Origin of the sequence: Actinoplanes sp. NPDC026670, from assembly GCF_040638175.1 — a bacterium.
In the GTDB taxonomy this organism is placed as follows: domain Bacteria; phylum Actinomycetota; class Actinomycetes; order Mycobacteriales; family Micromonosporaceae; genus Actinoplanes.
The window spans coordinates 1-56,838 of the sequence record NZ_JBEZXU010000041.1; the positions used below are offsets into that span (position 1 = coordinate 1).

Consider the following 56,838-nt stretch of genomic DNA (forward strand, 5'->3'; position numbering starts at 1 on the left):
CCCACGCCCTCATCGCCCTCGCCAAACTCCACCTCGGCGGCTACAACATCGACCTACCAGGCCGCACCTAACCCACACATCCACCCGGAGAGCCGACTTTCCATGCTTGCGCCGATCTTGCAGCTCTTTCCACCTCCCAGCAGGAAGAAGGCTGCAAGGTCTCCCGGGCACAGTGGACCTTGCACGATAAACCATGTCCAGACATGAAGAATCGTGCAAGATCGCCTCGAAGGTGGAGAAACGTGCAAGATCCACATGGTTGGTTGGGGGCGAATTCGTCGCGAATACGATATTCCGGGCCTCGGGTCGGTGTCTCAGCCGCCTGCGGTACGGCTAGCCGGACCTCAGACAGGTCTCGGCGGGAAGACATCGCACAGTAGAGGGGTCGGCCCCGGATGCGGCGAAGCCTTGAAGAAGCTTCGCAGGTGTTCCACAACTCCCCAAGATCGCCGATGAGGTGGGTGGGTGGCTGCTCCGGAACGGCAAACGGCGGTCATGCCGGAGCATGACCGCCGTTCTACGATCTGGGCCCGGGATCAGATCAGCGGGTGAAACCGCTGATCAGACCCATGGCAGGCACTACACGTTGTAGTACAACGAGTGACGGCGGGCCTGAGACCTGCCCATTCTCTCTGAGAGTGCTTCTGACCTGCGCTTATAGGGGTTGATCCCGTTGGTTGCCGCTGGCTGTTTGCGGACATCTTGCGGACTCTGTGCGGACCGGAAGTGTTCAAGGCCTCTGACGCGGTGAAGGTGTCCACCCGACCGGGGTAGCCACCTTCACCGTGTGTCGACTGGGAAAGATCCGGAGCGTCTGCCCGGTCGCTCCCCATGCCCGGCGACACGCCTCAACGAGCGCGAATCCGAGTGCCGTAACGGGATACACCCTGTCTATGGTCGTAAGTGTGACCCCACGGGTACTTCACGCGTTCATCGACGAGGCCGGCGTCCGGGCCCGGACCGCCGCGTCGAGTGATCACTTCGTCATGTCCGCGGTCATGATCCCGGATAACGGCCTGACGATCTCCACGAACTTCCTCGCCCAGCTGCGCCAACAGGCCCGGCGCGGCCCCGGTCAGCTCCTGCACTGGCGCAACTTCACGCCGGCCGACAAGACCGCTGTGGCGACGGCGATCGGCAAGCAGCAGTGGCTGGTGCTCTCCAGCGTGGTCGTCTGCAAGCGCGCCCTGACCGGGTCTCCGCTCAACGACGATCAGGCGTACCTCTACACGTTCCGCTTCCTGCTGGAGCGGCTGAGCTGGTACGCCCGGGATCACCAAGCCCAGTTGAAGTACACGCTGGCCCACATCATCCGCTTCAAGCTGGCGAAGCTGCGCCAGTACGAGGCCAACCTTAAGCTCACCCCGGGTTGCCAGATTGCCTGGGACTTCCTGGATCCGGCTGGCGGCAGCATCGATCAGCCAGCCCGCGTTGAGCAGCTCCAGTTGGCCGACGCGGTGGCCTCGGCGACGTTCGCGGCGTTCGAGCCGCGCAATGGGGTCACCGATCAGTCGTACCTGAAGGCGATGGCGCCCCGTCTCTACCGGCGCGGATCAGGTCTCAAGGCACTGACTTCCTACGGCCTGAAGATTCACCCGTGGTCAGACACTACGAAGGCCGCGTACCCGTGGGTAGCGGCCCTGTAGAACACGTCGACCGGCTTGAGCCGCATCAGCGGGTGCTGGTGTTTCCATCAGCAGACGGCCATCCGTGTCTAGTCAAGCTTGACACCGGGCCCACTCACCGTCAAGTTCCCATTGACACAGAGTGAGTATTATGTCCGGTTTTCACCACGTGATCTCTCGTACAAATGTTCGTATGGCGCGCCCCTTTAGAGGCCGAGGTAGACGCGCACTTGGTCCTCAACGTGCGCGAGCTCAGTCGGGGGGTGAAGGCGACCGAGATGCTCATAGGCCCGCCCTCGGGCGACGGTGTGCATGTCCGTAACGTTGACGAAGGACACCCTGTACTTTTTTACGCCGGCCGATGGCCCGATGGGGATGTGGGTATAAGGCGGCCCCGGGGTGCCGGTGATGACCAGGATCGTGATTGCGTTCAGCTGATCGTTGAGCCGGTTGATGCTAAGAATGACGGCCGGGTGCTTTCCGATCGGATTCGGCAGCGCGACGTTCCACACCTCGCCGCGCAAGGGCTCCCGGCTCACTCGTCGATGTCGTCGTCGTCGAGTTCGCTCGGGTCGAACGGCACGACCCCGGCGGGTAGAGGTGCCCGTTCCCCCTCGTAGTAAGCCTTCACCCCCTCGGCCATGCGGATCTCCGTAGCGTGCCGGTGAAGTAGCTCCAATGCAGCCTTAACGACTTCCGTCTTGCTGGCGAGACCTAAGAATTCAGCATCTTCAAGCAGCTTGGCGCTCAGCTCGCGACTCACCCGGGCCTGCCACACGTCCGACGGCGGAGCGGCGGCCACTCCGGTGGTCTCGGTAACACGGTTTGCAGCAGCATCTTGTTGCGGTACCCGGTTCGCCCGCTCGATGGCCGCTGCAACTGCGTCGGCGGAATTCGCCGCACTCGGCGCAAGCCCGGTGATGGTTTCTGTTCCTCTGCCTGCCATACGTATACAGTCCGTCTACAGCAGGTCTGCCGTCAACCGGAACGCCAAAAGAGCTGGTCATCCATATGCGAAAGCCCCGACCGAGGCCGGGGACGTTCCCGCAGAAGGGTCCTTCCCGCCTACTCGGGAAGCTCGTACTGGATCTCGTACTGCTGCCCAGCCTTGATCATGATGTCGACCTGTACGGGCCTCTGGTTGTCGGTGTAGAGCACACGTATTTGCCGCAGCACCGGCATGTCCTGAGGGAGTTTGAGGGCGATGAACTCGTCCACGGTTGCCAGCCGTGTGCCCACCTGGTCGATGGCGTTACGCAGCGGATAGCCCAGCTCGGCCAGCACCGCCGGCGTACCGCCCTTGATCTTCCGCCTTTCGGCCAGCCGGGTGCCCCGCGCGATCTCGACGGGGTAGTACGACCACAGCAGCTCGGCCGGCTCGTCGCCCAGGTGCAGCAGCTGGTGGCGGCATAGCACCGAGGCACCGTTCTCGGCGCCGAATGCCGCAGCCACTTGGGCAGGGGCAGGCACTTCATCGACCGAGATCAGGTCGATCCTGGCTGGCCGGTTCGGTGTCGAGTGGGTCGAGATCCACGGGTAAGGCTGCCCCTCCGGTGCCGGCCGCGGGTAGTGGCTGGCCCGAATGACGACCGGCTGGTTGGCCGTGACAAAGACACCTTTCCCCTTGTCGCCCTTGAGGAAGCCCTCGTCCTTCAAAATCGCCAGAGCGCGCTGCACCGTCGGGTTTGTAACGCCGTACTGCTCCATTAGGGCACTCGTGGATGGCACGCGATCGCCCGGGCGGAGGTCGCCGGACAGGATGAGCGCGCGGAGGTTCGACGCGATCTGCTGCTGGCGACTGCGCACACCGTCGTCGGGGGCAAGGTCGGGCTGGGTCACTGGGCGCTGTTCCTCATCCGGTAGTGGAGCGGTTCGGTGCGATCGGCCACCATCCTGTTGACGGCGTATTCGACGGGACGGCCGCCGGCCGGGCGGCTGACGCGGGTCAGCACGATGAGCGGTTGGTCCGCGGAAACGGCCAGCGCTTCCTGCTCCCCTTCGTCGGGCAGCCGTGCGGTGATGGTCTCGGCGATGTCTTCGAGCGCCAGCCCTGCATCGGCGAGCACTCGTACCGCGCCGCCCCGGATCTTCTTCTCCTCCGCCAGTTCGGTCCCCTCGGCGACTCGGGCCGGGTAGTAGGAGTCGGCCAACTCGACCGGCTGGCCGTCAGCCAGGATCAGGCGCCGGCGCACCACGACGGTTTCGCCGGCCGCCAGCTCCAAGGCGTCCCGCACCTCGTCGGATGGCGCCCGGGTCTCGACTGCGAGCAGCCGCTGAGTTCCGCGCTTCCCCTGTCGGGCTGCGTCTTGGGCCCAGGCGTCACCCTGCTGCGCCGTCACGTAGGGGCCCGAGGTGCTGTCTCGTGGATCGCTCACGGCGCCGGTGATCCTTTCTCGCTCGGAAGGCTCTGATCATCGTGCCGTAAGCCTTACTGCTTTATGTCACCAACTATCAAGGCTGAGCCGGGACTGGTCTTCACAACCCGCCTTGCACCTTATAACAAATGCTTGTAAGGTTCGAGCCAGGTAAGCCGCTAATCGTGAGTGCCAAGGCTTCTCGGATAAGCGCACAAACACAGCGGTCCCCGGTGGCGGTGCAACGCCGACCGGGGACCTGAACCGAACCCTCTGGAGGTTCAGTCGTGTACTGCACTATCACCGTACCCCCGGCCGCCGACGCGGCCATTTCGCAGCCTGCCGCGATCACCTGTCCGCCGTTCTGCTCCCAGCACCTTGAAGGGGTCGAGCCGGGCCGTGCCCTGCACGTCAGCGCGCTGGCCGAGGTGGCCGGCGTGGTCGTGTCAGCCGAGCGCTTCGACACCGAGAAGGGCGCTGGCGACCAAGTGGTCAGCATCCAGAGCCTCGACCAGCGGGTGACCGCGACCGAGGCCCGCCGGCTGGCCGCGTTGCTCAACCTCTTCGCCAAGGTCACCGAGGGCGAATCCGGATCGAGCCTGCCCGCCACGACACAGCAGCGTCTCGCGGCCCTCGTTCCCGACTGCACCCCGTGGTGCATCGTGGAGCTGCCCGGGGACACCGAGGACCAGACGCTGCACGTCGGCAACGACAAGCACGTGCACACCAACTCCTTCGACGGTGAGCGCGGTGACGTCGCGGTCTCCCTGGAGGGCTACATCGGCCAGGTGCCGAACGTCCGTGTCCAGGGCGCCGGGGACACACCGATGACCCCGGGCGACGCGCTGGCCCTGGCACAGCTGCTCGTGGCCGCGGCCCGCGAAGCGTACGGGCTCCCGCGATGACCGCCCCGGTGCTGGCGACGGCGTGCGCCGAGCCGTGGTGCGACAACCACCACGTCGACCCCGACGACGGCCTGGTGATGCACGCGTCCAGCGACGTCGCCGTGCCGATGACGGCCGGCGGAAGCGCCGAGCAGTACGTCGCAGTGGTCGTGGTCGAGCGCAACGACGAGCCGGACGGCGACACGGGTTCGGCGAAGGTCCGGCTGGAGGTGGCCGGCGGCATGTTCGGCGGCCTGCCGAAGGGCGGGCTCATGACGGTCGAGCAGGCGCTCGCCCTGTCCCGGGCGATCGAGCAGGCGGCCCGGACCGCGCGGTTCGTCAGCGCGGTGAAGGCGTGAGCGCGGAGTACGTGGCGCTGCTGCGGGCGGATGCCGGCCAACTGGTTCCGGAGCCGCAGCAGTACCGCCGCGCGCTCGACATCATCCGGGATCTGGCGCTGACGGACCGGCTCACCGACGAGCAGATCGTGGCGGAGATTCGGTGCGTGTTCGCCGCTCTCAAGCGCGTCCAGGAGGACTTGGATCGCGCGGAGTTCGAGCGCGAGAACAGCCGCTCCGGTGACGTTCCGGACGACCCGTTTCCGACTGCGTGATGGGGTGCTCCCCGGCTGTCAACGAGGCGGTCGGGGAGCGTCACCGGGTGCGCAGAGATCTCGTCGCCGCGTGCGCCAAGATCGCGTCACCCTTCCTTGATCATCAGCGGTCATTGCTGCGGAAACACGGCGTGCGAGTGCGCCGCTCCTGCGCGGCCCGGTGCGTCACCGGTGCGCGAAACCCGCGTCAACAGACCGCAAACGATCTTCTTCCGATTCGGCAGCGATGCATCGACGGAGATAACGAAATGCGAAGCACGACAGCAGACGCTCGGATGCCCATCCCGGTCCCCACGTCGGGGTGCCCGGAGTGGTGCGTCTTCGAGCACGACGATCCGATCCAGTTGGAGCAGCAGGTCGGGGTGCAGTACCACTGCGGGCTCCGTGCGCAGATTGCCGCGGCCAGTCCCGACGACGAACCGGACGTCTACATCGAGGTGGTCCGGATCGACAGCCTCCGCGCCGGCACGGTCGGCGAGGTGCGCGTGGACGTCGGGTGCGTCAAGGACGACGACGGCACCGTGTCCCTCGACCGGGCGGAGCGGGTACGCAGCGATGATCCTGGAGGCCGTCCGCAGTGCCCGGCAGGGGGTGACGGCATGAAGTCGACCGTATCGACCACCTCGGCGCTGAGCGGGGCACTCGTTGCACCGTGCCCGGCCTGGTGCGAGGTCCAGCACAACCCCGACGACTTCGGGTTCGGAGAGGGCGCACCGCGGCCGAGTTGGGAGGCCCGCACCGGCCAGCGGCACCACTACGGGCACACCGCGGTGGTGGCCGGCACCGATGAGGAGGAGACCGTCGCCCAGGCGGAAGTCGTACGCGTCGACGAGCGCGGTGTGCCCCGCGAGATCGGCGTCACCGCCTGGTGCGAGGCCGCCATGACCGTCGAGCAGGCCGAGCGGTTCGCCGCGGTGGTGTCGTCGGTCGCCACGAAGGCCCGCCAGCTACGTGCGCTGGAGCACTGAACGTGTATCCCACAAAGGCACTCCAGCTCATTCCGCGGACCGTTCCGGAGCACCAGCCGTGCCCGGCATGGTGCCTGGGCCACTTCGACGGCCGGGACGGCGGGCGCACCCACCAGAGCCTGCGCCGGTCCGTCATGGGCCGGGCCACGGCCACCGGAACACCCGCCGAGGTGCGGATGTGGTCGGAGCTGCACGACGACGGCGCCGGGAGCGTCACCGACGTGTGGGTCCTCGAGGTCGCCGGCGTCCGCGTCGAGATGACCTGCGCCCGCATGTACGACCTGCTTAAGACGACCGAGGCCGCGTTCTGGCGCCTCGACACCAGCGGATACACCTACCTGCCGAGGGAGCGGGCATGACCGTGAACGCATGGACCAGGGGCAAGCCGTACCCCGACGCTGAGGACGGCCCCTGCCCGGAATGGTGCACGGAGCACTACGTCACGCCGCGTGGCGCCCGCAACCACTCCAGCACCCCGCTGGCCATCACCGGTGGTGGCGCCCGGACCGCAGCCGCGCTGACGGTGTCGACCTGGGTCGAGCGCCGCGACTGGCCCGACGGAACCACCGACACCGTCGGCATCCTGGGCCAGCTGCCGGAGGACATCGAGCTGAGCGCCGGCCAGATGCGCGACTTCGCCCAGCACCTGCTCACCGTGGCCGACGAGGTCGACCGCCTGGCCACCGTCGCCGTGGAGGCGTACACCGGCAGCGCCGGCCAGGCGCAGGTCACGGTGACGACGCCGGAGGACGACCGGGAGATCACGCTGGCGGTCCGCACACCGAAGGACGCCGACCGCGTCTACCTGAGCCCGGCCGGCGCCCGCCAGCTGGGAGCCGCACTCATGGCCGCGGGCCGTCAGCCCGGCCGGCCCGGACGGATGGGGTGAACCCGATGACCACGATGCTGCACACCGACGACATCGAGACCGGATACCCGGTCGTCACCGGCCTCGGCCAGCGCCTCAAGGACGCCGAGACAGCGCTGGCCGACCTGCTGGGGCCGGGCACCCCGGTCTACCTGTGCACCTGGGGCGAGAAGGGCACGGCCGACACCGTGCGCGCCGGCAACGGTGCCTACGTCGACGGCCGGACCGAAGGTGCTCAGCGCGCCCTGTTCCTGGTTCGCCCGGCGGCCGGCGAGGTCGAGGTGGAGGTCTCGCTGCCCGGCGGCGCCGGGACGGTGTGGCTCACCGAGTCCGCCGCCCGTCAGCTCGGCTCCGCGCTCCTGTCCGCGGCCCGCACCCCTGGCCACCCCGTCACGATCGGAGGAAGGCGATGAGCCTGCTCAACGTCCTGGAGAAGCTTCGCGTCATCGTCCCGGACCTGCCCCTCGACGACTCGCCGGTCCGCGAGACCCGCGCGGAGAACCTGCGTGTCGGGCGTCAGTTGCTCACCGCGGACGGCTGGCAGACGATCCGCGGCCTGGTGATGTTCCAGGAGGCCGACCTCAGCGGATCCCAGGTCACCGTGTTCACGGACCAGCGCGACGATCTGCACACCGACGGCTGGCGGTTCGAGTTCGGCGACGAGGTGCACACCCGCCTGCACCCGACCGCCGAGCAGGAGTACCAGCGCCGGCGCCAGGAACGCGCAGAGCGCAAGCGCCAGAAGCGGCTGGCGAAAGCCGCAGCGCAGTGCCCGGAGTGGTGCGTCGAGCACTACGACGGCGCCATGGGCGAAGGCCGGGCCCGCAACCACTCCAGCGCCCCGGAGACCGTCACCGCGGCCGGCGCCGACACCGGTGAAGCCGCGGAGGTCTCGTTCTGGCTGGAGCGCCGCGACGACCGGGGCACTGGGAGCATCGAGACGGTCGGCGTGGTCCAGCTCGGCGGGGGCCGCGAGGACATCGAGCTGACGCCGGAGGCGCTGCTCCAGCTGTCCGCCCGGCTGTCGAGCATGGGTCATCGGGCCCAGATGCATCGGTAGCGTAGCGGCGCCGGACAGCCACAAGAGCCGCCAGGAGCCCTGTTTCGGGGACTCTGGCGGCTCTCGCGCTACACGCTACAAGTGGCGTTGACCTGCGGGAGGCCGTAGCGCAGCCCCGTAGCACCAGCGCTACGCGTAGCACGGCCTGCGCTACATGATCATCCCGGTAACGGAACGCGGCGTAGGCGCCAACCACCGTCGTAACGACGGGAGTTGAGCCGGCACCGGTGCCGAGGCGTTCCGCGTTACCGCCCGGCATCATCGCAGGTGGTTGCCAATGTACGGGGTAACGCGGGTCGGGAACGTCCGCGTTACCGGGAACGCGGCCAGCGTTACGTCGGCGACGAGGTATCAGCGCCCCACGAGGGGGCCGTCCACATGTGGGGCCCCCTTGGCAGTGCCGAAGCGGTGAGGCGCGATACCTGATACCAGCTGCCGTGACCTCGGCGATCCGGTATCAACCGGCGGTATCAAAATTGCTACCAGTAGCAGTGCCACTGATACCTCACCCGGGACCTGCATGGTGCTGGTGACTACGGAGGCCAGTAGCGGTAGCGGCCCGCACGTCCCTCCAGATGCCCCCCAGGGCCGTATTCCGGGGGTCCGGAGGGTGCCGCCGCTGCCGCTGTTTTTGGGGGTTCTCCCTGCTCAACCCCAAAGCGGCAGCAACAGCGGCTCCGCTATTGCTGGGAGTAACCGCTATTGATCCACATCGGTCCTCGTCGGCGGTCGCGGTCGCGGGTTGCGCCCTCGCCGGCGCCGGTAGCGGGTCGCCGCGACCGCCGACGAGGACCGATGTGGTGGTTGATCCGCCCTCGACAGCGCCGAGGGCAACCGTAGTCACGAGCACCACTGTTGCGGCGGGCCCGCAACGTGTTGCGGCTCGGCAACAGGCCGCGCGACAGCACTGACCTGTGATGTTGCGCGTTGCGCCGTGTCCTTGTTGAGCGGGGACACGGCGGCTCAACGGCCTATCAGGGACATCCGGCGACGCGCAACGCAACCAACTGACGTCATCAGTGGTGCGGGCAGGGGACGTCGGCAGCACCCGACACCCCCTGCCCGCGACCACCGGCCGGGCGCCGGCGACTCACTTGCGGGAGATCTTCTCCAGCCAGTCGCTGATGTAGTGGAGGCTGGTTCCGGCGCCGTGTTCGTCGGGGCCGCGGAGCGCCATCTCCACACCGCCGATCTGATCGCGGACGCGGTCCAACTCCTTGGCCACGGCGAGCAGAGCGTGAACTTGCGCCTGCGCGAGTAGGTGGTCGATCTTGTCCAACGGGCCGGAGGAGGTCACCTCGTCGAGGATGGCGGCGGCTTGATCTGCGTGGCTGGGTTCGCGTGAAGGTCTAGGCATACCCGATCGTCAATCGGCAAGCCGGGCGCAGGTGCCGTCGCGTCGGCTTCCTGACGTACCCCTTGCTCCCTTCTCGCGACACCGAATTCACCTCGCGGATCCGCGAGAAGGGGCGCGAGACGGAGCCACCTGGGAGGACACGGCGTTCTCGCGGTTCTCGCGGCCCGCACCTGAGCGGCCGGCGGCAGCTTCAGACAGGCTCGACCGGTACCCGCCGGCGCGAGAAATCCATGGCGCGGGCAGGGATCTTTGGTGCGGAGCCGCGCCATGGCCCGCGCCAGGCGGTGAGCAGCGAGGGCACCAGGTTTGGTGCGGATGGTGCGGGGCCTCCGGCGTGCTTGAAAGCGGCCCCACAGGCCAGTTCAGGGGTGCCCCTGGCCGCGCCAAAGATCGTCAAGACCTCAATCCGGGCGCAATCAGCTCTGTCAGTCGCCACCTGGAAACGGGCTTTTGACCTTGGTCGGCTCGTTGTTGTTCACCCGCTTCCATGCCTGACCCGAGGCATCCAAAAACCGCAATTCAACCGTCCACAGCTTGGACTCGTCATCGAAGTCCCACGCGCCATGTGGCCCGGATGACAAAATGCTCGGTTTGGCCGGCCTGCCTCGAAACACCAACAGCGCCTCCTCGTTAGGCCCGATCACAGGATGCTGGGCGCCGAAGCCGTGTTCGTCTGGATTGAAGATCGTCAAGCTGCTGACCCGCCTGATGGGCTGTGTGCTGTAGTTACGTACGCGGACGAAAACCTCGTCGAGCCGATTGCCCGTCATGCTGGGACCGACGCGCTCCGCCAGGACGGCCCGCGGTCCGACGAGGTCGGCTTCGTCACGTTCTGCGCGCCACCGGTCCTCAGCTACGCGAGCCGCCTGCTTGCCCTGCATGTAGACCGCTGCGGCCGCGATGGCGGCGAGAGATGCCGCCACCAACCCGTAAAGGGCACCCCAGGCCTCCATCCAGTCAGGCGCGTTCGGTTGGTCAGCGCCCCGGGTAGGTCGATACGCCATAGCGATGGCGATCGGGCCCAGCAGCATCGCCGTCACTGACAGCAAAGCCCCCAGCCCCAGCAGTACCTTGTGTCCCGTTTTCACCGAGCCAACGTACCGCCGTAGACCGGCTATTTCGGAAATTCAATTTTCCTGGGGAGAGATCCACATGACCGGCGCGGGGGTCATTTGGCCTGGTCAGCGAATTTTCTCAGACCTGCTGGTTTACCTAGCAATTTCCGTCAGCCCAGACACCGTTGCAACAGTTCGCGTCAGTGCTGCGGACTGTTGCAACACCCAGGCAGGGAGGGGACAACTGACTCGCGCGGGGGTCACACGGTCTGTGGCCTGGATTTTCTGGACTCCCGGCCAGGTGAGGCGTCAAGTGGCCCAGGGCAGGGCGGCTCGGCCGGGCGCAGGTCGGTTCTCAGGCGTGAGAGGAGTCGATTGCCTCGTAGCCTTTCGACCCCGATGCGCGGCGCTCACCGTTGGCGCGCACCGGGTGACGTTGACGCCCGGCCGGGCTGCCCCGCCCTGGGCCGTGGTCGGGTCTGGGATGCCTGGCGCGCAGGACGGATCATCGAACCGAGAGTAGTGGTCCTCCCCGCCTTCGATCCCGCGTGCTGCCGGCGGATGGACGATCCGGTGCCCGGACCGGCCTGGGTGACGTTGACGCGCCAGCATCCCGAGACCCCCGGCCTAGATCGGTCCGAAGCCGGGGCCGAAGAGGGCACGGAAGGCAGCGTCGTCGAGGCCCAGATCATCGGGCGGCGCTGATGCGTCGGTCGGCGGGAACAGGCTGGTGAACTCGTCCTCGTCGACCTGGGCCTGCTGCTGGTCGCGGCGGGCCTGGGTGCGTTCCAGGTCGGCGAGTCGGCGGTTGTGGTTGCCGAAGTCAGGTGATGTCATCGGTGTCCTTCCAGTGCACGAGCCAGGATCGGCGGCCCACGCGGGTCGCGGGTAGACGTCCGGCTGCGCACCGTTCCTGCACGGTCCGGACGGACACCCCGAGCCGGCGGGCGGCTTCCCGGGTGTCGATCTGTTCGGAGGCTGACACGACCAGGTGCGCGTGATCCAGTTCTCCGCGTGTAGCCGCGACCTGGCGAAGTTCGAGCACCGCGGTGACCAGGTCGCCGGGCAAGGGCTGGCCGTTACGCCGAGGCTGGGCCTGGCGCACCACCTCCCGTAGGGCGATGAGGGCGAGCTCGGCGGTACGCGGTGACACGGTGGCCGGCACAATCAGGGCGCCGGGGTCAGCATCGGTCATCGGCGGTTCGCTCGGTGTGCTGCCCGACCAACTCGATCACGTCGGGCGGGAAGTAGTGGATCCGGTTGCATGGCCGGGAGCCCGGGGAATTCACCGGGCCATCTCCGGGCGGCTCGTACCGCAGAGGCACCTGATCCGCGCCCCAGCGCTGAAAGTGGTAGAGATCCTCGCTGTCAGCGGCCAGCGCAGTGACGCGCCCTTGCTCATCCACCACCCAGCCGAGAAGGGGCATCCGTTGCCCGTCGTGCGGCCACTGGACATGCCAGCCTGGTGCAGGCAGCACAGCCACGCACCGGGCCGGGGTTGGCTCTACCCGCAGGAAACCCGGCCGGTCACCGGCGGGGATCACCCGGCCGAGTTCAGCCTCCAGGACGAGAGCCCTGCCGTCGGCCGCCCAGCCCTCGATAGGGAGGCTGAAGGTTCCGTCGTCGGTGTGCGGAGACTGATAGACGGCGAGATAGCTGCCGGAAGCAGGGATCACAGCAGACCGATTCAAGATTCACACCTCTCGCATTCGATTGTGGTCGTGGCTCAAGTGCCGAAACTTCGGTGGGCGTGGTGGGCATGGGGGTGGTGGTGCTTCAGTAGTAAGCCCACCCCCACCTGAGGCCGCTGTGACCTGCGCATATGTGCCCGCCTGGTGGCCGAGGGTGGGGGTGGTGGGCTTTTTCCGGGACACCCTGTATTGCCCCTTGCTCTTTCTCTCTTTTTGAGAGGTGGAACAGAGCGGGGTGGCCCGGGATAAGCCCACCACCCCCACCCTCGGCCACCCCTATCCGCGTATTTGCAGGTCACAACGCCCTCATCGGGGGTGGGCTTACTGCGGGAATGCCCACCCCCGCCTGAGGCAGATGCCCACCCCCAAGCCCACCACCCCCACCAGCGGGCGGGAGGCTGCCAACGACGGGCAAATGTCCGGTACCCCCGCCCGGTGGTTGAGCTGGCTGTTCTTGAGGAGGGCCGTGTAGGTAGTACCGGGTGCTGCCCCGGACCACCGTGGTGCGCCAGGTGACGCCGAGGGCAGCCAGCCCGTCGCGCAGGTGATTCAGAACCTCGGGGATCTTGCGGGGCGTGCGGGGCCAGCCGGGGGTGTCCCGATCGCCGTACTGGGCGTGTCCGGCCACGGCGGCAAGCAGCTGTGAGGCCTGCCCTGTCCACTGCCCGGCCGACCTCTCCAACAGGGCGAGCAGGGCGGCGCCGAACACGTCGTCGGCGGCGTTGCGCTGCTTCACCGTGGTCACCGCGGTCGCGTAGGTGTCCAGCAGCGATCCGTCGGGCAGGCCCGGCAGCTCAGCCAGGTCGAGCGCGTCGAGCAGGCGGGCGAACGCGGCCATCCGGAAGTCGCCCGTCTCGCCGGCCTCCGGCCATTTGCGTAGCGCACCGGCCAGTGCGTCACAGGCCGCGCCGAGCAGACGGGCGTGGGCCTGGTCGAAGTCGCGTTGCACCTCGGCGTCGTCGATCCGGTGCGGGATCTGTGGCGCCTCGACCACGACGAGCCGGTCGAGCGCGTCGGCGCGTAACCCGGCCGGCACGCTCACCGCGGTCAGGCCGACGGGCCGCTGGATCGCCTGGGTGTCCAGGTCACCGGTGGTGTAGAGCGTGCGCACTTCCCGAGCAGCGCCGGTGACCATCGTGCAGAGCAGGTCACTGGTGTTGTGGCTGATCGCGGACAGGTTGTCCCAGAGCGGGACCGCCCGGTGTGACGCCCGCACCTGGTCGTCGGTGTGGTTCTGGCCGAAGCAGGAGCCGAGCGCCTCCACACCGGACGGCTCCCACAGCGAGGTGAGCAGGCGAATCCGGGTGGACTTCCCGGTCCCGGGCGGCCCGATCAGCAACAGCCCGGGCCGCACCGACGTTGAGAACGGCAGGCCCAGCACCCAGCCGAGCAACAGGCGGAATTCGTCGCTGTCCGGGTTCATCGCCATCAGCTCCGCCAGCTCGGTCAGCTTGCCGCCGCGCTCAGGGATCGGTAGCGGTTTGGTGGCGTGCGACCGGCGGAACATCACCCCGTCAGGGCTCGGCCCGACGCCCCACCCCTGTGCGCTGATCCGGATGCACTGGCCATCCTTACGGCCGAGGTCGACGGTGAGTCGGCGTCCCTGTGGGTCGTGGTGGAAGCGCAGCGACAGCGGCCGCTCCGGCTGGGCGAACGCGCCGGCCTTGAGAACCGCCATTACCTGTTCGACGGTGCTCCGGCTGACGGCCTGCTGGTAGGTGGCCCAGGCCATGCCGACGATGTAGTGCTGCATGGAGGGGCCGAGCAGCCGGGCCACACCGACGGGCTGTTCCGGGCCGTACGCGGCGCCTGTGCCGTCGATCGGGCGCGGCTTGAACACCGCGTAGGCCTTGCCGTCGTGGTTGACCAGGTCGAAGGCGGTCGCCACGTGGTTGATCAGCTTCTTGGTGATGCTCGGTGGCTTGACCCCCTTCATCACCTCGGCGGCTTCAGACAACGGGCACTGCCTGAGCAGTCGTCATGAGGGCCTGCACGACCACCTTCTCGGCCACCGCGATGTACGGCTCGGAGCCGATCAGGTCGCGCAGGTAAGCCTCCAGGGCGGCGTTCGTCTCGATCAGGTGCGCCACCCAGGTGGCCAGCAGCAGCGCGGCCAACTCCTCAGCCATCCAGATCAGCCCGGTGCGTTCCTTCAGGACGTCCACCAGAACCATGCCGTTGTCGTCGACCGCCAGGAACACCCGGTGCAGGCCGGCGATCCCGGCGGTGTCCAGTGCGCTCAGCGTGCGCGCGTCGATCGGGATCTCAGTGTCCATTCCGGTGTTCCTCCCGGGTTGCGTCACGTACCCGTGATGCGGCACGCTCGGCAGTGGTGATGGTGGGGCGGCTTCTGTGGTGGGGGCCGCTTTCGTCTTTTCTGGGCACTTCAGCCTGCTAGCGGGTGCGTCCGCTCGGCCTCCCAGCGCTCGACCTCGACGAGGTCGTACAGCACGCGCCGGCCGAATCGGACGCCGGTCGGCCCGGTGCCGTTGAACCGCCAGTACCGGACGGTGCCGGGGGCAGTCCGGAACCTCGCGGCGACCTCCTCGGTGGTCATCCAGGTGCGCTCAGGAGTCACAGACTTCCGCATCGCCTCTTCCTTCCGGGAAACGTTTGATGCGTTTAAGGATTACCGGAAGATGCTTGCCATGTCCATCCCTGGCGGATAGATTTCCATTCCGTATAGGAATGGAGAGCTGATGCCCCGACCCAACCCCGCCAGGCCGATCGGCGGCGAAGCCGGCCTTGCTCGCCGTATCGCGTACGAGCGACAGCGCGCCGGCATGTCGACGGAGAGCCTGGCGAAGCGGATGACCGATCTCGGCTGTCCGATCAACCAGTCAGCGGTGTGGAAGATCGAGAACGGCGACCCTCCTCGGCGCATCACCTACGACGAGGCGCTCGCATTCGCGCAGGTCTTTGGTATGCCGCTGGAGGAGCTGTCCGTTCCTCCGGAGCTTGCTGCCGACCAGGAGGCGCTGAAGCTCCTCGGAGAATTCCGCCAGTCGCGCCAGGCGATGCACGACGCCTTCTACCGCCTCGCCGAGCATGCGGTTACGCACCCGCGCACAGCGTCGGTGCTGGAAGAGGATCTCTCCTGGGACGATATCCCTCAGGACGTCGTACGTGACGTTTTCGCGAAGCTGCGTGAGCGTCACGGGGGAGCCACCGTGGCCGACCTTCCTCCGGGGCTGCGTCCTCCACGGGACGACGTAGATGGCCAGTAGGAGCATTGCGCGCCGGCCGAACGGGATGTGGCGCGCCCGGTACCGCGACGAGGCCGGCAAGGAGCACTCGCGCCACTTCGAGCGAAAGAAGGACGGCGAGCGCTGGCTCGACGAGCAGACGGCCGCGATGGTCACCGGGCAGTACGTCGACCCGAAGGCAGGGGAGATCACCTACCGGCAGTTCTTCGCGGACTGGGCGGCCCGGCAGGTGTGGCCACCGAACACCGATCGCGCCATGCGTCTCGCGTCGGGCTCGGTGACGTTCGGGCACTTGCCGATGAAGGCGATCCGTCGTTCCCACTTTGAGCAGTGGGTCAAGGCGATGCAGACCAAGGACCGCGGCGAGGGCAAGCCGAAGGGCCTGGCGCCGGGAACGGTGAAGACCCGCATCCAGAACGTCCGGCCGGTGCTGCGCGCGGCCGTCCGCGACCGGATCATCGCGTCCGACCCGAGCGACGGTTTCAAGCTCCCCCGGCAGCGGCGGGCCGAGGCGGCGATGATGATCCCGACCCCAGCCCAGGTACGGATGCTGCTCGACAGCGCTGTGGTGCCGTGGATGCGGCTCTACATCGCGCTCGCGGCGTTCGCCGGACTACGGCTGGGCGAGGTGGCCGGCGTGCAGCGGCGGGACATCAACTTCCTGGGCCGCGTCCTCCAGGTGACTCGGCAGGTGCAGCGCGACACCGGCGCCGCGGTGCTCATCTCGCCACCGAAGGCCGGGAGCGAGCGGCCGGTATTCCTGGCCGACGGGTTGCTCAACCTGCTGTCGGTCCACGTGAGAGACATGCCGGAGAGCCCGCTTGGGTGGCTGTTCCTCGGCCAGGACGAGCACCCGCCGCACCAGAACTCGGTCGGCTACTGGTGGCGCAAGACACGCGCGGCAGTTGGCCTTGAGGAGTTCGACTTCCACGATTTGCGGCACTTCTACGCGAGCGGCCTGATCGCCCAGGGCTGCGACGTGGTGACGGTCCAGAAGGCCCTCGGCCACGCGAAGGCCACGACGACGCTCAACACCTACGCGCACCTCTGGCCGACCGCTGAGGATCGGACTCGCAAGGCTGCGGACTCGCTCATGGCGGAGACGCTTGCGGACTCTGTGCGGACTGAGAAGCCCGCACAGAGCCGCTGACCTGCGGTTATAGCCTCTGGCTACACGTTGTAGTACATCTCGAACTCGTGCGGGGTCGGGCGGAGCCGGACCGGGTCGATCTCGTTGGTGCGCTTGTAGTCGATCCACGTGGAGATCAGGTCGTCGGTGAAGACGCCACCGGCGGTGAGGAACTCGTGGTCGGTCTCGAGCGAGTTCAGCACGGCGTCGAGCGAACCCGGCACCTGCTTGACGCTGCCCCACTCCTCCGGCGGCAGGTCGTACAGGTCCTTGTCGATCGGGGCCGGGGGCTCGATCTTGTTCTTGATGCCGTCGAGGCCGGCCATCATCTGGGCCGAGAACGACAGGTACGGGTTGGACGACGGGTCCGGCACGCGGAACTCGACGCGCTTGGCCTTCGCGTTGCTGCCGGTCACCGGGATACGGGTGCAGGCGGAACGGTTGCGCTGCGAGTAGACCAGGTTGACCGGGGCCTCGTAGCCGGGCACCAGGCGCCGGTACGAGTTGACGGTCGGGTTGGTGAACGCGAGCAGCGACGGCGCGTGGTGCAGCAGGCCACCGATGTACCAGCGGGCCATGTCGGACAGGCCGGCGTAGCCGGTCTCGTCGTAGAACAGCGGCTCGCCGTTCAGCCAGAGGCTCTGGTGGGTGTGCATGCCGGAGCCGTTGTCACCGAAGAGCGGCTTCGGCATGAACGTCGCGGTCTTGCGGTGCTCCCACGCGGTGTTCTTGATGATGTACTTGAACAGCTGCATCTGGTCGCCGGCGTGCAGCAGGGTCGAGAACTTGTAGTTGATCTCGGCCTGGCCCGCGGTGCCGACCTCGTGGTGCGACCGCTCGACGGTGAAGCCGGTGTCGACGAGGCGGCGGACCATGGCGTCACGCAGGTCGCTGTAGTGGTCGACCGGCGACACCGGGAAGTAACCACCCTTGTAGGCAGTCTTGAAGCCCTTGTTGCCGCCCTCTTCCTCGCGGCCGGAGTTCCAGGCGCCCTCGATCGAGTCGATGTAGTAGAACGCCTGGTTGGCGGCGGTCTCGTGACGGATCGAGTCGAAGATGTAGAACTCGGCCTCGGCGCCGAAGTAGGCGGTGTCGGCGATGCCGCTGGCGGCCAGGTACGCCTCGGCCTTCTTGGCCACGTTCCGCGGGTCACGCGAGTACGCCTCGCGGGTGAACGGGTCGTGGATGAAGAAGTTCAGGGCGAGCGTCTTCTGGATCCGGAACGGGTCCACGAAGGCGGTGGCGACGTCCGGCAGGAGCATCATGTCGGACTCGTGGATGGCCTGGAAACCGCGGATCGACGATCCGTCGAAGGCGAGGCCGTCGGTCACAACGCTGTCGTCGAACGACTCGACCGGGATGTTGAAGTGCTGCATCACACCCGGGAGGTCACAGAAACGTACGTCGACGAACTTGACGTCCTCGTCTTTGAGGTATCGCAGGAGTTCCTCGGGATTGGCGAACACACGTCCTCCTGGCACAGTTTTCCGATACCGGGCGGCATGAGCCGCCACCTGGCAAGGCTTGTCGCGACGTTATGGGTCTGGAGTTGCCCCGTCGTATCCCTGCTGTTTCTGCCGTGTTACGTAGCGCGTGGAGCAGGCACGGTGAGAGCACGAGCCGGACCTCCGGACCATATCGCGTACCCTCGGCAGCCGTGGTTGCTTTGAACGAGGCTGCCGGGCTCGGCCCGCGGCTCGGCGCGCTCGTGATCGACTGGGTGCTCTGTCTGCTGATCGCGAGTTTCTACGCGACCCCGGCCGAGAAGGCGTGGCCGGCGGTGCTCGTCCTGATTCTCGCCAACACCTTCTTCCTCGGCCTGTTCGGTCAGACGCCCGGCATGCGGCTGCTCCGGGTCCGCTGTGTCTCCTATCCGGACGGCGGGGTTCTCGGCCTCGGCCGTGGACTGCTGCGGGCCGTGCTGCTCGGCCTGTTCGTCCCGGCGATCATCCTGAACAGTCAGGGCCGCGGCCTGCACGACCGGGCGGCCGGGTCGATGGTGGTGTCGGTACCCCGTTCACCGGCCCCGTAACACCCGGCCGATGTCCTCCTCCGGGTGGTCGTCGTCGCGCCGGGTTATCACGGCGCCGCCGGGTGTCCGTACCCCGAATGGTTGATCCGTCTCTGTCGCATCGCCGCCACCTCGCCGTTTGTCCAGCTCAGGGGTGACGTCGCCGGGCTGGGTGGCGGCACGGCTGCGCAGACCCCACGGCCCGCCGTCCGGGCGGGCCCGTTCCGGCGCGTCGATGATCCCGTCGCCGGCCCGTTTGCGGGCGTCCTCGGCGCCGAACATGTCCGACCACGCGGTCGAGCCGCGGTCCGCACGCGGCGGACGCCAGGGCGGGGGAGCAGCGGGCGAGGTGGGCCGGTTCAGGACCGGCGGCGCGGTGCCACCGGGCCGCTGCGCGGCGGCGGGGGTGCGGATCTCCGCGGCGCTTCCGGGCCGCGTTCCACGATCTTCCACCGGATTCTTCAGTACGGGCGGAGCAGCCGGAGTGGGCGGCGGACCGAAGGTGCTGGTCCCGGTGGTCCGATTCGGCCCAGCGGGCCGTCCGCGGTCGCCGGGCCGCCCAGGCGTGGCAGGCGGCGGAGTGACGCCGGGCGTGGTCCGGGCGGGCCTGCCGTTCGGCGTCTGCGGCACCGGGGTGGTCGTGCCGGGCCGCGTCCGCCGGTCGCCGGTCCGTCCGGGCGTGGCCGGCGGCGGGGTGACGCCGGGTGCGGCGGTGCGCCCGGGCCGTCCGGGGGTGATCGGCGGCGGGGTGACGCCGGGTGTGGTGCGGCCCGGCCGGCCGGTCTGCGGCGAAGGGGTGGCGCCCGGGGTGGTCCGGGTGGGCCGCTGGCCCGGGCGTCCGGGGGTGGGTGCGGGGACGACCGCCGGGCCGGTGCGCCGGATCTCCCGGCCGCCACCGGGAGGTACCGCAGGCGCAGCCGGTCCCGACGGCCGCCGGATCGTGCGCCCGGGCAGACTGGGCGGAATCACCACGTTCGGGCCGCGCCCGGGCCGGCCGACCTGCGACGGCAGGCCGGGCCGCACACCGCCGGGCGCGATCACCGTCGGCCCGCCGCTCCCGGGCGGCAGCGTGCCGGGCGGCACGGTTCCCGGAACGGGCAGCGGCTGACCGGCCGGCAGCGTCCCCGGCGGCAGACTCCCCGGCGGCAAACTCCCCGGCGGCAAGGTGGCCGGCGGCGGCAAGGTCACGGGCGGCGGCAGGACACCGCCGGGTTGCGGCAACGCGACGCCCGGCGGCAGTGTTCCGGGAGGCGTCACACCGGGCGGCAGAATCCCCGGGGGTACGACACCAGGCTGCGGAAGTTGCACCCCAGGAGGAAGCAGGCCCTGGGGCGGGTTCACGCCCGGCAGTCCGTTCCCCGGTGACGTGTTCCCGGCCGGCAGCACCGGGGCGAACTGTCCCGGCCCGCCGGTCCCGGGCACCCCGGCCGGCTGGCTGAGCACCGCGTTCATCGGCTGCACGGGCGGGCCGGAGCCGTTCGACAGCACCGCGATGTAGTCGAAGAACTGGTCGCCGTAGTGCTGGGCCAGCCGCTGCGCCTCGATCCGGTACCGGTCCCGGACCTTCGCCTGCTCCTCGGAGACGAACTCCTGGGCCGCGGCGTCCCAGCCCTGCCCCTCGGACACCCACGCTTCGAGGTTCTCCAGGAAGCTCACGTCCGCCGCGTCGGTCATCTCCCGCCGGTAGGCGATCTCCAGCCGGGCCATCGCGTACCGCGCCTCGGACGAGACGTTCACCAGGTGCCGCAGCGCCGTGACGTTCTGCTGGGCGGCGTCCATCCACATGTCCAGGTAGGCGAGCGTCTCGCCGGGACCCATCTTGAGGAACGCGTCCCGGGCGGCCGGCGACTGCCACGACTCGTCGCGCAGCACGTCACTCTGCTTGACCAGGAAGCCGCGCACGTCGGCCAGGAAGGCCCACGCGTTCTGCCACTGGTCGGCGAGCGCCGCCATCTCCTCCGGGTGCATGTTCTGGATCCGTGCCGAGATCTGCTCGACGGTGTCCGGGTTGTTCGGCCCGGGCGGCGCCGTGTAGGGCAGCGTCGACGGCGGGTAGCTGCCGTAGTGGGTCTGCCCGCTGTACTGGCTGTACCCGTAGTTCGGGTTGGCGGTGAATCCGTAGTGGTCAGCCATCGTCTCAGCCGTTCGCTCCGCTGGTGGCGATGCCGGTCACGATCCGGTTCTTCTCCACGAGCTCGCCCTTCTCGTTGCGTTCCGACACCACCTGGACCTGCTCACGGGTCTGCGGATCGGTGCTCTCGACGCTCCGGTGCACGGTCTCGCCGGCGCCGTCACGGACCTCGGTGCTCTGCCCGACGACCCGGTCGCCGTCGAACTGGGTACGCGTCTCGACCGTGCCGGTCGCCTTGCCGTCCGCCCCGAAACTCTCCTGAACGGTGATCTCGGCGCCGCCGGTGACCCGGGTCGACGTGCGGGTGGTCACCGAGGAGACCGTCTCGCCGTTGCCGCCGAAGATCGTGGTCGTGACCGTCGTCGCCCCGCCCGGCGGCGTGAACGTCATCACCTCGCGGCGCTCGCCGTTCGGCCCGGTCGCCGTCTCCATCGTCTGGTAGGCCGAGAGCGGGACGTTCGCGGTCACCGTCCAGTCCCGGCTGTCGGCCGCCGGGGGCAGCGCGGCCAGCGCCGCCTGCTGATCGCGGAACGTGGTTCCGGCGCCGGCCGGGAGCCCTTCCGGTCGCGGCACGCCCGCGTCGCCGTACGCGAAGAGAACGTCGTTGAGGGAGGCCGCGCCGATCGCGTCGCCGGAACCGTAGCTGTCCGCGACCGTGCGGGCGGCGTTGCCGATGTTGCCCACCGACTCGGCCAGCTTCTGCAGGTAGACGGTCAGCTCGCCGGCGTTCGCCACGAGCCGGGCCCGGACCGCGTCCGCCTCGCCGAGCACCTCGCCGGTGAACGCCTGACCCGGGATCTCACCGAGCGGCTGGAGATACACCCCGCGGGAGGCGATGTCGGCCTGCTGGTTCGCCAGGGAGGCCGCATAGGCACGGAGCCCGTCCAGGTCGACGTCGACCGCCGGGCCGCCGCCCAGCCACGGCGTGCTCGTGTTCTTCGCGGTCTGCTCCGCGTAGGGATTGTCTGCGGCCATCACACCTCTCCCCGTCCGAATGTCACCGCAATTGATCAATTGATTCTGGTGACGCTGGAGAGTACGCGCGCATCCCGGATCAGGTTCGACGAGATTCTTTGAAAAAGCTTCGAACCGACTCCGGGCGGGTGGTGTACGGAGAGGCATAACCCACTGGCGGACCGAACCGGAACGCCTGATACGAGAATCGGGGAGAGATCGTGGCAGGAACGCCGGGCATGGGTCAGGTCCATGCCACACAGGAACAGCTCAACACCATGGCCACCCGGTGCTCCGACACCGGTCAGAACATCTCGCGGGGCATGACCCAGCTGCTCGGCCAGATCCAGGGACTCAGCGGCGGCGCCTTCGCCGGAACCGCGAACAACGCCCTCCAGGACGTCTCGGCGCAGCTCAACGATGGCCTCGCCAAGATCATGCAAGCGCTGGACGAGCTCGGCGGCAAGATGTCGTCCGCCTCGCAGACGTACGGCGTCAACGACGACGAGGCCGCGCAGGCCATCCGTGGCGCCGCCGCCGGCGGGGCCGACAGTGCCGTTCTCAGCGCCCTTCGCGGCTGACCCGGAATCGGAGACCAGACCATGAACATCACCTACAACTTCGGACAGATCGCCGAGACCTCGGCCTCCATCAACTCCTTCCAGGGTCAGATGGACCAGCAGCTCAACGACCTGTACACGGCCTTCACCCAGCTCTTCGCCCAGGACTGGACCGGCGCCGCCGGCACCGCCTGCGACGAGGCCCGGCAGAAGTGGAACCAGGGCGCCACCGAGATCAAGCAGGCACTCGCGATGGTCGGCGTCAAACTCGGCGCCTCGGCCGAGCGGATGCAGCAGGTGGACGCGCAGATCGCCGCCAACATGTGACCATTCTGATCCGTACCGTCGATCGGCCGCCGGAATTCGACCGGCGGTCGATCCATGTCGATGATCAATGGCATTTCCCCGAATTTCAGAAGGTGCACGAGATCGATTCTCCGGGGCCGGCTGACGCCGCTTCCGGTGCTGCTTCCGGTGTCGGAGGATTCATGCCATGAGAACCGCGACGAATTCCCCGGCCAGGCCCCTCCGGTCGATGGTCGTCCGGTCTCTGGTCGTCCGGTTTTCCGCCGCCACCCTGACCGCGATCGCCGGCGCCCTCCTTCCCGTGCCGGCCGCGGTCTCCCCGCCCGCTTTCGCCGCGCCGGCTTCGGTTGCGATCGCCGCGCCGGGTTTCGGGGCGCCGGTTTCGGTTGCGGTCGCCGCGCCGGGTTTCGGGGCGCCCGGGCAGAACTGTGCGCAGCCCGGTGAGGACCGGGTCAACGGGTCGTGGGCTCGCGTGATGTTGCAGGCCGACGCGGTCCGGGCCCTGCAGGACGGCGACGCGACCCGGGTCGCGGTCCTCTCCACGGGCGTCGACCGTGGCCAGCCGCAACTCGACGACCGGGTGCTGACCGGCGCCGACACGGTGGACAACGCCGGCGGCGCCGACCAGGACTGCACCGGGACCGGAACCCAGGTGGCCGGAACCATCAGCGGCCGTCCCGACGGCGGCGACAGCGACGCGGCGGGCCTCGCCCCGGGGGCCACGATCCTGCCGGTCCGGGTGATGCCCGACGATCCGGCCGGCTCCGAACCCACCGCCGGCACCCTGGCCCGCGGAATCCTCACCGCGGTACAGGACGACGCCGACGTGGTGGTCGTGGCCGCCCCCGTCTACCAGGACGACCCGGCCCTGGAGTCGGCTGTCGAGACCGCCCTGGCCCAGGACGTGGTCATCGTGGCCGCGGCCGGGGACCTGGGCGCCCGGGACGACGGCAACCCGGCCCCGTACCCCGCCTCCTATCCGGGAGTGATCGGCGTCGGCGCCATCGACCAGAACGGGCAGATCTCACCGAAATCGCAATTCGGGAAGTACGTCGATCTGGTCGCCCCCGGAGTGGCGGTACCCACACTCCAGACCGGCCGGGGTGTCGTCGAGTCCTCCGGCACCGCGATAGCCGCCGGCTTCGTGGGCGCGACAGCAGCCCTGCTCCGAGCCGACGACCCCGGCATGCCCCCGGCCGAGGTGACCCGCCGCCTGATCGCCACCGCGAGTCCCGCCCCGGCCGGCCCGGCCTTCGGAGCCGGAGTGGTGAGCCCGTACGCGGCGCTGACCGCCCAGGTGGTGGACACGAACGCCCGCAGACTCCCAGCTTTGGACCCGGCCCCACTTCCGGACGACAGCTCAGAATTGTTCCGCCGAGCCGTCGCGATGAACACGGCCGTGGTGGCGGCCCTCCTGGTGCTGACCTTGTTGCTGGTAGCGGCCGCCATCCGCCGAAGCCGCCGCCGGACGTGGCGCCCGGGCCTGACCCCCGTCCCGGCGCCCGCTCCCGAGCCCCTGGAACCCGGCCCTCCGGTGATGCTCCTGGACACCCCGCCCCGCCGCCACTGATCCACTCCACTCCGATCAGCCGCCACCCGAGTCCCACCTCGACCGAAACCCGCCGGCGCCCCGGTCACGGACCGGCTTGCGGCTCGAATCGGGCCACGGGTCACCACGCCGCCGAGGCGGGCAGCCCGCGTGGACACCTGCGGCTCGAATCGGGCCGCAGGTCACCACGCGAATTGTTGCTGTCGGCGAGGGCTGGCGGAACCTGGAGCGCCTTGATCGCGCGGCATTGCGGTTGGGTGGTGGGGGTTTTGGTGAGGGCGGGAATCGCCGCCCGGCGGGCGCGTGGTCGGCCGGGAGGGGCCGCCGGCGTCGCGTGGGCCGGCGGGGCGGAGTGGTCTGACGGGAGGTGTGGTTCGTACCGAATCAGGGGTTTTGGGGTGGGAGAAGGGCTGCCGCCGGGTCCAGGGTGACGCCCGTGGGGATCGAGTTGATCAAGGCGGTGGGGATTTCGGCGGCCAGGGCAGGGGGGTAGCCGAGGCTGGCGAGGGCGTCCTGGTTGGGGATGGGATGGCGTAGGCCCACGTCGGTGACCAGGGTGAAGGAGCCGGATCCGGGTACGCGGACCAGGGCGAAACGGCCGCCCGTCACCTGGATGCGGTCGGCCAGAGGGCGGCCGGAGTCGTCGGTTCCGGTGGTGGGGATGGCGGCGTTGTAGGCCGTGGCCGGGCCGCCGACCGTGACGTCAGGTGGTTTCGCCGCGTCCCGGGTGATCGCGCACGCGGATTCGTCGCCGGGCACCGCGGCCAGGCGGGGGACCTGATCGGGGCCCCGGACGGTCGTGTCGTCGGCGTTCCGGGAGCGGCTCTCCGGGATGTCGGTGAGCTGGCCGACGTTGATTTTGCGGGGTTCGCCGAAATCGGGGGAGGCGCTCAGGACCACCTGCTGGACCGCGGTGATCGGGGCCCGGCCGTCGTCGAGGATCAGGTTGAACTGGCGGCCGCTTCCGGTGTCGGTGACCAGGATGTCGCCGATGTCGAAGCCGGGAGCCGCGTCCGACGGGTCGCCGAGATCGCGGACGGTCAGCGGGGCGATGTCGGCGCCGGACGGAAGGGCGTTCAGCCAGGCGGCGCCGAACTGGACGGGTGACTGGTTGCCGAACAGGGCCACCACCGTGGTGCGGTCCGGGATGCGGTGTTTGCGGCCCTGCCAGATCAGGTGGGTGGCGGCGCCGTCGGTCACCAGCAGCGCGCGGTCGGCCAGTGCGGCGCCGGCCGGGCCGGTGGCGCCGACCAGCAGGATCGACTGTGGACGGTTGCCGGGGATCGCGCACATCGCCCACGGCAGGCCGGCCTGGGCGGACGCGTCCGGCAGGGAGGCCGGCGCGCCCGCGATGCCGATGGTCACACCGCGCGGGGTGCCGGCCAGCGATTTCGCGGCGATCCGGAACACCGGCGGGTTGGGGCGGCCGGACGCCAGTTTCGCCGACGTGAAGTTGAGCGCCGGGTTGAGACGGCTGCGCAGGTAGACGAAGCTGGCGCCGGTCTCCCGTTCGACGACGACCGAGCCGTCCTTCTGCCACTGGTCGGCGCCGGTCCGGGTGAGCAGGCCGTAGATGCCGAACCCGGCGGCCACCAGCACCGCCACCATCAGGCCGCCGAACAGGGCGCCGATGCCGCGGCGCAGCGGCGACTGGGCCGGGTCGGTCTCCCGCATCACGAACGCCGAGATCACCCGCTGGTTCATGAACTGGTACGACTGCAACTGGTCGCGGCGGGAGATCATCGCCGGGTCACCCGCCGACCGAGGCGAACAGGCCGCGGACGCCGTCGAAGACGCCCGCCACCGCGCAGGCCAGCGGGATCAGCGCCATGATCGCGACGATGTCGAGGATGTCGCCGGCCCGGCCCAGGTACGGCGAGGGGGCCTTCCGGCTGTAGATCAGCGCCGACGGCAGGGCCACCGCGATCACCGCCGCGGCCAGCGCGACCAGCACCACCCCGGACACGGCGCCGGTGACGACCGGGCCGACCCCCAGCCCGGCCAGGCCGAGCAGGCCCGCGGTCAGCAGCGGCACCCGCTGCTGCGGGGTGGGCAGCAGCCGCGCCCGCAGCAGGAGCGCGGCGATCGCCGCGACCATCAGCAGCACCGCCGCCGTGTCCGGCCCGGACAGCGCCAGCCAGGTCATCACCACGATGCTGCACAGCGCCGCCGACAGGATGAACCCGGACAGCACCTCGGACGCCCGCACCACCGCCGCGAACACGTCGGCCCGGCGCGGCGTCTGCTGGTCCTTGAGGATGTCCTCGGCCCGGTTCGGCAGGTCCGGGAAGGGCAGCCGGCCGATCCAGCCGGCCAGCACCGGATAGGCCGGGAGCAGCCCGATCGCCGTGGTCAGCGCCACCGCGGCCGCGCCCTCGGCGGTCACCCCGGCGAACACCAGGGTGGCCGCGAGCAGGCCGGTCAGGGCGGCCGCGATGCCGGCCACGAAGAGCCTGGTCAGCCCGGCCACCCCGGCGTGCCCGAGCACACTGATCACCAGCAGCGCCGACGAGCCGAGGACCAGGCCCGGGGCGCCGACCGCGAGGAATCCGCCGCCCGGTTCGGTGAGCAGCCAGGCGCCGCCCAGGAACGCGTACGGCAACCCGCTCGCCGCGATCACCCCGCCCGCGTTCGCGTCCTTGAACGCCCGTGACAGCAGGATGCCGAGCACCGCGCAGGCCAGCGAGACGATCAGCGCGATCACCCCGGGAACCACCCAGCCGGGGCCGGTGGCGGCCAGCCCGGCCAGGCCGAGCAGCAACGCGCCGGCGGTGACGGCCAGGCCGCAGCGCCTGGTGGCGGCCGGGCTCCAGGTGCGGCCGGCCCGCCGGGAACCGCTCGCGATCACCTCGACCACGTCGTCGTACGCCAGCTCGGGCCAGTCCTCCCGGGCCGGGTCGAGGTGCAGCAGCTCACCGTCGCGGACACCCTGCGAGGCGAGGTTGCGGCCCGGCTCCAGGGTGGTGCCGGTGGCCCGGCGCAGCACCCAGCCACCGTGCCGTTCGGCCGGTTCGCCCAGCGCGCCCTCGGCGTGCCGCAGCAGATGCGGCAGCAACTCGGCGACGAGCATGTTGTCGGGCAGGGCGAGATCGAGACGGCGGGTCGGCGCCGCGATGGTCACCCGGGCCAGCGAGGGCCCGCTCGCTGCGGGTGCGCTCACAGTGGACAACGTAGCAGGATCGGACACCGATCACGGATAGGATGATGTCGCTACGTCACACGCGGGGAGCCCAGAGTGACAGTAACGATCATCAAGCGGCCACCGCGCCGGCCCGCGCCCGTGATGCCGTCCGGCGAGGTCCCGCTCGACCCGCCGCCGGAGATCCCGCCGCCGCAGGGCAAGGGCTGGAGCCGGATGCTGATGATCCTGCCGATGGGCGCGGGCGCGGCGGCGATGGGCCTGATGATGGGCGCCCAGCGGGGCGGCCCGATCACCTATGTGGCCGGAGCGATGTATGGGGTGTCCATCCTCGGCATGTTCGCGATGATGCTGACCAACACCTCCGGCCCCGGCAAACGCGAGATGATCGAGGCACGCCGGCAGTACCTGCGTCACCTCTCCCAGCTGCGTGCCCAGGTGCGCAACACGATCCGGCAGCAGCGCGAGTCGCTCTACTACCGCAACCCCGACCCGGAGACACTCTGGACGTTCACCGACAGCGGCCGGCTGTGGGAGCGCCGCCGTGGGGACGCCGACTTCACCGTGGTCCGGATCGCGGTCGGCCCGCAGGAGGTGGCCACCCGGCTGGTCCCGCCGCAGACCCGCCCGGTCGACGAGCTGGAGCCACTGTGCACGATGGCGCTGCGCCGGTTCCTCAACACCTACTCGGTGGTGCCGGACCTGCCGGTGTCGGTGGCGCTGCGCGACTTCTCGCACATCTACGTGCGCGGCGCCGACCCCCGCACCCACGACTTCGTCCGGGCTCTGCTGGCCCAGATGGTCACCTTCCACGCCCCCGACGACCTGCGCATCGGCGTCTGCGTGCCGGATCACGAGCGGGCCCGGTGGGAGTGGGTGAAATGGCTGCCGCACACCCAGCACCCGGGCAAGACCGACGCGATCGGGCCGGTGCGCCTGGTCGCGCCGAGCGTCCCGGCGCTGGAGGCGATGCTCGACGACGTGCTGGTCAACCGGTCCCGGTTCGACCCGGCCGGCGCACCAGGCGGCGGCCCGCACGTCATGGTGATCATCGACGGCGGTTCGACGGCCGGCTCCGACCATCTGATGACCGAGGGCGGCGTCGCCGGGGTCACCATCGTCGACCTGTCGGTGCCGCCGCCGCGGCTGCTCGACGACAGCTCGGTGGTGCTGGAGATCGCCGCCGACGGCACGGTCACCGGCACCACCATGGACGGTCCGACCGAGGTCGGCCGGGCCGACGTGCTGAGCCTGGCCGAGGCCGAGGTGCTGGCCCGGGAGCTGGCGCCGTTGCGGCTGTCGGCGGCCTCGCAGGCGGACGCGCCGGCCGTCTCCCAGGACACCGGGCTGGCCGAGTTGCTGGAGCAGGAGGATCCGTACGGCATCGATCTGAACGAGTTGTGGGCGAGCCGGCCCAACCGGGACCGGCTGCGGGTGCCGATCGGGGTCGGCGCCGACGGCCGCCCGGTCGAGCTGGATCTGAAGGAGTCCGCGCAGGACGGGATGGGCCCGCACGGCCTGCTCGTCGGCGCGACCGGCTCGGGCAAGTCGGAGCTGCTGCGCACGCTGGTGCTGGCGCTGGCCATGACGCACAGCCCGGAGATCCTCAACCTGCTGCTGGTCGACTTCAAGGGCGGCGCCACGTTCGCCTCACTGGACCGGCTGCCGCACACCGCCGCGATGATCACCAACCTGGAGGACGAGCTGCCGCTGGTCGACCGGATGCTCGGCGCCATCCAGGGCGAGCTGACCCGGCGGCAGGAGCTGCTGCGCAAGGCCGGCAACTACGCGTCCCAGCGCGACTACGAGCGGGCCCGGTCGGCCGGGGTGCCGCTGGCCCCGCTGCCCAGTCTGCTGTTCATCGTCGACGAGTTCTCCGAGCTGCTCAGCGCCCGGCCGGACTTCATCGACATGTTCGTCCAGATCGGACGGGTGGGCCGGTCGCTCGGCATCCATCTGCTGCTGGCCTCGCAGAAACTCGAGGAGGGGCGGCTGCGCGGGCTGGAGTCGCACCTGTCGTACCGGATCGGCCTGCGGACCTTCTCGTCGATGGAGAGCCGGGCCGTGCTCGGGGTGCCGGACGCCTACGAGCTGCCCCGGTCGCCCGGGCACGGCTATCTGCGGACCGGCACCGACGGGCTGATCCGGTTGAAGGCGGCGTACGTCTCCGGGGCGGTCCGGCAGAGCGGCGACCTGCCCGGCGCGGGCAGCCGTGGGGGGAACCCGATCCGGGACTTCTCCACCTTCTACGTGGCGCCGATCCTTCCCTCGCCAGAGGAGGACGCTGCCCCGGTGGAGGAGAACGCCGTCGGGGACACCCTGATCGAGGTGCTGGTCCGGCAGATGGAGGGCAAGGGCGCGCCCGCCCACGAGGTGTGGCTGCCGCCGCTGGACAAGGCGTCCACGCTCGGGCAGATGCTCCCACCGGTGATCACCGTCGAGGGCCGGGGCCGGACCGTCGACGCCGAAGACCGGTACGGCTCGCTGCACGCGCTCGGCGGGATCATCGACAAGCCGTACGACCAGCGGCGCGACCCGATGTGGCTGGACCTGTCCGGCGCGGCCGGCAACGTGATGATCGTCGGCGCGGCCCAGTCGGGGAAGTCGAACCTGCTGCGTGCCCTCGTCGTCAGCCTGGCCCTGACGCACACGCCGCGGGAGGCGCAGTTCTACGGCCTCGACTTCGGTGGCGGGCCGCTCAGCGCGCTCGCCGACCTGCCGCACGTCGGCGGGGTGGCGACCAGGCGCGACGTGGACAAGGTGCGGCGCACCATCGCCGAGCTGCACGGGCTGATGCGGGCACGGGAGGAGCTGTTCGCCGCCGAGAACGTGGAGGGCGCGGCGGCGTACCGGCGGGCCCGGTCGCAGGGCCGGTTCGCCGAGGACGCGTTCGGCGACGTGTTCCTGGTGGTGGACGGCTGGTCGACGCTGCGCACCGAGTTCGAGGACCTCGAGGCGACGGTGCACGAGCTGGCCAACCGCGGCCTGGGGTTCGGCATCCACGTGCTGGCCGCCACGAACCGGTGGATGGACGTGCGCCCGCAGATCCGGGACGTCTTCGGCACCCGGATCGAGCTGCGTCTCGGCGAGGCCGCCGACTCGGTGATCAACCGGCGGGAGGCGGTGAACGTGCCGGAGGACGCGCCCGGCCGCGGCCTCACCCCGGACGGCTTCCACTTCCTGGCCGCGCTGCCCCGGATCGACCGGGAGCAGCGTGTCGACGATCTCGCCGAGGCGGTCGCCGACCTGGTCCGTGACGTCTCCGCACAGTGGACGACGGCCCCGGCCCCGGCGGTCCGGCTGCTTCCGGCCGAGCTGCCGTTCGAGGCGCTGCCCCCGGCCCGGGGCGCGCTGGTGCCGATCGGGATCGCCGAGGCCGACCTGCAGCCGGTCGCCCTGGATTTCGACGCCGAGCCGCACGCGCTGCTCTTCGGTGACGTGGAGAGCGGCAAGAGCTCGTTCCTGCGCAGTCTGGCCCGGTCGATCGCGGCCGCGCACAGCCCGTCCGAGGCCCGGCTGCTTCTCGTCGACCTGCGGCGCAGCCTGCTCGGTTGTGTCCCACCGGAGAAGACCATCGGGTACGGCACGTCGCACCAGGTCACCGCGGACCTGATCAACCAGGTGGCGGTGGCGATGCGGGAGCGGCTGCCCGGGCCGGACGTCACCCCGGAGATGCTCAGCAACCGCAGCTGGTGGAAGGGCCCCGAGCTGTACGTGCTGGTCGACGACTTCGACCTGATCGCGTCGGCCACCCCGAACCCGTTGACGCCGTTGCTGGAGTTCCTGCCGCAGGCCCGTGACATCGGCCTGCACGTGGTGATCACCAGGCGGATCGGCGGGGCCGGGCGGGCCCTGTTCGACCCGGTGATCGGCCGGATCCGGGAGCTGGCGTCACCCGGGATCATGATGTCCGGCCAGCGGGAGGAGGGCCCGATCTTCGGCAACCTCAAGCCGCAGCCGCTGCCGCCGGGGCGGGCCTGGATGGTCACCCGCAAGCACGGGGCGCGGCTGGTGCAGCTGGCCTGGTCCCCGCCCACCCGGTGACCGCGGCCGGCCCCGTCTATCGGCGGGGTGGCCCCAGGTACTGCTGCTCGATACCGGTCTGATGCAGGAACAGATAGCGGTCGTCGCCGTCGCCGATCAGCGCCATCATGTCGTCGTTCATCTGCTGGAGGAGCTGCCCGTTCTGCGGCCGCAGTCGCAGCGCCGCCGCGGCCAGGGCCGCCTCGTCACCGCCGAGCCGTTGCAGCACCACCAGACCGGCCTCCTGCACCGCGGCCATGCCCGGCCGGTCCAGCTGCCGCAGGATGGTCAGCTGCGAGTGCCAGGGTCCCAGTGGCGGGCTCGTCATCGGGCCGGTCACACCCAGGTCGTAGACGGTCAGCAGCGGGGTCTGCGCGGTCCCGCCGGCCGGCCCACCCGGTTCCGTGGCCACCACGGTGAGCCGGTTCTGCTGGCCGGTGGCCCGCTCGCCGAAACCGGCCCAGGCCCGTGGCTCGGTCGTCACCACGACCACCCGCACCCCTGCCGAGAACGCCCGGAAGATCAGCAGCTGGGCCGCCCACACCCCGCCGACCAGGGTCACCCGAACCGGATCCGGGGCGAAGAGCCGCAACGGCACCGGCACCTGCTGCTGATCCCGGCCGAGCAGCAGCCCGGCCAGGGCCGGCGGAGTCGCCGTCACCCGGCGCAACCCGGAACGCGGCACGGTGTGCCAGCCGATCCGCAGCCGGCTCGTCTGCCCGGACGGCCCGGTCCGGTCCGGCGGCCGGTCACCGTCCGGCCCCGACGGCGGGCCGCCCGGCTCATCCGGCGGACGGGTCAGCGGGGTCGGCGTGGCCAGGGGAGCGGACGTCACCGCGGGCGCGACAGGCGCCCGGGCGATCGGCACGGCGGCCCGGGCGACCGCGGGCGGGGCCGGGACCGGCTGCACGACCGGGGCCGGCTGCGGCTGGACGGCGCGCTCCTCCGGGTACGGCATCGGGTAGCTCATCCGGCGCCACCCCCGGTCGGGGCGGTCGCGTACGCCGCCGGGCCCTGCTCCCCGTCGAGTGGCTGCAACTCGCCGCCGACCCGCCGGACCCCCTCGACCAGCACCTGGTCCAGCGCCCGCAGATCGGCGTCGGGCCGGGTGGCCAGCCTGATGAACGCCCGCACCGGCACGTCCTCGCCACCCGACGCCCCGAGCACCAGCGCCACACTCGTCAGCGCGGCCGGGGCGGTCGACGCCCACCCGAACAGCGACCCGATCTCGGTCGCCGACGCCGGCCAGGTGCGCAGCCAGTACGTCCGGTGCACCAGCCGGGCCGACCGCCAGAAGTTCCACGCCTCGTCCAGCCCCGGGCCGTCGGCGAGCGCCCACGGCTCCACGTCACAGGACCGGGCCAGCAGCGCCAGCAGCCCGTCCGCGTCCAGCGGCCGGCCGGCCACCCCGAGCCGCCGCAGACTGGTCACCACCTTGCGGGCCAGGCCGGCGACGAGCGTGGCCGCCGCCTCCGGATCGGCGGTGTGATCGAGCAGCGCCTCGGCCAGCGCCTGCGCGTCGACCCGGATGCTGACCGACGACTCGCGGTAGGACGGGACCGGCCCGGAGCCCGTGGCATCGGCCAGCTGCCGGTAGGAGACCCCCGACGGCGAGGCGGCCGGCACGTCCGGGCTCGGCGCCGGCACCGTGTGCGTGACCAGCTCCATCACCAGGCCCGGCTGCCCGGTGCCGGCGAGGATGCCGAGCAGCGTGTCCACCGGCAGCGGCGCGGCGGCCGGGTCGAGCGTCACCACGCTGAACCAGCCGGCCTCGTCCCGGGCCACCCCGACCGTGCCGTCGGCGGCCGTCACCTCGTGCACGGTCAGGCCGGGCGCGATCGTGCGCAGCGCGGCCAGCACCGGGCCGGGCCGCGGATCGATCCGGGCGGCGCGACGGCGGCGATGATCGCGGGCCACCTGCCGGTGCTCCAGCCACCAGCGGTTCTGCCGGCGTGCGAAGAAGGCGAACAGCAGGGCCGCCGAGCCGGCTCCGACGAGCAGCAGCACCACCGGGGTGGCGGCCAGCGACGCCGCGAGCGCCAGCAGCACCGCCTCGGCCACGAGGATCTGCGCGAGGCTGAGCGATCCGAGATGCCCGCGCCGGGCCACCGCGCGGACCGGGACCGCCGGCGCTGCCCGATAGGTGGTTCCTTCGCCACGGTGCACGTCTCACCTCCCTGTCGGTTCAGCGTGTGGCCACTCGCAGATCGGCGAGCATCAGTGTCCGAAGGTCGTCACGGCTGGGCATCCGGCCCATCGCCCGCAGCCGGCCGGACTGCGCCTTGCGCATGCCCTCCAGCAGCCGGCGGGCCTCCCGGGCGTTGCCGAAGTTACGGTCCCGCTCCAGCTGTCCGAAGTGCTCCCACAGCGCCTCCGGCAGCCCGTCGGCGAACACGTAGTCGTCGTTGCGGGCGATCCGGTCGGCGATCATCACCAGTTCGTCCGGGCCGTAGTTCTCGAATTCGAGGGTCTTCGCGAACCGGGAGGCCAGACCCGAGTTCGCGTCCAGGAAATCGGACATCTCCCGGGTGTAGCCGGCGACGATCACCGCGACCTGCTCCCGGTGGTCCTCCATCAGCTTCACCAGGGTGTCGATCGCCTCCTGGCCGAAGTCGGCGGCCGCCCCACCGGCCCGGGCCAGTGTGTACGCCTCGTCGATGAACAGCACCCCGCCCATCGCGTCCTCGAACACCGACGTCGTCTTCTCCGCGGTGTGCCCGATGTACTGCCCGACCAGGTCACGCCGGGACACCTCACGGAACTGCCCGTCCGGCAGCACCCCCAGCGCCTTCAGCAGCCGGCCGTAGATGCGGGCCACGGTGGTCTTCCCGGTCCCCGGGGAGCCCGTGAAGATCAGGTGGTGGCTGGCCGAGCCGACCGACAGGCCCGCGCCGCGCCGCCACTCGTTCACCTGGATCTCGTCGATCAGCGACCGGACCTCGGCCTTCACCCCGGCCAGCCCGATCATCGAATCGAGCTCGGTGAGCAGCCGCTCCACGTCGGCGGCGCCCTGCGCGGCAGCCCCCAGCAGCTCCGTCACCGTCGCCGTGGCCCGGGCGTCGACGTGCACCGGCGGATCAGCGGTCTCCTCCACCCGGCACTGCTCGATCCCGGCCGTGCAGCCGGCGCCGATCACGATCCCCGGCCCGTGCGTCTGGTGCACCCACGTCTCGACGATCCGCACCGAACTCCCGTTGGCCGCCACGATGCCCGCGTCACCGGCGCCGGCGACCTCACAGCGCTCGATCCGCGGCCGCCCCGACTGGTAGACGTAGACACCCCGGTAACCGCAGTCGGTGATCCGGGTGTCGCGGATCACCGGATCCGCGCCGAGCCGCACGATCACCCCGTCGTCCGAGACGCCGCTGACCGCACACGAATCAACCGTGCCGCCCGCGTCGGAGAAGACGAAACCGTGCTGGCCGGCGACCACCCGCACCTCCGCGGCGTCCACCGTCGCGCCGCCCTCGGCCTGGAGGCCGGCGCCGTAACCCGCGGACAGCTCACAGCGCCGCAACCGGACCCGGCCGCCACCGATCGCCACCGCCGGATAGTCGTCCGACACCAGGGCCAGACCCTCCACCTCGACCTCGCCCGACGCCACCGCCAGCGCCGGGCCCTCCAGACCCGACGCGTCCACCACCGCCGAACCCGGATCACCCGACGCCCGCACGGTCAGCCGGCGGCCGGCCAGGTCGATCCGCTCCCGATAGGTGCCCGGGGCCAGCAGGACGACGGCGCCGTCGGGCGCCACCTCGAGAGCATCGCGCAGGGTCGGATAGGTGCCCGGAACCGCCAGGGTGCTGACCACGAGCGGAACTCCTTCGTGCCCAGGGTGCAGGTCGGCGTCACTGTCCGGCGTGGACCGCCGGAAAGCGGCGTAGACCCGAGGCTATCGCCCCGGGCCGATCATGGAGACCCTTGTCGATAAAAGGTCACTCCCGGGGTCCGGCATTTTTGGTGGTACGGCCACACATGCACGTCACGACAGGACAACGGCAGCCCGCCCCGGTACTCGGGACGGGCTGCTGCTTTTCGGGGCCGCTCGCCCCGTACCCCAGAGGGGGTTTTGATCAGCGGGGGCGCTGCTGCCGGAACGCGCCCTTGCTCGGCCGCATGTTCTTGGGGATCGCGCCCTTGGGCATCTGGGGCCGCGCCATCAGCGCGCCGAGCCGCTTGTCCAGGGCGTTGACGTCCTTGCCGGTCAGGTTGCGCGGCAGGCGCAGCATCGTCGAACGCAGCTTGCGGATCGACAGCTGCCCCTCCTCGGAGCCGATCACGTAGTCGTAGATCGGGGCGTTGCCGATCACCTTGACCAGCCGCTTCTTCTCCTGGCTGAGCAGGTTGCGCACCCGCTGCGGGTCACCCTCGGCGAGCAGGATCACACCCGGCTTGCCGATCACCACGTGCACCATGTCGAATTGCGTCGTGGAGCTCGCGGCCGGGCGGACCCGCCAGTCGCCGCGCATGTTCTCCATCAGTGAGGCGGCGGCGCCGGGCTGGCCCTCCGCCACGTTCATCATCGCGGTGTTGGACCGCAGATTGAGCACGATCAGCACGGCCAGCAGCGTGAACAGGATGCCGACCGGGATCCACAGCCAGCCACCCGTCAGGAGCACGATCGTCACGGTGATCGCGACCGGGATCGCCACCGCGCCGACGACCAGCGGGACGAACCACTTGTCCTGCTTGGCGGTGAACGAGAACACCTGGCCGATCTGCTTCAGGCGCTCGCCGAACGACACCTTCTCCTGGGGTTTTGCCATGCCCGGAAGTGTAGTGGGGCTCAGGTACCTTACGGCGTCCCGGGGACCTCAGGAGTCGTGAGTAAGGAGGGGCCGCCGGGAGAGATGAGGCGGTGTCCCCATGCTTGGGGGCTGCCTTCGGGCGAAGAGTCCCTCTCATGATTCCCTTCAGCGACCCCGGCACCCACTCCCAGCTCGCCCGTTTCCGCATCGACGGCATGCTCCAGGACGCCTGCGAGCACCGTGTCGTCCATCGGAAACAGTCCGAACGGCCGCGTCTTCTCCGGCGCCTGCTCTTCCGCCGCCGGACTCCCACCCCATGATCGTCTTCTCCGGCGCCAGGTCCTCACCTCATGATCGTTTTCCCTGGCGCCGGGCTCTCACATCATGATCGGGGCGGAAAATGTGTCGTAGGGGCGTGGCATGCTCGATCTCATGACGGTGAGCGTGCACAGCACGGTCCTGGTCGGGCGTGAGCCTGACCTGGCCGCGCTGCGCGAGGCCCTCAAACGGGCCGGCGGCGACGAGCCCGCCACCGTGCTGATCGGCGGCGAGGCGGGCGTCGGCAAGACCCGGCTCGTCGAGGAGTTCAGCCGCTCGCTCGACGCCCGTGTCCTCCTCGGCCAGTGCCTGGAGCTGGGCGAGGAGGGTCTGCCCTTCGCGCCGTTCGCGGCCGCGCTGCGCGAGCTGTGCCGCCGCGAGGGCCGGGCCGTCCTCGGCGGACGGGAGGCCGAGTTCGCCCGGCTGCTGCCCGAGCTGGGCCCGGCCGCCGAGCCCGGCGAGACCCGCCGCGGCCACCTGTTCGAGCTGGTCGGCGCGCTCTTCGCCAGGCTCGGCGAGGAGCGCCCGGTGGTCCTGGTGGTGGAGGACCTGCACTGGGCCGACAGGTCCACCCGCGACCTGATCGCCTTCCTGGTCCGCTCGGCCCGCGTGCCCCGGTTGCTGCTGATCGCCACCTACCGCACCGACGAGCTGCACCGCGGCCACCCGCTGCGCCCGTTCCTGGCCGAGCTGGAGCGGGTTCGCGGCGTCCAGCGCCACGACCTCGACCGGCTCGACCGCGACGGCACCGCCGAGCTGCTCGGCCACCTGCTCGGCGCCGAGCCCGACCAGCCCACGGTCGACGCGATCAGCCGCCGCGCCCAGGGCATCCCGTTCTTCATCGAGCAATTCGCCGCCTCCGCCGACCCGCGCTGCGGCGACATCCCCGACACCCTGCGCGACCTGCTGCTCTCCCGCGCCGACCAGCTGCCCGACGCGGCCCAGCGGGTGCTGCGGGTGGCCGCGGTCGGCGGCACCCGGTTCGGCCACGAGCTACTGACCCGGGTCGCCGGCGCCGACTTCGCCCGTTCCGATTCCCTCGGCGGCGGCTTCACTCGTTCCGATTCCGCCGGCGGCGGCTTCGGCGGCGCCGGGTCCGCCCGTGCGGACTTCGGCGGTGTCGACTCCGCCCGGGCCGGGTTTGGTGGTGCCGGCTCTGCCCGTGCGGACTTCGCCGGTGTCGACTCCGCCCGTGCCGACTCCGCCCGCGCCGGCTTCGACGGTGTCGACTCCGCCCGGGCCGGGTTCGGTGGTGCCGACTCCGCCCGCGCCGGGTTCGACGGTGTCGACTCCGCCCGGGCCGGGTTCGGTGGTGCCGGCTCTGTCCGTGCCGGCTTCGCCGATGTCGATGAGACGGCGCTGGAGTCCGCGCTGCGTGCCGCCATCGCCGCCCAGCTCATCGTTGCCGACCCCGCCGGGGGCTACGAGTTCCGGCACGCCCTGGTCCGCGAGGCGATCCACGACGACCTGCTGCCCGGCGAGCGGGCCCGGCTGCACGCCCGCTACGCGCAGGCCATCGAGTCCGAGCCACACCTCGTCGAGGCCGACCGGGCGCCCGCCGAGATCGCCCACCACTGGTTCTCCGCCCGCGACCACGCCCGCGCCCTGGTCGCCGCCCACCGGGCCGCCGATGCCGCCGGCAGCCGCTACGCGTTCGCCGAGCGGGCCCGCCTCCTCGACCGCATGCTCGAGCTGTGGGACCAGGTGCCCGACCCGGCCGCCCTCATCGGCGCCGGCCACCTCGACCTGCTGGAGGAGGCCGCGCTCGCCGCCATCGACTCCGGCGAGCACATGCGCGCCCTCACCCTGACCCGGGTCACCCTCGCCGACCTCGACTTCGAGACCCAGCCGGTCCGCGCCGCCCGGCTCCTGATCCGCCGCGCCAAGCTGCTGCGCAACGCCGGCAAGAGCGACGGCGCGGCCGAGGCCCGTGAGGCGTACCGGCTGCTCACCGGCGTGCCCCGCGACCACACCTGGCTCAAGCTGCTCAGCAACGTCGTCTACGTCCTGTCCGCAGTCGACGATCCCGAGGCCGACCGGATCGCCCAGATGGTGCTCACCGCGGCCGCCGAGCTCGGTGACGAGGCCGCCCAGGCGGCGGCCGAGATCACGTACAGCAAAGTGTGCAGCGGCCGTCTCCCGGCGGCCGAGAGCCTGCCCACGATGCGCCGTTCGGTCGACCGCAGCCGAGCCGCCGGTGACGTCCCCAACCTGGCTGCCGCCCTGGTCAACCTCTCCGACGCGCTGTTCGAGCTGGGTGACTACGCTGCCTCCGCAGCGGCCGCCGCCGAGGGCGTCCCGCTGGCTGACCGGGTCGGCGTCAGCCGCACCACAGGCGTCTACCTGCTGGCCAACCACGCCGAGGCGCTGATGGCCCTGGGCCGCTGGGACGAGGCCGACACCCTCCTGGCCCAGGCCGCCCGCCACGACCCACCCGGCACCCTGGCCCTGCCCGGCCTGGGCCTCCGAGCCCGCCTGCGCCTGGCCCGCGGCCACGACGGCGCCACCCAGATCGTCACGCAGGCGGTGATGTCCCTGGCCAAGACGTTCCTGACCCACGAGGCCCGCATCTGCCTCCTGGAGTTGCGCATCGTCGCCGCCCAGGCCGCCGGCGACACGGTGGCCGCCGGCGCCGCAGCCGAAGCCGCCCTCCAGGACACCACGCTCACGACCCGCCCCCGCTACACCTGGCCCCTCCTGACCGCAGCGGCCCGCACCCTCCCACCCACCCTGACTTCCGCGGCACCTTCTCCCACCCGGGCCGCTGTGGTAGTTCCGTCCAGCCTGGGTTCCGCGGCGGTTCCTTCCGCCTCGGCTTCCGCGGCGTTTTCTCCCGCGTCGGGTTCTGTGGTGGTTCCTCCCACCCCGGCTTCTGTGGCGGTTCCTTCCCCCTTGGGTTCCGTGGCGGTTTCTCCCGCCTTGGGTTCTGTTGTGGTTCCTCCTGCCTTGGGTTCTGTTGTGGTTCCTCCTGCCTTGGGTTCTGTTGTGGTTCCTCCTGCCTTGGGTTCTGTGGCGGTTTCTCCCACCTTGGGTTCTGTGGTGGTTCCTTCCGCCTCGGGTTCCGTAGCGGTTCCTCCCGCCTTGGGTTCTGTGGTGGGTCCTCCCACCCGGGGTTCTGCGGCGGTTTCTCCCACTCCGGCTTCCGCAGCGATCCGTGCGCTCCCCGGTGCTCCGGTGGTTGCCGACGCCGGCTTGGCTGCGCCGGCGGCTGCTGTTGCGCCTTCGCCCTCGGTGCCGGGGGCTTCCTGGCCCTCTACTGCCGCTGGCTCTCGGGTCTCGCCGGCCGCCGAGACCGTGCAGTCTTCGCCGCTGCCGGTTGCTGCGCTTGCGGCCGGCGACCTGGAGAGTGCGATTCGGGCGCTGGCCACCCTCCTGCCACAGCGGTACCCCGCTGAGCGTGCCTACGCCGCCCAGTTGGCCGCCATCCTGGACGGTGGCGCCGAACGCTGGCAGGCGACGGTCGAGGCCTGGCGAGCGGACGGGCAGCCCTACCAGCTGGCCGGAGCGCTTCTCGCACTGGCCGAGGCCTCCGCCGCCGACCGCCCCGCCGCCACCGCAGCTCTCACCGAGGCCGCCACCCTCGCGACCGCCCTCGGAGCCAGGCCGCTGTGCAAGGCCATCGAAGTCCTGGCCCGCCGCCTGGGCATCCGAAACCGCGCGGTCCCCGCCGCAAGCCCGGAAGTCCTGACCGCCCGCGAACGCGAGGTCCTGCGCCTGGTCGCCGAGGGCCACAGCAACGGCCGAATCGCCGAACGCCTCTTCATCTCCCCGAAAACAGCAAGCGTCCACGTCTCCCGGATTATCGCCAAGCTGGCAGTCACCAACCGCGTCGAAGCCGCCGCTGTAGCCCACCGCCTCGGCTACCTCGACACCTGACTCGGAAGTAGACCTACCTCCTTCCCCGAGCAGGGCCGCTTCCATCCCCGAGCAGGGCCGCTTCCTTCCCGAGCAGGGCCGCTTCGCGCAGCAGAGCGGCAGCGCCTAATTCGGACGTAGACCTACTTCCTCCCGAGCAGGGCCGCTTCGTGCAGCAGAGCGGCAGCGCCTAACTCGGACGTAGACCTACTTCCTCCCGATTGAGGCCACTTCGCGCAGCGGGGTGACAGCGACTAACCCACGCGAGCCAGGCCTACCCACGCCGAATGTCGGCAGCCTGCACGGCACCGGAACCACCCGCGGCCCCGGTCCCCCACCGCACCGCCGATCTTGCAGGTTGGCCCTGGGCGCGGGAGTGCGCCAGATTTGGTGGGTTATGCGGGTTTCGGGGGTCGGGTGGGTTATGCGGCGTTCGGGGGTTCGAGTGGTTCCGTGAGGCTCCGGTGTCCCCTTCGCGTCACCTCGGGATCTTGCACGAGTTTGCTCGCCCGCGGCGATCTTTCACGGTTCTTCGTGTCCTGGAAGCTTCCCCAAGGCTTTCGCTGAATCCGAGCTCGCTCCCTCTGCCGGGCGATGACGTCGCGCCCTGCCTGCGGACTGTCGCGCTGGTCGCGCGGGGGACCGGAACTAGGCGAAATCTCGTTCTTGCAGAGGTTTCAACCCCGGCTGGCCGCGTAGATCTTGCACGATTCTCCACCTTCATGGCGATCTTGCACGTTCATTCATGTCTGGGCGTGTCTTGTCGTGCAAGGTCTACTGCGCCGGGGAGACCTTGCAGCTTTCTTCCCGTCGGGGCACGGAGAAGGCTGCAAGATCGGCGCGAGGGTGAAGAATCGTGCAAGATCCGCGGCCGGCGAGCGGCGAGCCACGGGCGCCAAGCCGGGGTGCCGAGCCGAGACGCTAGGCCGAGACGCCAAGCCGGGGTGCCGAGCCGAGACGCTAGGCCGAGACGCCAAGCCGGGGTGCCGAGCCGAGACGCTAGGCCTGGACGCCGAGCACGGGGGAGGCGTCACGGGCGCCGAGCCGAGGGAAGCGTCACGGGCGAGGCGATGCCATCCGCCTGAGGGCTGTCCTTCTCAAGCTGAGGCGGCTTCGCAGAAGTCTCCCTGGGGTGGATCATCGCGCAAGGCCCACATCCTGGCGTGGATCTTGCACGAGTTTCCCGCCTGGGCATGTCCGCCGGGGCATGGAGATACCTGCAAGATCGGCCCTGACGTGCAAACTCGTGCAAGATCGGCCCGGAGACGCGTCTTCATGCGAGATCGGCCGGAGGCGCGTGCTCGTGCAAGACCGGTCCCGGGATGTGTTCTCGTGCCGGGTCGGCCTGGGGTGTGTTCTCGTGCCGGGTCGGCCTGGGGTGTGTTCTCGTGCCGGGTCGGCCTGGGGTGTGTTCTTGTGTGAGGTCGGCTGGAGATGGGTGCTCGTGCAAAGTCGGCCCTGAAGCGCGGGTTTGTGCAGGGCCCTCGGAGGTGTGGGTCTTGCAAGATCGGCTCAGCGGGCAGGTCCGGGTGGCCCGGTGTCTCGGGGATGTGGAACCAGTGTTGGCAGTCGGCGGACGGTCGCCGCTGGAGTGATCGGAACGCCCTTCGGAGGGGTGATCCGATGGCGCTGATACCGGAAGTGGGCACCTACCCACCCGAGGCCGAACGGTGGCGTGGGGGCGGGGCGGGGGAAAGCTAATGGCGGGCGGCGGGGGTCCGATATTGGGGGCCGAAGCACAGGAGGGCGTCCTGCCTGAGCTGAGCGTTTCGTCCTCCGGAGGCAGATGATGGATACCGCAGTCGAGGTGAGTTACGACGTCGTCGGCATGTTGGTGGGGCCGGACTCGCTGGTGCCGTGGTGGGCCTGGCTCGCTCCCCTCGCCATGGTCTTCTTGAAGCTTCTGTCGCCGGTGCTGGTTCCGGAGGTCGCCGAGGCCCGTTGGGGGTCCGAGAAGGGCGGCAAGGACAGCGGCGACGGTAAGAAGGGTAAGAAGGGCAAGAAGGACAAGAAAGCGGCGAAAAAGAAGAAGTAGCCGCCCAGAGCTGTGAAACCAGAGAGCCCCGCGCCGCCACGGCGCGGGGCTCGATGTGTTGAAGGGGTCAGCCTCGGGCTTCGAGGGCCTGCTTGTAGAGACGGCCCGCGCGGTAGGACGAACGGACCAGCGGGCCGCTCATCACGCCGGCGAAACCGATCTGCTCGGCCTCCTCGCGGAGCTCGACGAACTCCTCCGGCTTCACCCAGCGCTCGACCGGGTGGTGGCGCGGGGTGGGCCGCAGATACTGGGTGATGGTGATCAGCTCGCAGCCGGCGCCGTGCAGGTCGCGGAGAGCCGACGACACCTCGTCGCGGGTCTCGCCCATGCCGAGGATCAGGTTGCTCTTGGTGACCAGGCCGGCGGCGCGGGCCTGGGTGATCACGTCGAGGGAGCGCTCGTAGCGGAAGCCGGGGCGGATGCGCTTGAAGATGCGCGGCACCGTCTCCAGGTTGTGGGCGAGCACCTCGGGTGTCGCGCCGAAGACCTCGGCCAGCTGGGCCGGGTCGGCGTTGAAGTCGGGGATCAGCAGCTCGACGCCGCAGCCGGGCATCAGCTTGTGGATCTGGCGGACCGTCTCCGCGTAGAGCCAGGCGCCGCCGTCGGGCAGGTCGTCGCGGGCCACACCGGTGACGGTGGCGTAGCGCAGGCCCATCGTGGCGACCGACTCGCCGACGCGGCGGGGCTCGTCGGCGTCGAACTCGGCCGGCTTGCCGGTGTCGATCTGGCAGAAGTCGCAGCGGCGGGTGCACTGGTCACCGCCGATGAGGAAGGTGGCCTCGCGGTCTTCCCAGCACTCGTAGATGTTGGGACAGCCGGCCTCCTGGCAGACCGTGTGCAGGCCTTCCTTCTGGACGCGGCCGCGCATCTCGGTGTACTCAGGGCCCATCTTGGCCTTGACCTTGATCCACGGGGGTTTCCGCTCGATGGGAGTCTCGGCGTTGCGCGCTTCGATGCGCAGCATGCGGCGGCCCTCGGGAGCAATAGTCACACCCCGAAGATACGCCCGCACAGGCCGGGCACAGCGCAGGGGCGACGAGGCTCACGTGACCATTCGTGTGAGGGCCGTCACCCATAATTCAGGAGAATGCCGCATCGGTGACTGTTAGCGTTCCCGTCACGGCGATGATGGGACCGAGTAACGCTTCGATCCGCCGGCCGAGAGAGCCACCCGGCAGCTGGGAAGGATGGCCCGCGCGCCGGAGCGTGAAGACACCCCGGAGCCGCAGCACGACAAAGAGGCGCCCGTTTCCCACAACGGGCGCGAAGGTGCGGTGGTACCGCGAGGATCCCGCTCGCCCGCACCTCCCTGGGGCCGCGTTGCAGTCACCAGAGGAGGTAACCGCCATGCAACGCATCCTCTCCACCGAACTGGCCACGCAAGAACCGGGCCGGGAAGTCACCATCGCCGGCTGGATCCACCGCCGCCGGTTGCTCAAGTCGGTCGCGTTCCTGATCGTGCGGGACGCCGCCGGGTTCAGTCAGGTGGTCGTCACCGAACCGGCGGCACGCGAGCAGCTGGAGCAGCTCACCGAGGAGAGCGTCGTCGAGGTGACCGCTGTGGTCACCGCCAACGAGCAGGCGCCATACGGAGTGGAGCTGATACGTCCCTCCTTCCGCGAACTGAGCCGGGTAGCCGTACCGCTGCCGTTTGAAATGCATCGACCCACGCTGAACGCCGGGCTTCCCGCCCAGCTGGACCACGCTGCTCTCGCTCTTCGGCATCCGAGCCGGGCGGCGAGCCTGCGGGTCGCGGCTGCCGCGACCAAGGGTTTCCGGGAGGCGCTGGAGGCGCAACGGTTCGTCGAGATCCACACCCCGAAGATCGTCGAGTCGGCGACCGAGTCCGGGGCGAACGTGTTCAAGCTCGACTATTTCGGGCGGCCGGGCTATCTGGCGCAGTCGCCGCAGTTCTACAAGCAGCTGATGGTCGGGGTGTTCGAGCGGGTCTACGAGGTGGGGCCGGTGTTCCGGGCCGAGCCGAGCGACACCGCGCGGCACCTGGCGCAGTACACGTCGCTGGACGCCGAGATGGGTTTCATCACCGACCACCGGGACGTGATGGCCGCGCTGACGCTGACGCTCGAGGGGATGCTCGGCGAGATCGGCATCCTGGAAAACTCGATCAAGGGGGAGATCCCGGCGGTCCACTTCAGTGAGGCGCTGCGGATCGCCGGCGCGCTCGAGGACGAGCCCGACCTCGCCCCGGCGCACGAGCGGGCACTGGGGGAGTGGGCGCTGCGGGAGTACGGCTCGGAGTTCGTGTTCGTGACCGGCTACCCGATGCGGAAGCGGCCGTTCTACACGCATCCGGACCCGGCCGACCCGACCTGGTCCAACGGCTTCGACCTGCTGTTCCGTGGTCTGGAGATCGTCACCGGCGGGCAGCGGCTGCACCGCTACGAGGACTATGTGGCGGCCCTCACCAGAAACGGTGAGTCGCTGGAGCCGTATGCGGGCTATCTGGACGGATTCCGCTACGGGATGCCTCCGCACGGTGGCTGGGCGATCGGCCTGGAACGGTTCGTGGCCCGCCTGACCGGAATCACGAACGTGCGCGAGACGACCGCCTTCCCTCGCGACTTGAACCGGATCGCCCCGTAGGCAGCACAATGCCGTAGTGATGATCGATCTCGACCGGGCCGTCCCACCGGCCCGGCCCGCGCCGCCGGTGACACGTGCGTTGCCGGCGGCGCTGGTCGTGGTGCTGCTGGCGTTCCTGCTCGGACCGTCGGCGCCGATGCCGCGGGTCCGCGAACTGGCGCAGGTCGCCGCGACCGCGAGCCCGTCCGGGACGTGGCTGCTCACCGGCACGACCCTGTACAGCACGCACACCCGGACCACCGGCCGGCTGGAGGTCATCGCCTGGTCGCTCGACTCCGGGACGGCGATCTGGCAGCGGGACGTCGACTGGTTCGCGGGGATTCCGGCGCTCACCGAGATCGGCCCGGCGCTCGTCGTGTCGGGCAACGACGACACCCGGATCCTCGACGTGCGGACCGGTGCGGACCGGGTCGACCCGCGGACCTATTCGCTGGCCCGGGCGGCCGGCGACCGGATCGCACTCTGGGACGGCGCGGCCGGGACGCTCGCCCTCTACGACCCGAAGCAGGACCGGATCCGCTGGAAACAGCCGTTCTCCGCCCGGCCCCACGCGATCGCCGCGACCTCCGCGCATCTCCTGGCCGTGACCGATTCCAGCACCACCACGCTCGCCCTGGACAACGGTGACCTGGTGCACAGCACGGATCGGGTGGCCGCCGCCGGGTCCACGCCCACCGTCCGGGTCATCGACGACCGGGCCTATCTGCTCGGCGACAGCACAGTGACCATGATCGACGGCCGGCGGACATGGACGCTTCCGCTGCTGCTGCCCCGCGCGATCACGGCGTGCGGCACGCTGGTGTGTGTCTCGGGTGGACCCGGCCTGTCCGCGATCGAGCTGCTGAACGGCCACGTCGTCTGGAACAACCGGAACTGGATCGGCGGCGAGGGCGGCATCGTCCGGACCGCCGACGGCCGGGCCCTGCTGATCGACCCGGGGACCGGCGTCGCCCGGCGGGATCTCGGTTACGGCCTGCCCGCCGGTGACCTGCTGATCCGCCCCGACGGTCCCGGGCTCAGCGTCGTCGAATGGGCGGCCGGCCAGGTCCGCGGTCACCTCCCGGGAAGCACACCGAGCGGCTGCCGCCGCACCGGCCGACACCTCGCGTGCCAGCAGACCGGCGGTCAGGTCAAGGTTTGGCGGCTTCTTTGACGGTACGGCCACGAAGAGCACCGTGGCCACACCGCGAGGTGGCTGCCCGCTCCCGGCCTCCAGCGCGACCGCCGGGCGTATGCGGTGGTCACCGTGAGACCGCCGGCCGTCGCTCAGCCCGGTAATGCGCCGGTCATTCCATGGGTGGGCGACGGCCGGCGGTTCCGGCTGCTAGAGGAGGACCGCCACGGTGACCACCGCGACGATCACGAACGGGATCACGGTCATGCACATGAGGATGGCCCAGGCGATCGGATGACCGAAATTGAGCATCATGCTGCCGTTCGGCCGGGGGACGAAGACCCGTTTGTCGCGCGGGTTGCGGTAGAGGGCCATCAGATCAGTGTGGCGAGATGGCGCTCGACGACCGGCATGACCTCGGCGACCGGGACCGGCCTGCCGACCTCGGCGCTGAGCGAGGTGACGCCGGCGTCACGGATGCCGCACGGAATGAACCGATTGAAGTTGGACAGATCGCAGTCACAGTTGAGCGCGAACCCGTGCAGGGTCACCCCGCGCGACACCCGGATCCCGATCTGCGCGATCTTGCGGTCCAGCCCGCCCTCGGTGGCCCGGACCCAGGCGCCACTGCGGCCCTCGACCCGCTCGGCGACCACACCGAACTCGGCGCACACGTCGATCAGCATCTGCTCGGTCCGGCGGACGTAGGCCACCACGTCCACCGGGTCCGGCAGCTTGAGGATCGGGTAGCCGACGATCTGGCCCGGCCCGTGCCACGTGATCCGGCCGCCACGATCGACGTCGACCACCGGGGTGCCGTCGAACGGGCGGTCGGCCGGCTCGGTCCGCTTACCGGCGGTGAAGACGCTCGGATGCTCCAGCAGCAACACCGTGTCCGGCTGAGTGCCGGCCACCACACCCTCGTGCAGGCGCTTCTGCTCCTCCCAGGCCTCCAGGTAGTCGACCAGGCCGGGACGGAGAACGGTGAGGACGGAAGAGGTCACGGCCGCAAGCCTAGCCCTCTTCCCACTGATCGACCGGGTCCACTCCGGGACGGATACGCCACACCAGCACATCGTCCACCTGCTCCGGCTCGCCGAGCATCTCGGTGGCCACCTGGAGCAGCGCGTCCCGGTTCAGGTTGCCCTTGGGGCCGGTCAGCTCGGCGGGCAGGAAGATCGCCTCGATCTTCCAGTAGGCGAAGTCGATCCGTGCCTGCGCCCGGTCCAGGTTGGTCAGCTGCGGGCGGTTGCCCCACCTGGCGGCCCGGTAGAACAGCTTGGCGGTCGGCCGTTCCGGCGGGCCGAGCCGGCCGGTGTCGTGCCGCCCGGCCTCGGTGTAGTCGCGCGGGCCGAGCCAGTAGCCGGCCGGGATCTTGAACAGCCGGTCGCCGCCACGGGCCATCGTGTACGCCTGCCAGCGCATCGCGTCCACCGCGACCTCGCTGGACAGCGGCAGGGAGGTGATCACCCCGTTCACCGAGACGTAGTCCTCCCAGCGGCCGCTGGAGAAGAAGACCGGCTCGGACGAGCGCTCCATGGTCTTCAGCGGCAGCGGGGCGATCGGGACCAGCACCGCGACGATCGCCACACCGAACGCGATCCGGGCGCCGCGGCTGCGGATCAGACTGTCCCGGCTGCGCACCAACTCGTCCGTCAGCATCGCGATGACCAGTGCGAACACGATGACCACGACGAGCGTGTAGCGGACCGGCAGCGCCGAGTCGAACAGCGGGACCTCGGTGAGCAGCGCGTACAGCAGCGGGATGTTCGAGTGCTCCTCGCCGAGGAACTGGAGCCGCGGGCCGAGCGAGAGCAGGAAGAAGACGATCGCCACGATGCTCAGCGCGCGCAGCGTGACCCGCCGGTCCGGGGCCGACCGTCGCCAGAGCAGCCCCAGCGCCACGAAGAACAGCACGATCAGCGGCACGCCCAGGAACGAGGTGGCCTCGGTCGCGTTCGGCGCGAGGTCGGCGCCCCACCCGAACTTGCCGGCCACCGACTGGAGCGGGAACGACGCGTAGGCGACCAGGTCCTCGGAGAACTGCTTCATGCCGAACCCGGTGCCGGAGAACTTCAGTGGCCCGGCGAAGTGCATGTACAGCGGCCACGCCAGCAACGCGCCGGCCACCACCGCGGTCACCCCCAGCGACAGCAGCACCGGCTTGAGCGCGGTCCGCGCTTCCCGCAGCCCGGCCCGCGACAGCAGCCAGACGAACAGGAACAGGCCGCTGGCCTGAGCGGCGAAGAACAGCGCCTCGGCGGCCACCGAGAAGCCCATGGTGCACAGCAGGCCCAGGACGATGCCGTTGCGTAGCCAGTGGCCGCGCTCCGGCAGTTTCAGCACCCAGTACGCGACGATCCCGACCATCCAGCCGGAGGTCCAGTTGAGGTGGCCGTTGGCGTGCGAGACCAGACCCGGGCTGAACCCGAAGATCAGGCCGCCGACCGCCGCCGCGAGTCCGCTGCGCACCAGCCAGCGGCGGAGGAACAGGTACCACACGAAGGCGGACCCGGCCAGGTTGAGCGTCATGATCGCCGCGAACGTGACCTGCGGCCCGGCGAAGTGGGTGACCGGCGCGAACACGATGGCGTAGAACGTGCTCGACGTGTTCATCGCCAGGTTCACGCCGCGAGGCGCGTTCAGCAGGTCGGTGAAGAACGGATTGCTCAGGTGCTGGAGCATGTAGACGCCGTACGACAGCATCCACTCGAACTGGCCCTGGTCACTGACGTTCTCAGCGACCACGTTCCGGTACGGCGCGGCCCACAGGCCCTGGCACACGTAGACGGCGGCGGCCAGCGAGACCACCGCCATCAGCAGGTGGGCCGGCCAGGCGCGCTTCTTACGGGTGCGGGAACCGGCCTCGTCCGGCGTGATCTCGTCGTCGGGTGTTGCGGTCGTCAGGTCCGTTTCCGGGGCGGGCGCGGCGATCGTCACGCCGCGGAGATTATCCAGCCCCGAATTCATCGGTCGATCGGGTCCACGCCGGGACGGATGCGCCACACCAGAACGTCGTCGACGCGTTCCGGCTCGCCGAGCAGATCGGTGGCCGTCACGAGAACCGCGTTACGGAACAGGGTCATGTGGTCGGAACCGGTGATCTGTTCGGGCAGGAACACCGCCTCGACGCCCCAGTACTTGAAGTCGGCGCGGGCCTGCGCCCGGTCCCCGTCGCTGAGCTCGGTGACGTAGCCGTACAGCGCGGCACGGGTGAACAGCCAGTCGGTCGGCAGATTGGGGGCGCCGATCCGGCCGATCTCCTTACGGCCCGCCTCGGTGTGGTTCATCGGGCCGAGGAAGTAGCCGCCCGGGATCCGGAACTGCGGGCCGCCGCGGGCCATCGTGTACGCCTGCCAGCGCTGCCCGTCGGCGGTGACGTTCAGCGCGAACGGTAGGGCGGAGATCACACCGTTGTCCGACACGTACCGCTGCCAGGTGCCGTTGGCGATGAAGTCGGGCTCGGGCGCCCGCTGCTGGTGGCGCACCGGCAGCGGGAGGATCGGCAGCAGCGCCACCACGATCGCCGCGGTCAGCCCGGTCTGCACGGTGGGCGAGAACCGCCGGTCCAGCAGCTCCTGGGCGATCAGCGCCAGCACCACGCCGAAGACCACGGCCACCACCAGCGCCAGGCGCAACGGCAGCGCCGCGTCGAACAGCGGCAGGTGGGCGAGCAACGCGTACGGCAGCGGAACCGGCTGCTCGGCGTCCATCCAGTTGAGCCGCGGGCCCAGCGACAGCACCAGGAAGAGGAGACCGATCAGCACGATCGCCCGCAGGGTGGCCCGGCGGCCCGGGTCGGCCCGGCGCCAGACCAGCACCAGTGACACGAGGATCAGCAGCACCAGCGGGACACCGAAGAACGACGTCTCCTCGGTCCGGTTGGGGGCCAGGTCGGAGCCGAACCCGAAGAGCCCGGCCAGTGACCGGCTCGGGAACGACAGGTAGGCGGCTGCGTCCTCGGCGAAGTAGCGCTGGTTGAACCCGGTGCCGGAGAACGTCTGCGGGCCGGCGAAGTGCATGTACAGCGGATAGGCCAGCAGCGCGCCGGCCACCACCGCGGTCACCCCGAGCGCACGCAGCACGGTGGTGAACGCGGCTTTCACCTCGGTCCGCACCGCCTTGGCCAGCGACCAGGTGATGATGAAGATGCCGCTGGCCAGCGCGGTGTAGAAGAGCCCCTCGGCGGCGATCGTGAAGAACGCCGCGAGCATCAGGCCCAGCACCAGCCCGTTACGGAACCAGTGGCCCGGCTGCCGCAGCCGCAGCACCTGCCACACCACGACCGGCGCGACCCAGCCGGCCGTCCAGTTGAGGTGGCCGTTGGCGTGCGAGATGAAACCCGGCGCGAAGCCGCAGAAGATGCCGCCCAGCCCGGCCGCGAGCGGGCTGCGGACCAGCCAGCGGTTGAGGAACAGATACCAGGCGAAAGCGGACCCGGCGAGGTTCAACGTGAGGATTGTCACATAACTGACCTGAGGGCCGGCCAGGTAGGTCAATGGGGCGAACAGGATCGTGTAGACCGAGATCGAAGTGTTCGCCGCCAGGTTCACCCCCCACGGCACGTTCAGCAGGTCGGTGAAGAACGGATCCGAGCCGTGCCCCAGCGTGTAGACGCCGTAGCCCAGCAACCACTCGAAGAACGCCTGGTCACCGATGTTGTCGGAGAGGCCGTTCTGATACGGGGCGCGCCACAGGCCGTTCGTCACATAGACGGCGAGGCTGAGAGCGAGCATGGCGACCGTCAGATGCGCACGCCAAGGACGGGCGCGAGGCAGCGCCGGAGGCTCGACGGGCGGATCAGCGGACTCGGCGGGGGCAGGGGCGACGACGGACATCAGCCGCAGGTTAGCAAGAAACCCTGAGCCGCTTTACCCGGTCACCGCCGGTTCGGGGCGCAGAGCAGCCACAAGGGCGTCCACCATATCGGGGTACGCCCACTCGAATCCGGCATTGCTCAACACTCCCGGCAACACCCGCTGAGAACGTTGCGCCTCCCCGGCCAGTTCGCCGATCACCAGGTCCAGCACCGGCCCCGGCACCGACAACAGGGCCGGCCGGCGCAGCACCCGGGCCATGTCACGGGTGAACTCCGCGTTGGTCACCGGCTTGGGCGACACCATGTTGACCGGCCCGGCGACATCCGCCCGGTCCAGCAGGAACTCGGCCGCGGCCAGCCAGTCGGCCAGCGCGATCCAGGCCATCCACTGCCGCCCGCCGCCGATCCGGGCGCCCGCGCCCAGCTTGAACGGCAGCAGCAGCGGCTTGATCAGCGAACCACCGGCGTCGATCGTCGGCGCCGTGCGCAGCAGCACCACCCGGGCGCCGGCGTCCTCGGCGGGCCGGGCCGCGGCCTCCCACACCCGGCACAGGTCGGCCAGGAAGGTGGTGCCGGCCGACGCGTCCTCGGTGACCGCCTGATCGCCGGTGTCGCCATACCACCCCACCCCGGAGCCCTGGAGCAGCGTGCGTGGCCGATCCGTGTCCGGCAGTTTGCTGATCGCCCGGGCCAGGGTGTCGGTGGTGTCGATCCGGCTGGACCGCAGCACCCGCTTGTACGCGGCCGTCCACCGCCGGTCGCCGACGTTCGCCCCGGAGAGATTGATCACCGCGTCCGCGCCGGCCAGCACCGTGACGTCCAGGCGCCCCTGGGCGGGATCCCAGGTGGCCTCGTCCGGGCGCTCGGCGGGCCGCCGGACCAGCCGGACGATGTCGTGGCCGCTCTGCCGCAGCCGTTCGGCGAGCCGTGTGCCCAGGAATCCGGACGCCCCGGCCATGACGATGCGCATGACGTGATTCTTTCCCGAAAATCGCACGATCCAAAACAAACCGGGGGGTACGCCGTGACGGCGCACCCCCCGGTGTGATGACCGCTACAGGCCGAGGTCCGCCTCGAAGTGCCCGGCCTCCAGGCGCTCCTTGAGCGTGCCCAGGAAGCGGGCGGCGTCCGCGCCGTCCACGATCCGGTGGTCGTAGGAGAGCGCCAGGTAGACCATCGACCGCGGCACGATGATCTCGCCCAGGTCCGGGTCGTTCACGATCACCGGGCGCTTGACGACCGCGCCGAGACCGAGGATGCCGACCTGCGGCTGGTTGATGATCGGCGTGTCGAACAGCGCGCCCCGGCTGCCGGTGTTGGTCAGCGTGAACGTGCCGCCACCGATCTCGTCCGGCCCGATCTTGTTGTTGCGGGTCCGGTCCGCGAGGTCCGCGATCCGCTTGGACAGGCCGGCCAGGTTGAGGTCGCCGGCGTCCTTGATGACCGGGACGACCAGGCCCTTCGGCGCGTCCACCGCGATACCGAGGTGCTCGGCGCCGTGGTAGGTCACGGTGCCCGCCTCGACGTCGATCGACGAGTTGACCACCGGGTGCTGCTGCAGCGCCTCGACCGTGGCCAGCGCGAAGAACGGCAGGAAGGTCAGCTTCACGCCGTGCTTGGCCTGGAAGTCGGCCTTCGCCTTGTTCCGCAGGTTGGCGATCTTGGTCACGTCGACCTCGACCACCGTGGTGAGCTGCGCGGAGACCTGCAGCGACTCCACCATGCGGCGGGCGATCGTGGCACGGATCCGGGTCAGCTTCTCGGTGCGTCCGCGCAGCGGGCTCGGCTCCGCCTTGGGCGCCGCCTTCTCGGTCGGCGCGGCAGCCCTCTCGGCCTGGGCTGCCGGCGCCGGAGCCTTGGCCGCGGCGGCCTTCTCGGCGGCGTCGATCACGTCCTGCTTGCGGATGCGGCCACCCACACCGGTGCCGGTCAGGCTGGACAGGTCCACGCCCTTCTCGGCGGCCAGCTTGCGGACCAGCGGGGTCACGTAACCGGCGTCGCCGGCCCCGTTCGACTGGACCGCGGCCGGGGCGGGCGCGGGCGCGGGGGCGCTTTCGATCTTGGGCGCCGGGGCGCTCTCGATCTTCGGGGCCGGGGCGCTCTCCACCTTGGGCGCGGCGGCCTGCTGCGGCGCGGGGGCCGCGGCGGGCTTCTCCGGCTCCGGAGCGGGCGCCGGAGCGGCCGCCGGGGCGCTGCCCGGGGTGCCCACGATCGCCAGCACGGCGCCGACCTCGGCGGTCTCGTCCTCGCCGACCTTGATCTCCAGCAGGGTGCCGGCGACCGGAGACGGCAGCTCCGTGTCGACCTTGTCGGTGGAGACCTCGACCAGCGGCTCGTCCGCCTCGACGGTGTCGCCGACGGCCTTCAGCCAGCGGGTGATGGTGCCCTCGGTGACGCTCTCGCCGAGCGCCGGCAGCTTCACCTCGGTGCCCTCGCCACCGGCGGCCGGAGCGGCGGCCTGCGGGGCCGGGGCCTCCGCCTCGACCGGCTTCTCGGTCGACGGGGCCACCGGAGCGGCGGGCTCCGCCTCGGTCTTCTGCTCCTGGGCCGGGGCGGGCGCGGCCGCACCGGCGTCCTCACCGTCACCCGCGATGACGGCCAGCTCGCTGCCGACCTCCGCGGTCTCGTCCTCGCCGACCACGATCCGCGAGAGGATGCCCGCGGCGGGCGACGGGATCTCCGTGTCGACCTTGTCGGTGGAGACCTCGAGCAGCGGCTCGTCCGCCTCGACGCGCTCGCCCTCCTGCTTGAGCCAGCGCGTCACGGTTCCCTCGGTGACGCTCTCACCCAGCCGCGGCATGGTTACCGATGTCGGCATCTTTTCCCAAACTCCCTAAAGCGTAAGAACGATCAGATCAGCTGTGCGCGTGCAGCGGCTTGCCCGCGAGCGCGAGGAAGGCCTCGCCCAGCGCCTCGTTCTGCGTCGGGTGGGCGTGTACGAGCTGGGCGACCTCCTCGGGGAAGGCCTCCCAGTTGGTGATCAGCTGGGCCTCGCCGACGAGCTCGCCGACCCGGGCGCCGACCATGTGGACCCCGACGACCGGGCCGTCGTTGACCCGGACCAGCTTGATGAAGCCCGCGGTCTTGAGGATCTGGCTCTTGCCGTTGCCGCCGAGGTTGTAGTTGTACGTCGAGACCTTGTCCGCGCCGTACTGCTCCTTGGCCTTCGCCTCGGTGATGCCGACCGACGCGACCTCCGGGTCGGAGTAGGTGACCCGCGGGATGCCCGCCTCGTCGATGACCGCGGGCTTCTTGCCGGCGATCTCCTCGGCCACGAAGATGCCCTGCTGGAAGCCGCGGTGCGCGAGCTGGAGACCGGGGACGATGTCGCCGACGGCGTAGATGTTGCCGACACCGGTGCGCAGCCGCTCGTCGACGATCACGAAGCCCCGGTCGAGGGTGATGCCCTGCTGCTCATACCCCAGGTTGGCGGTGGTCGGGCCGCGGCCGACCGCGACCAGCAGCACCTCGGCCTCCAGGGTCTCGCCGCCGGCGATGGTGACCTTGACGCCGTTGTCGGTGTGCTCGACCTTCTCGAACGGCTTGCCGACCTTGAAGTTGATCTTCCGCTTGCGGAAGGCGCGCTCGACCTGCTTCGAGATCTCCTCGTCCTCCGCGGCGACCAGGCGGGGGAGGGCCTCGATGATGGTCACGTCGGCGCCGAACGACTTCCACACGCTGGCGAACTCGACGCCGATCACGCCGCCGCCGAGCACGATCGCCGAGGACGGCACCCGGTCCAGCTTGAGCGCGTGCTCGCTGGTCAGCACCCGCTTGCCGTCGACCTCGAGGCCGGGCAGCGAGCGCGAGTAGGAGCCGGTGGCGAGGATGACGTTACGGCCGGTGTAGCGCTGGCCGGCGACCTCGACGGTGTCCTTGCTGACGAGCTTGCCCTCGCCCTGGACGATCGTGATGTTCTTGTTGTGCCCGAGCAGGCCGGTCAGACCCTTGTACAGACGGCCGACCACCCCGTCCTTGTACGCGTTGACGCCCGCCATGTCGATGCCGACGAGGTCGGCCTTGACGCCGAACTGCTCGCTCTCACGCGTCTGGTCGGCGATCTCCGCGGCGTGCAGGAGGGCCTTCGTGGGGATGCACCCGCGGTGCAGGCAGGTGCCGCCGAGCTCGGCCTTGTCGATCAGCGCGACCTTGAGGTCGAACTGAGCGGCACGCAGGGCGGCCGCATAGCCACCACTGCCGGCGCCGAGAATGACGATGTCGAAGGTTCCGCCGTTGGGCTGGCTCACGTTGACTCCAGTGGTCGCATCGTCTCCGGTGTGGGTCACACAATGGAAACGGTCACAGTCCCGTCACCGACATCTTGTCACTTCGCGACCCGGTCAATGCAGTCAGGTGCCCCACGACACGTCGGTCCGACGTACCCTTGCGGGATCGAACGCGAGGAGGAGCAGTGGCTTGGTTTCGGCGGCGTCCCCGGGCCAGCGGACCCGGCGGCCGACAGGTCAACCAGGCCGATCTGGAGCATCTTACGCAATTCTTCCGGTCGAAGCAGGGAGTCGAGGCTTTCATCGAGCCACAGACGACAGTGACCGAGACCACCCTGTTGCTTGTGGCACACGACGGTGAATGGACCCGTCGCCGAATCGGCTCGCCCGATGTCGCGTGGAAATTCGCACACCAGCTCAGCATGCCGATCTACGACGTGAAACTCCTCGGCTATCCACAGCGGATGCGCGACTACAACGAACGGCAGCGGCGCCGCCCGGTCTGAGCCGGGCGGCGCCCGCCGCGTCAGGAGAGCTCGTCGACCAGCTGGAGGAAGGTGCGGACCGGGATGCCGGTGCCACCCTTCGTCCAGTAACCGTTCGCCTCACCGGTGTGGTAACTGGGGCCCGCGATGTCGATGTGCGCCCACTCCACGCCCTCGGCCACGAACTCGCGCAGGAACACGCCGCCCTGGAGCATGTGCCCGGCCCGGTCCATGTTCGCGTTGGTCTGGCAGATGTCGGCGATCTCCGACTCCATGCCCTTGCGCACGTCGTCCGGCAGCGGCATCCGCCAGGCCGGCTCGCCGACCGCCTTGCCGGCCGCCTCGACCAGCGCGGTCGCCTCGTCCGACCCCATCAGGCCGGCGATCCGCTTGCCCAGCGCGATCACCTGCCCGCCGGTCAGCGTCGACGTCTCGAACAGGTAGTCGGTGCCGTCCTCGCAGGCCCGGGCGATCGCGTCGGCCAGCACCATCCGGCCCTCGGCGTCGGTGTTGAACACCTCGACCCGCTTGCCGCCGTACATGGTGATCACGTCACCCGGCCGGTACGCCGAACCGGACGGCATGTTCTCCGCGATGGCCAGGTAACCGGAGACCGCGACACCCGGCTTGAGCTGGGCGATCGCGATCAGCGTGGCAGCCACGGCGGCCGCGCCGGCCATGTCCGACTTCATCTCCCACATGCCGGCGGCCGGTTTGATGCTGACGCCACCGGTGTCGAAGGTGATGCCCTTGCCGACCAGCGAGATCCGCTTCGGGTCGGTCACGCCGTCCGGCGTGTAGGTCAGCTTCACCAGCCGCGGCGGGGCCTCCGAGCCCTGCCCGACCGCCACGATGCCGCCGTACCCACCGGCCTTGAGCTGGTCGAAGTCGAGCACCTCGACACCGAGGCCGGCCTCGGTGGCGGCCGCCGCCACCTGGTCGGCCAGGTCGGCCGGGCGCAGCGCGTTCGGCGGGGTGTTCACCCAGTCCCGGGTCCGTCGCACCGCCGCGGCGACCACCTCGGCGCGGCGCAGCTCGGCCGCCGCCGCCTCGTCGGAGGCGTCCGCGACGTGCAGGCGCAGCTCGGCGACCGGGTCGCGGCGTCCCTTCTGCGGCTTGGTCTTGTAACCGGCGAAACGGTAGCCGCCGAG

At 70.2% G+C, this 56,838-nt stretch carries 53 protein-coding genes (1 of these 53 only partly in view); 23 read left to right on the forward strand and 30 right to left on the reverse strand.

Features of this window, described 5'->3' with window-relative positions; all coding sequences use genetic code 11:
- Positions 1 to 893: 893 nt before the first annotated feature.
- Complete coding sequence (locus tag AB0E94_RS33005; protein WP_360334462.1) at positions 894 to 1,646, forward strand: DUF3800 domain-containing protein; 753 nt, start codon at positions 894 to 896, stop codon at positions 1,644 to 1,646.
- Between the two features lie 185 nt (positions 1,647 to 1,831).
- Here the strand turns inward: AB0E94_RS33005 and AB0E94_RS33010 are convergent, their stop codons facing one another.
- From AB0E94_RS33010 to AB0E94_RS33025, 4 genes are all read right to left on the reverse strand, one after another.
- Entirely contained in the window at positions 1,832 to 2,164 is a 333-nt protein-coding gene (locus tag AB0E94_RS33010; RefSeq protein ID WP_360334465.1) for a type II toxin-antitoxin system PemK/MazF family toxin, read from the reverse strand.
- Positions 2,161 to 2,571 (reverse strand): hypothetical protein, encoded by a 411-nt coding sequence (locus AB0E94_RS33015; protein WP_360334468.1) that lies wholly within the window; start codon positions 2,569 to 2,571, stop codon positions 2,161 to 2,163. The genes AB0E94_RS33010 and AB0E94_RS33015 overlap by 4 nt, the downstream gene beginning before the upstream one ends.
- A 119-nt stretch (positions 2,572 to 2,690) precedes the next feature.
- Positions 2,691 to 3,464 (reverse strand): GntR family transcriptional regulator, encoded by a 774-nt coding sequence (locus tag AB0E94_RS33020; RefSeq protein WP_360334471.1) that lies wholly within the window; start codon positions 3,462 to 3,464, stop codon positions 2,691 to 2,693.
- The gene (locus AB0E94_RS33025) at positions 3,461 to 4,000 is read right to left on the reverse strand and encodes a UTRA domain-containing protein (RefSeq protein WP_360334474.1); all 540 of its coding nucleotides are present in this window, start codon (positions 3,998 to 4,000) and stop codon (positions 3,461 to 3,463) included. The genes AB0E94_RS33020 and AB0E94_RS33025 overlap by 4 nt, the downstream gene beginning before the upstream one ends.
- 266 nt (positions 4,001 to 4,266) lie before the next feature.
- On the opposite strand from AB0E94_RS33025, the gene AB0E94_RS33030 reads away from it, so the two are divergent.
- From AB0E94_RS33030 to AB0E94_RS33065, 8 genes are all read left to right on the forward strand, one after another.
- Positions 4,267 to 4,884 (forward strand): hypothetical protein, encoded by a 618-nt coding sequence (locus AB0E94_RS33030; protein ID WP_360334477.1) that lies wholly within the window; start codon positions 4,267 to 4,269, stop codon positions 4,882 to 4,884.
- Positions 4,881 to 5,222 (forward strand): hypothetical protein, encoded by a 342-nt coding sequence (locus AB0E94_RS33035; protein WP_360334480.1) that lies wholly within the window; start codon positions 4,881 to 4,883, stop codon positions 5,220 to 5,222. Before AB0E94_RS33030 ends, AB0E94_RS33035 begins: the two co-directional genes overlap by 4 nt.
- The gene (locus AB0E94_RS33040) at positions 5,219 to 5,476 is read left to right on the forward strand and encodes a hypothetical protein (protein ID WP_360334483.1); all 258 of its coding nucleotides are present in this window, start codon (positions 5,219 to 5,221) and stop codon (positions 5,474 to 5,476) included. Before AB0E94_RS33035 ends, AB0E94_RS33040 begins: the two co-directional genes overlap by 4 nt.
- Positions 5,477 to 5,751: 275 nt before the next feature.
- Entirely contained in the window at positions 5,752 to 6,444 is a 693-nt protein-coding gene (locus tag AB0E94_RS33045; protein ID WP_360334486.1) for a hypothetical protein, read from the forward strand.
- A gap of 2 nt (positions 6,445 to 6,446) precedes the next feature.
- Complete coding sequence (locus AB0E94_RS33050; RefSeq protein WP_360334489.1) at positions 6,447 to 6,803, forward strand: hypothetical protein; 357 nt, start codon at positions 6,447 to 6,449, stop codon at positions 6,801 to 6,803.
- Entirely contained in the window at positions 6,800 to 7,333 is a 534-nt protein-coding gene (locus tag AB0E94_RS33055) for a hypothetical protein (RefSeq protein WP_360334492.1), read from the forward strand. Before AB0E94_RS33050 ends, AB0E94_RS33055 begins: the two co-directional genes overlap by 4 nt.
- Positions 7,334 to 7,338: 5 nt before the next feature.
- A complete protein-coding gene (locus tag AB0E94_RS33060; protein WP_360334495.1) occupies positions 7,339 to 7,725 on the forward strand; it encodes a hypothetical protein in 387 nt (128 codons plus the stop codon).
- Positions 7,722 to 8,372, forward strand: a complete 651-nt coding sequence (locus AB0E94_RS33065; RefSeq protein ID WP_360334498.1) for a hypothetical protein — start codon at positions 7,722 to 7,724, stop codon at positions 8,370 to 8,372. The genes AB0E94_RS33060 and AB0E94_RS33065 overlap by 4 nt, the downstream gene beginning before the upstream one ends.
- 1,090 nt (positions 8,373 to 9,462) lie before the next feature.
- On the opposite strand, the gene AB0E94_RS33070 is transcribed toward AB0E94_RS33065, so the two are convergent.
- From AB0E94_RS33070 to AB0E94_RS33105, 8 genes are all read right to left on the reverse strand, one after another.
- Positions 9,463 to 9,729, reverse strand: coding sequence for a hypothetical protein (locus tag AB0E94_RS33070; RefSeq protein ID WP_360334501.1), 267 nt, complete (start codon positions 9,727 to 9,729; stop codon positions 9,463 to 9,465).
- A gap of 425 nt (positions 9,730 to 10,154) precedes the next feature.
- Complete coding sequence (locus tag AB0E94_RS33075; protein WP_360334504.1) at positions 10,155 to 10,817, reverse strand: hypothetical protein; 663 nt, start codon at positions 10,815 to 10,817, stop codon at positions 10,155 to 10,157.
- A 594-nt stretch (positions 10,818 to 11,411) separates the two neighbouring features.
- The gene (locus AB0E94_RS33080; RefSeq protein WP_360334507.1) at positions 11,412 to 11,621 is read right to left on the reverse strand and encodes a hypothetical protein; all 210 of its coding nucleotides are present in this window, start codon (positions 11,619 to 11,621) and stop codon (positions 11,412 to 11,414) included.
- Positions 11,608 to 11,979 carry a helix-turn-helix domain-containing protein gene (locus AB0E94_RS33085; RefSeq protein ID WP_360334510.1) on the reverse strand — a complete coding sequence of 124 codons (372 nt, stop codon included), beginning with the start codon at positions 11,977 to 11,979 and terminating at the stop codon, positions 11,608 to 11,610. Before AB0E94_RS33085 ends, AB0E94_RS33080 begins: the two co-directional genes overlap by 14 nt.
- A complete protein-coding gene (locus AB0E94_RS33090; protein WP_360334513.1) occupies positions 11,966 to 12,475 on the reverse strand; it encodes a hypothetical protein in 510 nt (169 codons plus the stop codon). Before AB0E94_RS33090 ends, AB0E94_RS33085 begins: the two co-directional genes overlap by 14 nt.
- A gap of 295 nt (positions 12,476 to 12,770) precedes the next feature.
- Complete coding sequence (locus AB0E94_RS33095) at positions 12,771 to 14,432, reverse strand: hypothetical protein (protein WP_360334515.1); 1,662 nt, start codon at positions 14,430 to 14,432, stop codon at positions 12,771 to 12,773.
- Complete coding sequence (locus AB0E94_RS33100; protein WP_360334517.1) at positions 14,425 to 14,751, reverse strand: hypothetical protein; 327 nt, start codon at positions 14,749 to 14,751, stop codon at positions 14,425 to 14,427. The genes AB0E94_RS33095 and AB0E94_RS33100 overlap by 8 nt, the downstream gene beginning before the upstream one ends.
- 110 nt (positions 14,752 to 14,861) lie before the next feature.
- A complete protein-coding gene (locus AB0E94_RS33105; protein ID WP_360334520.1) occupies positions 14,862 to 15,065 on the reverse strand; it encodes a helix-turn-helix domain-containing protein in 204 nt (67 codons plus the stop codon).
- Between the two features lie 109 nt (positions 15,066 to 15,174).
- Here AB0E94_RS33105 and AB0E94_RS33110 point away from each other — a divergent pair, with 109 nt between their 5' ends.
- Together AB0E94_RS33110 and AB0E94_RS33115 are read left to right on the forward strand one after the other, a co-directional pair.
- Entirely contained in the window at positions 15,175 to 15,702 is a 528-nt protein-coding gene (locus AB0E94_RS33110) for a helix-turn-helix transcriptional regulator (RefSeq protein ID WP_360334523.1), read from the forward strand.
- Complete coding sequence (locus AB0E94_RS33115) at positions 15,692 to 16,831, forward strand: site-specific integrase (RefSeq protein WP_360334526.1); 1,140 nt, start codon at positions 15,692 to 15,694, stop codon at positions 16,829 to 16,831. Before AB0E94_RS33110 ends, AB0E94_RS33115 begins: the two co-directional genes overlap by 11 nt.
- A 20-nt stretch (positions 16,832 to 16,851) precedes the next feature.
- On the opposite strand, the gene glnA is transcribed toward AB0E94_RS33115, so the two are convergent.
- A complete protein-coding gene (gene glnA, locus AB0E94_RS33120) occupies positions 16,852 to 18,276 on the reverse strand; it encodes a type I glutamate--ammonia ligase (protein ID WP_360334528.1) in 1,425 nt (474 codons plus the stop codon).
- Positions 18,277 to 18,467: 191 nt separating this feature from the next.
- Here glnA and AB0E94_RS33125 point away from each other — a divergent pair, with 191 nt between their 5' ends.
- Entirely contained in the window at positions 18,468 to 18,842 is a 375-nt protein-coding gene (locus tag AB0E94_RS33125; protein WP_360334531.1) for an RDD family protein, read from the forward strand.
- Here the strand turns inward: AB0E94_RS33125 and AB0E94_RS33130 are convergent.
- Complete coding sequence (locus AB0E94_RS33130) at positions 18,828 to 20,954, reverse strand: hypothetical protein (protein WP_360334534.1); 2,127 nt, start codon at positions 20,952 to 20,954, stop codon at positions 18,828 to 18,830. The two genes, AB0E94_RS33125 and AB0E94_RS33130, sit on opposite strands and share 15 nt — an antisense overlap.
- A gap of 4 nt (positions 20,955 to 20,958) precedes the next feature.
- Positions 20,959 to 21,927 carry a hypothetical protein gene (locus AB0E94_RS33135; RefSeq protein WP_360334537.1) on the reverse strand — a complete coding sequence of 323 codons (969 nt, stop codon included), beginning with the start codon at positions 21,925 to 21,927 and terminating at the stop codon, positions 20,959 to 20,961.
- A 200-nt stretch (positions 21,928 to 22,127) separates the two neighbouring features.
- On the opposite strand from AB0E94_RS33135, the gene AB0E94_RS33140 reads away from it, so the two are divergent.
- The 4 genes from AB0E94_RS33140 to AB0E94_RS33155 are packed head-to-tail and all read left to right on the forward strand — an operon-like array spanning position 22,128 to position 24,342.
- Entirely contained in the window at positions 22,128 to 22,487 is a 360-nt protein-coding gene (locus AB0E94_RS33140) for a WXG100 family type VII secretion target (protein ID WP_360334540.1), read from the forward strand.
- 21 nt (positions 22,488 to 22,508) lie between these two features.
- Positions 22,509 to 22,793: a WXG100 family type VII secretion target gene (locus tag AB0E94_RS33145; RefSeq protein ID WP_360334543.1), complete on the forward strand. Its 285-nt coding sequence runs from the start codon at positions 22,509 to 22,511 to the stop codon at positions 22,791 to 22,793.
- Positions 22,790 to 22,963: a hypothetical protein gene (locus AB0E94_RS33150; protein WP_360334546.1), complete on the forward strand. Its 174-nt coding sequence runs from the start codon at positions 22,790 to 22,792 to the stop codon at positions 22,961 to 22,963. The genes AB0E94_RS33145 and AB0E94_RS33150 overlap by 4 nt, the downstream gene beginning before the upstream one ends.
- A gap of 38 nt (positions 22,964 to 23,001) precedes the next feature.
- Entirely contained in the window at positions 23,002 to 24,342 is a 1,341-nt protein-coding gene (locus AB0E94_RS33155; RefSeq protein WP_360334549.1) for a S8 family serine peptidase, read from the forward strand.
- 363 nt (positions 24,343 to 24,705) lie between these two features.
- Here AB0E94_RS33155 and eccB read toward each other — a convergent pair whose 3' ends face one another.
- Together eccB and eccD are read right to left on the reverse strand one after the other, a co-directional pair.
- On the reverse strand, positions 24,706 to 26,064 hold the full coding sequence (gene eccB / locus AB0E94_RS33160) for a type VII secretion protein EccB (RefSeq protein ID WP_360334552.1): 1,359 nt from the start codon (positions 26,062 to 26,064) through the stop codon (positions 24,706 to 24,708).
- A gap of 7 nt (positions 26,065 to 26,071) precedes the next feature.
- Positions 26,072 to 27,481, reverse strand: a complete 1,410-nt coding sequence (gene eccD, locus AB0E94_RS33165) for a type VII secretion integral membrane protein EccD (RefSeq protein WP_360334555.1) — start codon at positions 27,479 to 27,481, stop codon at positions 26,072 to 26,074.
- A gap of 75 nt (positions 27,482 to 27,556) precedes the next feature.
- On the opposite strand from eccD, the gene eccCa reads away from it, so the two are divergent.
- Positions 27,557 to 31,504 carry a type VII secretion protein EccCa gene (eccCa, locus tag AB0E94_RS33170; RefSeq protein WP_360334558.1) on the forward strand — a complete coding sequence of 1,316 codons (3,948 nt, stop codon included), beginning with the start codon at positions 27,557 to 27,559 and terminating at the stop codon, positions 31,502 to 31,504.
- 16 nt (positions 31,505 to 31,520) lie between these two features.
- On the opposite strand, the gene AB0E94_RS33175 is transcribed toward eccCa, so the two are convergent.
- The 4 genes from AB0E94_RS33175 to AB0E94_RS33190 form a co-directional block, all read right to left on the reverse strand.
- Positions 31,521 to 32,453, reverse strand: coding sequence for a hypothetical protein (locus AB0E94_RS33175; protein ID WP_360334561.1), 933 nt, complete (start codon positions 32,451 to 32,453; stop codon positions 31,521 to 31,523).
- Positions 32,450 to 33,649, reverse strand: coding sequence for a type VII secretion protein EccE (locus AB0E94_RS33180; protein ID WP_360334564.1), 1,200 nt, complete (start codon positions 33,647 to 33,649; stop codon positions 32,450 to 32,452). Before AB0E94_RS33180 ends, AB0E94_RS33175 begins: the two co-directional genes overlap by 4 nt.
- Positions 33,650 to 33,668: 19 nt before the next feature.
- Entirely contained in the window at positions 33,669 to 35,294 is a 1,626-nt protein-coding gene (locus AB0E94_RS33185; RefSeq protein ID WP_360334567.1) for an AAA family ATPase, read from the reverse strand.
- A gap of 262 nt (positions 35,295 to 35,556) precedes the next feature.
- Complete coding sequence (locus tag AB0E94_RS33190; protein ID WP_360334570.1) at positions 35,557 to 36,249, reverse strand: DUF4191 domain-containing protein; 693 nt, start codon at positions 36,247 to 36,249, stop codon at positions 35,557 to 35,559.
- Positions 36,250 to 36,386: 137 nt separating this feature from the next.
- Here AB0E94_RS33190 and AB0E94_RS33195 point away from each other — a divergent pair, with 137 nt between their 5' ends.
- From AB0E94_RS33195 to AB0E94_RS33205, 3 genes are all read left to right on the forward strand, one after another.
- Complete coding sequence (locus AB0E94_RS33195; RefSeq protein ID WP_360334573.1) at positions 36,387 to 36,551, forward strand: hypothetical protein; 165 nt, start codon at positions 36,387 to 36,389, stop codon at positions 36,549 to 36,551.
- Between the two features lie 100 nt (positions 36,552 to 36,651).
- On the forward strand, positions 36,652 to 40,425 hold the full coding sequence (locus tag AB0E94_RS33200) for an AAA family ATPase (protein ID WP_360334576.1): 3,774 nt from the start codon (positions 36,652 to 36,654) through the stop codon (positions 40,423 to 40,425).
- A 1,786-nt stretch (positions 40,426 to 42,211) separates the two neighbouring features.
- Positions 42,212 to 42,439 carry a hypothetical protein gene (locus tag AB0E94_RS33205; protein WP_360334579.1) on the forward strand — a complete coding sequence of 76 codons (228 nt, stop codon included), beginning with the start codon at positions 42,212 to 42,214 and terminating at the stop codon, positions 42,437 to 42,439.
- Between the two features lie 67 nt (positions 42,440 to 42,506).
- Here AB0E94_RS33205 and lipA read toward each other — a convergent pair whose 3' ends face one another.
- Positions 42,507 to 43,403: a lipoyl synthase gene (gene lipA, locus AB0E94_RS33210; RefSeq protein WP_360334706.1), complete on the reverse strand. Its 897-nt coding sequence runs from the start codon at positions 43,401 to 43,403 to the stop codon at positions 42,507 to 42,509.
- A 383-nt stretch (positions 43,404 to 43,786) separates the two neighbouring features.
- On the opposite strand from lipA, the gene aspS reads away from it, so the two are divergent.
- Entirely contained in the window at positions 43,787 to 45,043 is a 1,257-nt protein-coding gene (aspS, locus tag AB0E94_RS33215) for an aspartate--tRNA(Asn) ligase (protein WP_360334582.1), read from the forward strand.
- Between the two features lie 19 nt (positions 45,044 to 45,062).
- Positions 45,063 to 46,196, forward strand: a complete 1,134-nt coding sequence (locus tag AB0E94_RS33220) for a PQQ-binding-like beta-propeller repeat protein (RefSeq protein WP_360334709.1) — start codon at positions 45,063 to 45,065, stop codon at positions 46,194 to 46,196.
- Positions 46,197 to 46,367: 171 nt separating this feature from the next.
- Here AB0E94_RS33220 and AB0E94_RS33225 read toward each other — a convergent pair whose 3' ends face one another.
- The 7 genes from AB0E94_RS33225 to lpdA all read right to left on the reverse strand — a co-directional run bounded on the left by AB0E94_RS33225 (position 46,368) and on the right by lpdA (position 55,223).
- The gene (locus AB0E94_RS33225) at positions 46,368 to 46,532 is read right to left on the reverse strand and encodes a peptide ABC transporter substrate-binding protein (RefSeq protein ID WP_360334585.1); all 165 of its coding nucleotides are present in this window, start codon (positions 46,530 to 46,532) and stop codon (positions 46,368 to 46,370) included.
- Positions 46,532 to 47,161 carry a lipoyl(octanoyl) transferase LipB gene (lipB, locus tag AB0E94_RS33230; protein WP_360334588.1) on the reverse strand — a complete coding sequence of 210 codons (630 nt, stop codon included), beginning with the start codon at positions 47,159 to 47,161 and terminating at the stop codon, positions 46,532 to 46,534. The genes AB0E94_RS33225 and lipB overlap by 1 nt, the downstream gene beginning before the upstream one ends.
- Positions 47,162 to 47,171: 10 nt before the next feature.
- Entirely contained in the window at positions 47,172 to 49,097 is a 1,926-nt protein-coding gene (locus tag AB0E94_RS33235) for a DUF2079 domain-containing protein (RefSeq protein ID WP_360334591.1), read from the reverse strand.
- 26 nt (positions 49,098 to 49,123) lie between these two features.
- Positions 49,124 to 50,995 carry a DUF2079 domain-containing protein gene (locus AB0E94_RS33240; RefSeq protein ID WP_360334594.1) on the reverse strand — a complete coding sequence of 624 codons (1,872 nt, stop codon included), beginning with the start codon at positions 50,993 to 50,995 and terminating at the stop codon, positions 49,124 to 49,126.
- A 33-nt stretch (positions 50,996 to 51,028) separates the two neighbouring features.
- Entirely contained in the window at positions 51,029 to 51,946 is a 918-nt protein-coding gene (locus AB0E94_RS33245; protein WP_360334597.1) for a TIGR01777 family oxidoreductase, read from the reverse strand.
- A gap of 84 nt (positions 51,947 to 52,030) precedes the next feature.
- Positions 52,031 to 53,794, reverse strand: coding sequence for a 2-oxoglutarate dehydrogenase, E2 component, dihydrolipoamide succinyltransferase (gene sucB, locus AB0E94_RS33250; protein ID WP_360334600.1), 1,764 nt, complete (start codon positions 53,792 to 53,794; stop codon positions 52,031 to 52,033).
- Positions 53,795 to 53,831: 37 nt separating this feature from the next.
- Entirely contained in the window at positions 53,832 to 55,223 is a 1,392-nt protein-coding gene (gene lpdA / locus AB0E94_RS33255) for a dihydrolipoyl dehydrogenase (RefSeq protein ID WP_360334603.1), read from the reverse strand.
- 164 nt (positions 55,224 to 55,387) lie between these two features.
- Here lpdA and AB0E94_RS33260 point away from each other — a divergent pair, with 164 nt between their 5' ends.
- A complete protein-coding gene (locus tag AB0E94_RS33260; protein WP_360334606.1) occupies positions 55,388 to 55,708 on the forward strand; it encodes a hypothetical protein in 321 nt (106 codons plus the stop codon).
- Positions 55,709 to 55,728: 20 nt separating this feature from the next.
- Here the strand turns inward: AB0E94_RS33260 and AB0E94_RS33265 are convergent, their stop codons facing one another.
- On the reverse strand, positions 55,729 to 56,838 hold the 3' portion of the coding sequence (locus AB0E94_RS33265) for a leucyl aminopeptidase (RefSeq protein ID WP_360334609.1). 426 nt of this gene lie beyond the right edge of the window; 1,110 of the gene's 1,536 nt are visible here — the last part of the coding sequence; the start codon falls outside the window, past its right edge; its stop codon occupies positions 55,729 to 55,731.

Excerpts from the sequence above, each read along its gene's own strand:
- AB0E94_RS33055 (WP_360334492.1), top strand. The coding sequence starts at position 6,800 with ATGACCGTGAACGCATGGACCAGGGGCAAGCCGTACCCCGACGCTGAG.
- eccB (WP_360334552.1), bottom strand. The coding sequence starts at position 26,064 with ATGATCTCCCGCCGCGACCAGTTGCAGTCGTACCAGTTCATGAACCAG.
- AB0E94_RS33190 (WP_360334570.1), bottom strand. The coding sequence starts at position 36,249 with ATGGCAAAACCCCAGGAGAAGGTGTCGTTCGGCGAGCGCCTGAAGCAG.
- AB0E94_RS33070 (WP_360334501.1), bottom strand. The coding sequence starts at position 9,729 with ATGCCTAGACCTTCACGCGAACCCAGCCACGCAGATCAAGCCGCCGCC.
- AB0E94_RS33145 (WP_360334543.1), top strand. The coding sequence starts at position 22,509 with ATGAACATCACCTACAACTTCGGACAGATCGCCGAGACCTCGGCCTCC.
- AB0E94_RS33155 (WP_360334549.1), top strand. The coding sequence starts at position 23,002 with ATGGTCGTCCGGTCTCTGGTCGTCCGGTTTTCCGCCGCCACCCTGACC.
- AB0E94_RS33110 (WP_360334523.1), top strand. The coding sequence starts at position 15,175 with ATGCCCCGACCCAACCCCGCCAGGCCGATCGGCGGCGAAGCCGGCCTT.
- AB0E94_RS33225 (WP_360334585.1), bottom strand. The coding sequence starts at position 46,532 with ATGGCCCTCTACCGCAACCCGCGCGACAAACGGGTCTTCGTCCCCCGG.
- AB0E94_RS33195 (WP_360334573.1), top strand. The coding sequence starts at position 36,387 with ATGATTCCCTTCAGCGACCCCGGCACCCACTCCCAGCTCGCCCGTTTC.
- AB0E94_RS33005 (WP_360334462.1), top strand. The coding sequence starts at position 894 with ATGGTCGTAAGTGTGACCCCACGGGTACTTCACGCGTTCATCGACGAG.
- AB0E94_RS33065 (WP_360334498.1), top strand. The coding sequence starts at position 7,722 with ATGAGCCTGCTCAACGTCCTGGAGAAGCTTCGCGTCATCGTCCCGGAC.
- AB0E94_RS33105 (WP_360334520.1), bottom strand. The coding sequence starts at position 15,065 with ATGCGGAAGTCTGTGACTCCTGAGCGCACCTGGATGACCACCGAGGAG.
- sucB (WP_360334600.1), bottom strand. The coding sequence starts at position 53,794 with ATGCCGACATCGGTAACCATGCCGCGGCTGGGTGAGAGCGTCACCGAG.
- AB0E94_RS33045 (WP_360334486.1), top strand. The coding sequence starts at position 5,752 with ATGCCCATCCCGGTCCCCACGTCGGGGTGCCCGGAGTGGTGCGTCTTC.
- AB0E94_RS33100 (WP_360334517.1), bottom strand. The coding sequence starts at position 14,751 with ATGGACACTGAGATCCCGATCGACGCGCGCACGCTGAGCGCACTGGAC.
- AB0E94_RS33080 (WP_360334507.1), bottom strand. The coding sequence starts at position 11,621 with ATGACATCACCTGACTTCGGCAACCACAACCGCCGACTCGCCGACCTG.
- AB0E94_RS33220 (WP_360334709.1), top strand. The coding sequence starts at position 45,063 with ATGATCGATCTCGACCGGGCCGTCCCACCGGCCCGGCCCGCGCCGCCG.
- AB0E94_RS33130 (WP_360334534.1), bottom strand. The coding sequence starts at position 20,954 with ATGGCTGACCACTACGGATTCACCGCCAACCCGAACTACGGGTACAGC.
- AB0E94_RS33035 (WP_360334480.1), top strand. The coding sequence starts at position 4,881 with ATGACCGCCCCGGTGCTGGCGACGGCGTGCGCCGAGCCGTGGTGCGAC.
- lipA (WP_360334706.1), bottom strand. The coding sequence starts at position 43,403 with ATGCTGCGCATCGAAGCGCGCAACGCCGAGACTCCCATCGAGCGGAAA.
- aspS (WP_360334582.1), top strand. The coding sequence starts at position 43,787 with ATGCAACGCATCCTCTCCACCGAACTGGCCACGCAAGAACCGGGCCGG.
- AB0E94_RS33200 (WP_360334576.1), top strand. The coding sequence starts at position 36,652 with ATGCTCGATCTCATGACGGTGAGCGTGCACAGCACGGTCCTGGTCGGG.
- AB0E94_RS33060 (WP_360334495.1), top strand. The coding sequence starts at position 7,339 with ATGACCACGATGCTGCACACCGACGACATCGAGACCGGATACCCGGTC.
- AB0E94_RS33240 (WP_360334594.1), bottom strand. The coding sequence starts at position 50,995 with ATGTCCGTCGTCGCCCCTGCCCCCGCCGAGTCCGCTGATCCGCCCGTC.
- AB0E94_RS33135 (WP_360334537.1), bottom strand. The coding sequence starts at position 21,927 with ATGGCCGCAGACAATCCCTACGCGGAGCAGACCGCGAAGAACACGAGC.
- AB0E94_RS33085 (WP_360334510.1), bottom strand. The coding sequence starts at position 11,979 with ATGACCGATGCTGACCCCGGCGCCCTGATTGTGCCGGCCACCGTGTCA.
- AB0E94_RS33245 (WP_360334597.1), bottom strand. The coding sequence starts at position 51,946 with ATGCGCATCGTCATGGCCGGGGCGTCCGGATTCCTGGGCACACGGCTC.
- AB0E94_RS33115 (WP_360334526.1), top strand. The coding sequence starts at position 15,692 with ATGGCCAGTAGGAGCATTGCGCGCCGGCCGAACGGGATGTGGCGCGCC.
- AB0E94_RS33175 (WP_360334561.1), bottom strand. The coding sequence starts at position 32,453 with ATGAGCTACCCGATGCCGTACCCGGAGGAGCGCGCCGTCCAGCCGCAG.
- AB0E94_RS33015 (WP_360334468.1), bottom strand. The coding sequence starts at position 2,571 with ATGGCAGGCAGAGGAACAGAAACCATCACCGGGCTTGCGCCGAGTGCG.